The 55,585-nt window shown below is 71.9% G+C and carries 50 protein-coding genes and 2 pseudogenes (1 of these 52 running past the window's edge); 19 read left to right on the forward strand and 33 right to left on the reverse strand.

What is annotated here, in order from left to right; all coding sequences use genetic code 11:
- Nucleotides 1–208: the 3' portion of a type 1 glutamine amidotransferase domain-containing protein gene (locus AB0I73_RS13615; RefSeq protein WP_363036861.1), read on the forward strand. The gene continues 335 nt to the left of window position 1, outside the view; 208 of the gene's 543 nt are visible here — the last part of the coding sequence; its start codon lies beyond the left edge, outside the window; the stop codon is at nt 206–208.
- 66 nt (nt 209–274) lie between these two features.
- Here the strand turns inward: AB0I73_RS13615 and AB0I73_RS13620 are convergent, their stop codons facing one another.
- Nucleotides 275–532 carry a DUF6158 family protein gene (locus AB0I73_RS13620; RefSeq protein ID WP_363036961.1) on the reverse strand — a complete coding sequence of 86 codons (258 nt, stop codon included), beginning with the start codon at nt 530–532 and terminating at the stop codon, nt 275–277.
- Between the two features lie 145 nt (nt 533–677).
- Complete coding sequence (locus tag AB0I73_RS13625) at nt 678–2,297, reverse strand: ATP-binding cassette domain-containing protein (RefSeq protein WP_363036863.1); 1,620 nt, start codon at nt 2,295–2,297, stop codon at nt 678–680.
- Between the two features lie 206 nt (nt 2,298–2,503).
- Between AB0I73_RS13625 and AB0I73_RS13630 the strand changes: the two genes are divergently transcribed.
- Nucleotides 2,504–3,325, forward strand: a complete 822-nt coding sequence (locus AB0I73_RS13630; protein ID WP_363036865.1) for a methyltransferase domain-containing protein — start codon at nt 2,504–2,506, stop codon at nt 3,323–3,325.
- A 42-nt stretch (nt 3,326–3,367) separates the two neighbouring features.
- The gene (locus AB0I73_RS13635) at nt 3,368–3,538 is read left to right on the forward strand and encodes a hydrophobic protein (protein WP_109376312.1); all 171 of its coding nucleotides are present in this window, start codon (nt 3,368–3,370) and stop codon (nt 3,536–3,538) included.
- Between the two features lie 51 nt (nt 3,539–3,589).
- Here the strand turns inward: AB0I73_RS13635 and AB0I73_RS13640 are convergent, their stop codons facing one another.
- The 13 genes from AB0I73_RS13640 to AB0I73_RS13700 all read right to left on the reverse strand — a co-directional run bounded on the left by AB0I73_RS13640 (nt 3,590) and on the right by AB0I73_RS13700 (nt 13,496).
- Nucleotides 3,590–3,847 (reverse strand): gas vesicle protein K, encoded by a 258-nt coding sequence (locus AB0I73_RS13640; RefSeq protein ID WP_109376648.1) that lies wholly within the window; start codon nt 3,845–3,847, stop codon nt 3,590–3,592.
- Between the two features lie 77 nt (nt 3,848–3,924).
- Nucleotides 3,925–4,113: a gas vesicle protein gene (locus AB0I73_RS13645; RefSeq protein ID WP_055570463.1), complete on the reverse strand. Its 189-nt coding sequence runs from the start codon at nt 4,111–4,113 to the stop codon at nt 3,925–3,927.
- Entirely contained in the window at nt 4,110–4,919 is an 810-nt protein-coding gene (locus AB0I73_RS13650) for a GvpL/GvpF family gas vesicle protein (RefSeq protein WP_363036868.1), read from the reverse strand. Before AB0I73_RS13650 ends, AB0I73_RS13645 begins: the two co-directional genes overlap by 4 nt.
- Nucleotides 4,916–5,368 (reverse strand): gas vesicle protein GvpJ, encoded by a 453-nt coding sequence (gvpJ, locus tag AB0I73_RS13655; RefSeq protein WP_363036870.1) that lies wholly within the window; start codon nt 5,366–5,368, stop codon nt 4,916–4,918. The genes AB0I73_RS13650 and gvpJ overlap by 4 nt, the downstream gene beginning before the upstream one ends.
- Nucleotides 5,365–6,504 carry an SRPBCC family protein gene (locus AB0I73_RS13660; RefSeq protein WP_363036872.1) on the reverse strand — a complete coding sequence of 380 codons (1,140 nt, stop codon included), beginning with the start codon at nt 6,502–6,504 and terminating at the stop codon, nt 5,365–5,367. The genes gvpJ and AB0I73_RS13660 overlap by 4 nt, the downstream gene beginning before the upstream one ends.
- Nucleotides 6,501–7,109 carry a DNA primase gene (locus AB0I73_RS13665; protein WP_363036874.1) on the reverse strand — a complete coding sequence of 203 codons (609 nt, stop codon included), beginning with the start codon at nt 7,107–7,109 and terminating at the stop codon, nt 6,501–6,503. Before AB0I73_RS13665 ends, AB0I73_RS13660 begins: the two co-directional genes overlap by 4 nt.
- Nucleotides 7,106–7,369: a gas vesicle protein GvpG gene (locus AB0I73_RS13670; protein WP_109376308.1), complete on the reverse strand. Its 264-nt coding sequence runs from the start codon at nt 7,367–7,369 to the stop codon at nt 7,106–7,108. The genes AB0I73_RS13665 and AB0I73_RS13670 overlap by 4 nt, the downstream gene beginning before the upstream one ends.
- 4 nt (nt 7,370–7,373) lie before the next feature.
- Nucleotides 7,374–8,147 carry a GvpL/GvpF family gas vesicle protein gene (locus tag AB0I73_RS13675; RefSeq protein WP_363036876.1) on the reverse strand — a complete coding sequence of 258 codons (774 nt, stop codon included), beginning with the start codon at nt 8,145–8,147 and terminating at the stop codon, nt 7,374–7,376.
- Nucleotides 8,144–8,578, reverse strand: a complete 435-nt coding sequence (locus tag AB0I73_RS13680) for a gas vesicle structural protein GvpA (protein WP_109376306.1) — start codon at nt 8,576–8,578, stop codon at nt 8,144–8,146. The genes AB0I73_RS13675 and AB0I73_RS13680 overlap by 4 nt, the downstream gene beginning before the upstream one ends.
- A 58-nt stretch (nt 8,579–8,636) precedes the next feature.
- Nucleotides 8,637–9,008, reverse strand: a complete 372-nt coding sequence (locus AB0I73_RS13685) for a gas vesicle protein (protein WP_363036878.1) — start codon at nt 9,006–9,008, stop codon at nt 8,637–8,639.
- Nucleotides 9,009–9,112: 104 nt separating this feature from the next.
- Entirely contained in the window at nt 9,113–10,048 is a 936-nt protein-coding gene (gene ligD / locus AB0I73_RS13690; protein ID WP_363036880.1) for a non-homologous end-joining DNA ligase, read from the reverse strand.
- Between the two features lie 29 nt (nt 10,049–10,077).
- Complete coding sequence (locus AB0I73_RS13695) at nt 10,078–11,925, reverse strand: transketolase (protein WP_363036882.1); 1,848 nt, start codon at nt 11,923–11,925, stop codon at nt 10,078–10,080.
- Nucleotides 11,922–13,496, reverse strand: a complete 1,575-nt coding sequence (locus tag AB0I73_RS13700) for an FAD-dependent oxidoreductase (protein WP_363036884.1) — start codon at nt 13,494–13,496, stop codon at nt 11,922–11,924. The genes AB0I73_RS13695 and AB0I73_RS13700 overlap by 4 nt, the downstream gene beginning before the upstream one ends.
- Nucleotides 13,497–13,627: 131 nt before the next feature.
- On the opposite strand from AB0I73_RS13700, the gene AB0I73_RS13705 reads away from it, so the two are divergent.
- A complete protein-coding gene (locus AB0I73_RS13705; protein WP_363036886.1) occupies nt 13,628–13,981 on the forward strand; it encodes a VOC family protein in 354 nt (117 codons plus the stop codon).
- Nucleotides 13,982–13,990: 9 nt separating this feature from the next.
- Here the strand turns inward: AB0I73_RS13705 and AB0I73_RS13710 are convergent, their stop codons facing one another.
- From AB0I73_RS13710 to AB0I73_RS13755, 10 genes and pseudogenes are all read right to left on the reverse strand, one after another.
- Nucleotides 13,991–15,973 carry a DUF5107 domain-containing protein gene (locus tag AB0I73_RS13710; protein WP_363036888.1) on the reverse strand — a complete coding sequence of 661 codons (1,983 nt, stop codon included), beginning with the start codon at nt 15,971–15,973 and terminating at the stop codon, nt 13,991–13,993.
- Nucleotides 15,974–16,050: 77 nt separating this feature from the next.
- A complete protein-coding gene (locus AB0I73_RS13715) occupies nt 16,051–16,602 on the reverse strand; it encodes a GNAT family protein (protein WP_363036890.1) in 552 nt (183 codons plus the stop codon).
- Between the two features lie 78 nt (nt 16,603–16,680).
- Entirely contained in the window at nt 16,681–17,616 is a 936-nt protein-coding gene (locus AB0I73_RS13720) for an LD-carboxypeptidase (RefSeq protein WP_363036892.1), read from the reverse strand.
- Nucleotides 17,613–19,631, reverse strand: coding sequence for a prolyl oligopeptidase family serine peptidase (locus AB0I73_RS13725; protein ID WP_363036894.1), 2,019 nt, complete (start codon nt 19,629–19,631; stop codon nt 17,613–17,615). The genes AB0I73_RS13720 and AB0I73_RS13725 overlap by 4 nt, the downstream gene beginning before the upstream one ends.
- A 4-nt stretch (nt 19,632–19,635) precedes the next feature.
- A complete protein-coding gene (locus tag AB0I73_RS13730; protein WP_363036896.1) occupies nt 19,636–20,940 on the reverse strand; it encodes a M20/M25/M40 family metallo-hydrolase in 1,305 nt (434 codons plus the stop codon).
- Nucleotides 20,933–21,766: a M55 family metallopeptidase gene (locus tag AB0I73_RS13735; RefSeq protein WP_363036897.1), complete on the reverse strand. Its 834-nt coding sequence runs from the start codon at nt 21,764–21,766 to the stop codon at nt 20,933–20,935. The genes AB0I73_RS13730 and AB0I73_RS13735 overlap by 8 nt, the downstream gene beginning before the upstream one ends.
- A gap of 112 nt (nt 21,767–21,878) precedes the next feature.
- Nucleotides 21,879–22,604 carry a class I SAM-dependent methyltransferase gene (locus AB0I73_RS13740; RefSeq protein WP_363036899.1) on the reverse strand — a complete coding sequence of 242 codons (726 nt, stop codon included), beginning with the start codon at nt 22,602–22,604 and terminating at the stop codon, nt 21,879–21,881.
- 136 nt (nt 22,605–22,740) lie between these two features.
- A pseudogene (locus AB0I73_RS13745) lies at nt 22,741–25,275 on the reverse strand (SpoIIE family protein phosphatase).
- 129 nt (nt 25,276–25,404) lie between these two features.
- A complete protein-coding gene (locus AB0I73_RS13750) occupies nt 25,405–27,900 on the reverse strand; it encodes a DHA2 family efflux MFS transporter permease subunit (RefSeq protein WP_363036901.1) in 2,496 nt (831 codons plus the stop codon).
- 170 nt (nt 27,901–28,070) lie between these two features.
- The gene (locus tag AB0I73_RS13755; protein WP_109376293.1) at nt 28,071–28,514 is read right to left on the reverse strand and encodes an SRPBCC family protein; all 444 of its coding nucleotides are present in this window, start codon (nt 28,512–28,514) and stop codon (nt 28,071–28,073) included.
- Between the two features lie 182 nt (nt 28,515–28,696).
- On the opposite strand from AB0I73_RS13755, the gene AB0I73_RS13760 reads away from it, so the two are divergent.
- On the forward strand, nt 28,697–29,749 hold the full coding sequence (locus AB0I73_RS13760; protein WP_363036903.1) for an Rv2578c family radical SAM protein: 1,053 nt from the start codon (nt 28,697–28,699) through the stop codon (nt 29,747–29,749).
- A gap of 135 nt (nt 29,750–29,884) precedes the next feature.
- Nucleotides 29,885–31,462 carry an alpha/beta hydrolase gene (locus tag AB0I73_RS13765; protein ID WP_363036905.1) on the forward strand — a complete coding sequence of 526 codons (1,578 nt, stop codon included), beginning with the start codon at nt 29,885–29,887 and terminating at the stop codon, nt 31,460–31,462.
- 58 nt (nt 31,463–31,520) lie between these two features.
- On the opposite strand, the gene AB0I73_RS13770 is transcribed toward AB0I73_RS13765, so the two are convergent.
- On the reverse strand, nt 31,521–32,129 hold the full coding sequence (locus AB0I73_RS13770; RefSeq protein ID WP_363036907.1) for an adenylosuccinate lyase: 609 nt from the start codon (nt 32,127–32,129) through the stop codon (nt 31,521–31,523).
- A 385-nt stretch (nt 32,130–32,514) separates the two neighbouring features.
- Here AB0I73_RS13770 and AB0I73_RS13775 point away from each other — a divergent pair, with 385 nt between their 5' ends.
- The 9 genes from AB0I73_RS13775 (at nt 32,515) to pssA (ending at nt 43,560) form a co-directional block, all read left to right on the forward strand.
- Nucleotides 32,515–34,329 carry a 3-hydroxybutyryl-CoA dehydrogenase gene (locus AB0I73_RS13775; protein WP_363036909.1) on the forward strand — a complete coding sequence of 605 codons (1,815 nt, stop codon included), beginning with the start codon at nt 32,515–32,517 and terminating at the stop codon, nt 34,327–34,329.
- Between the two features lie 166 nt (nt 34,330–34,495).
- A complete protein-coding gene (locus tag AB0I73_RS13780) occupies nt 34,496–35,308 on the forward strand; it encodes a TetR family transcriptional regulator (RefSeq protein WP_109376645.1) in 813 nt (270 codons plus the stop codon).
- 441 nt (nt 35,309–35,749) lie between these two features.
- Complete coding sequence (gene ccrA / locus AB0I73_RS13785) at nt 35,750–37,093, forward strand: crotonyl-CoA carboxylase/reductase (RefSeq protein ID WP_363036911.1); 1,344 nt, start codon at nt 35,750–35,752, stop codon at nt 37,091–37,093.
- A gap of 10 nt (nt 37,094–37,103) precedes the next feature.
- Nucleotides 37,104–39,155: a protein meaA gene (locus tag AB0I73_RS13790; protein WP_363036913.1), complete on the forward strand. Its 2,052-nt coding sequence runs from the start codon at nt 37,104–37,106 to the stop codon at nt 39,153–39,155.
- On the forward strand, nt 39,152–40,114 hold the full coding sequence (locus AB0I73_RS13795; protein WP_363036915.1) for a CoA ester lyase: 963 nt from the start codon (nt 39,152–39,154) through the stop codon (nt 40,112–40,114). The genes AB0I73_RS13790 and AB0I73_RS13795 overlap by 4 nt, the downstream gene beginning before the upstream one ends.
- Before the next feature lie 5 nt (nt 40,115–40,119).
- Nucleotides 40,120–40,689 (forward strand): MaoC family dehydratase, encoded by a 570-nt coding sequence (locus AB0I73_RS13800; protein ID WP_363036917.1) that lies wholly within the window; start codon nt 40,120–40,122, stop codon nt 40,687–40,689.
- Nucleotides 40,690–41,895: an acyl-CoA dehydrogenase family protein gene (locus AB0I73_RS13805; protein WP_363036919.1), complete on the forward strand. Its 1,206-nt coding sequence runs from the start codon at nt 40,690–40,692 to the stop codon at nt 41,893–41,895.
- Nucleotides 41,896–42,065: 170 nt separating this feature from the next.
- The gene (locus tag AB0I73_RS13810) at nt 42,066–42,722 is read left to right on the forward strand and encodes a phosphatidylserine decarboxylase (RefSeq protein ID WP_109376283.1); all 657 of its coding nucleotides are present in this window, start codon (nt 42,066–42,068) and stop codon (nt 42,720–42,722) included.
- A gap of 22 nt (nt 42,723–42,744) precedes the next feature.
- Nucleotides 42,745–43,560, forward strand: coding sequence for a CDP-diacylglycerol--serine O-phosphatidyltransferase (gene pssA / locus AB0I73_RS13815; protein WP_363036964.1), 816 nt, complete (start codon nt 42,745–42,747; stop codon nt 43,558–43,560).
- A 61-nt stretch (nt 43,561–43,621) separates the two neighbouring features.
- On the opposite strand, the gene AB0I73_RS13820 is transcribed toward pssA, so the two are convergent.
- On the reverse strand, nt 43,622–44,794 hold the full coding sequence (locus tag AB0I73_RS13820; protein ID WP_363036921.1) for a glycerate kinase: 1,173 nt from the start codon (nt 44,792–44,794) through the stop codon (nt 43,622–43,624).
- A 160-nt stretch (nt 44,795–44,954) separates the two neighbouring features.
- Between AB0I73_RS13820 and AB0I73_RS13825 the strand changes: the two genes are divergently transcribed.
- The 3 genes from AB0I73_RS13825 to AB0I73_RS13835 all read left to right on the forward strand — a co-directional run bounded on the left by AB0I73_RS13825 (nt 44,955) and on the right by AB0I73_RS13835 (nt 47,514).
- Nucleotides 44,955–46,028, forward strand: coding sequence for an ADP-ribosylglycohydrolase family protein (locus AB0I73_RS13825; protein ID WP_363036923.1), 1,074 nt, complete (start codon nt 44,955–44,957; stop codon nt 46,026–46,028).
- A 182-nt stretch (nt 46,029–46,210) separates the two neighbouring features.
- On the forward strand, nt 46,211–46,714 hold the full coding sequence (locus AB0I73_RS13830; RefSeq protein ID WP_363036925.1) for an NUDIX hydrolase: 504 nt from the start codon (nt 46,211–46,213) through the stop codon (nt 46,712–46,714).
- Between the two features lie 74 nt (nt 46,715–46,788).
- Nucleotides 46,789–47,514: a Sir2 family NAD-dependent protein deacetylase gene (locus tag AB0I73_RS13835; RefSeq protein WP_363036927.1), complete on the forward strand. Its 726-nt coding sequence runs from the start codon at nt 46,789–46,791 to the stop codon at nt 47,512–47,514.
- Between the two features lie 13 nt (nt 47,515–47,527).
- On the opposite strand, the gene AB0I73_RS13840 is transcribed toward AB0I73_RS13835, so the two are convergent.
- The 5 genes and pseudogenes from AB0I73_RS13840 to AB0I73_RS13860 form a co-directional block, all read right to left on the reverse strand.
- Entirely contained in the window at nt 47,528–48,010 is a 483-nt protein-coding gene (locus AB0I73_RS13840) for a methylated-DNA--[protein]-cysteine S-methyltransferase (RefSeq protein WP_363036929.1), read from the reverse strand.
- A gap of 21 nt (nt 48,011–48,031) precedes the next feature.
- On the reverse strand, nt 48,032–49,540 hold the full coding sequence (locus AB0I73_RS13845; protein ID WP_363036931.1) for an AlkA N-terminal domain-containing protein: 1,509 nt from the start codon (nt 49,538–49,540) through the stop codon (nt 48,032–48,034).
- Between the two features lie 164 nt (nt 49,541–49,704).
- Nucleotides 49,705–50,211 (reverse strand): annotated as a pseudogene (locus tag AB0I73_RS13850) (glycoside hydrolase family 2 TIM barrel-domain containing protein); the annotation flags it as partial.
- Between the two features lie 454 nt (nt 50,212–50,665).
- Nucleotides 50,666–51,124, reverse strand: a complete 459-nt coding sequence (locus AB0I73_RS13855) for an SRPBCC domain-containing protein (protein WP_363036933.1) — start codon at nt 51,122–51,124, stop codon at nt 50,666–50,668.
- A 182-nt stretch (nt 51,125–51,306) separates the two neighbouring features.
- Nucleotides 51,307–52,851: a cytosine permease gene (locus AB0I73_RS13860; RefSeq protein ID WP_363036935.1), complete on the reverse strand. Its 1,545-nt coding sequence runs from the start codon at nt 52,849–52,851 to the stop codon at nt 51,307–51,309.
- A 102-nt stretch (nt 52,852–52,953) separates the two neighbouring features.
- Between AB0I73_RS13860 and AB0I73_RS13865 the strand changes: the two genes are divergently transcribed.
- Entirely contained in the window at nt 52,954–54,405 is a 1,452-nt protein-coding gene (locus AB0I73_RS13865) for a PucR family transcriptional regulator (RefSeq protein WP_363036937.1), read from the forward strand.
- A 36-nt stretch (nt 54,406–54,441) separates the two neighbouring features.
- Here AB0I73_RS13865 and AB0I73_RS13870 read toward each other — a convergent pair whose 3' ends face one another.
- Nucleotides 54,442–55,209 (reverse strand): HAD family phosphatase, encoded by a 768-nt coding sequence (locus AB0I73_RS13870; RefSeq protein WP_363036939.1) that lies wholly within the window; start codon nt 55,207–55,209, stop codon nt 54,442–54,444.
- Nucleotides 55,210–55,585: the final 376 nt, after the last annotated feature.

A 55,585-nucleotide genomic window follows, 5' to 3' on the forward strand; every position in this document is an offset into this window, starting at 1 on the left:
CATCGAGGCGGACGTGGTCCGCGGGAGGGAGCTGACCAGCTGGCCGAGCCTGCGGACCGACCTCCGTAACGCCGGCGCCACCTGGGTCGACGAGCAGGTGAAGATCTGCGACCACGAGTCCGCCAAGCTGGTCACCAGCCGCAAGCCGGACGACCTCAAGGCGTTCTGTGAGACGTACCTGGAGGTGTTCGCCGCGGAAGCGGCCTGAACGACCTGCACGACCTGCACGAGCCGGGACCCGCGCCCCGCGGGTCCCGGCTCTTCGTCGGGTCCGTCAGGTGCCCGGGTTCGCGGGTGTCGCCCTGTCCGCGCAGTTCCGCTCCCGGGCCCCCTCGCGGGTGCGGCCCGCCGCCACCGGGCGGCGCGGATTGCGGCGGAGGTACTCGCCCTCCAGCTGCGCCATACGGTCGTTGTGGGCCCGCAGTGCGTCGTTGGAGCCGTACAGCAGCGTGTCGTGACGCGTGCGGTGGATGTTCTCCAGCTCCTTCATGAGCTGCTGATCGTCCAGGCGGTTCGGCTCGACTCCGGTCATCGTGATGCCCCGCTCGTCGTAGGCGTACCTGCGGTCCGGATACCCGCCCGGGGAGGCCACGGGTCCCGAGTCCCTGCACCCACTCTACGAACATCCCGGTCCACGAACATCCCGGCCCCGGGCCTCCGGGTACGGCGGCGGGCCGCTACCGGGCCCGTTCCACGCGGCGCTCGTCCCACACGGGTTCCGGGGCCTCCCGGACTCTGCCGTCGCTGCCGAAGACCAGGTAGCGGTCGAAGGAGCGGGCGAACCAGCGGTCGTGCGTGACGGCCAGCACCGTGCCCTCGAACGCCTCCAGGCCCTCCTGCAACGCCTCCGCCGACTCCAGGTCCAGGTTGTCGGTCGGCTCGTCGAGCAGCAGCGCCGTGACGCCCTGGAGTTCCAGCAGCAGGATCTGGAACCGGGCCTGCTGGCCGCCGGAGAGCCGCTCGAAGGTCTGCTCGGCCTGTCCGGTCAGTTCGTAGCGGCGCAGCCGGGACATGGCGGCGCCCCGGTCCTGGGCGTGCTCCTTCCACAGGATGTCCAGGAGCGTGCGGCCCTCCAGCTCGGGGTGTGCGTGGGTCTGCGCGAAGTGTCCGGGGACGACCCGGGCGCCGAGTCGCCAGTCGCCCGTGTGCGTCACGTCGTCACCGGCGAGCAGACGCAGGAAGTGCGATTTGCCGGAGCCGTTGGAGCCGAGGACGGCGACCCGCTCGCCGTAGAAGACCTCCAGGTCGAACGGTTTCATCAGGCCGGTGAGTTCGAGCTGCTCGCAGGTGACCGCGCGTACTCCGGTACGGCCGCCCTTCAGGCGCATCCTGATGTCCTGCTCGCGCGGCGGCTCCGGCGGCGGTCCGGCCTCCTCGAACTTGCGCAGCCGGGTCTGGGCCGCCTGGTACCGGGACGCCATGTCGGGACTGACGGAGGCGGCCTGCCGGAGGTTCAGCACCAGCTTCTTCAACTGGGCGTGCTTCTCGTCCCAGCGTCTGCGCAGTTCCTCGAAGCGGGCGAAGCGCTCACGTCGGGCGTCGTGGTACGTGGCGAAGCCCCCTCCGTGCACCCAGGCGTCGGCGCCGGTGGGGCCCGGTTCGAGGGAGACGATGCGCTGGGCGACGCGGGCGAGGAGTTCGCGGTCGTGGGAGACGAACAGCACGGTCTTGCGGGTCTGTGCGAGCCGTTCCTCCAGCCAGCGCTTGCCGGGCACGTCGAGGTAGTTGTCGGGCTCGTCGAGGAGCAGGACCTCCTCGGTGCCGCGCAGCAGCGCTTCGAGGACCAGGCGTTTCTGCTCGCCGCCGGAAAGGGTGCGTACCTGGCGCCACTGCGCCTTGTCGTACGGGACGCCGAGCGCGGCCGTCGTACACACGTCCCACAGCGTCTCGGCCTCGTAGCCGCGTGCCTCGCCCCAGTCCGCGAGGGCCTGTGCGTAGCCCAGCTGAGCAGCCTCGTCGTCGACGGTGAGGAGGGCGTGCTCGGCCTTGTCGACGGCGCGGGCCGCTTCGCGGATCCGGGCCGTGGCCACGGAGACGAGGAGGTCGCGCACGGTCGTCTCGTCCCGTACGGAGCCCACGAACTGACGCATGACGCCGAGACCGCCGCTGACCGTGACGGATCCGCCGTGCGGTTTGAGCTCACCGGCGAGGAGCCGCAGGAGGGTCGTCTTGCCCGCGCCGTTGGGTCCCACGAGAGCCATGACGGCCCCTTCGCCCACCCGGAAGGACACATCGCCCAGGAGCACCCTCCCGTCAGGGAGGAAGTACTCCAGATGCGCGGCTTCGAGGTGACCCATGGGAGGCGATTGTCCGGGGCGTCGGCTCAGGTGGCAAACGGTTTTACCGGTCGGGCGGGCGGGTTCCCGCCCGACACCGGATCGTCCGGCATGTGAAACACGGGTCTCACGATGCGGCCGGAGTGCGTACCGTGACGGTCATCCCCAGGACGGGCACACCACGACGAGACCACGACGAGACCACGACGAGAAGGGACGGGCTCACCATGCCGCCATCGCGGGAGACCGCCGTCTACACCCACGGGCACCACGAGTCGGTGCTGCGGTCGCACACCTGGCGGACCGCGGCCAACTCGGCGGCGTACCTCCTCGGGGTGCTGACGCCCGGTATGCGGATCCTGGACATCGGATGCGGGCCCGGCACCATCACCGCCGACCTGGCCGGACTCGTCCCCGACGGGCACGTCACCGGCCTCGACCGGGCGCCGGGCATCCTGGAGCAGGCCGGCGCCACGGCGGCCGAGCGCGGTCTGACGAACACGGCCTTCACGGTGGGCGACGTGCACGCGCTGGACTTTCCGGACGACACGTTCAGCGTGGTGCACGCCCACCAGGTGCTCCAGCACGTGGGGGACCCGGTGCGGGCACTGCGCGAGATGAAGCGGGTGACCAGGCCCGGCGGGTTCGTCGCCGTCCGGGACGCGGACTACGCGGCGATGACCTGGTACCCCCTCTCCCCGGGCATGGACGACTGGCTGGACCTGTACCGGCGGGTGGCCCGGGCCAACGGCGGCGAACCGGACGCCGGCCGACGGCTGAAGTCCTGGGCGCTGACGGCCGGGTTCACGGACATCACCGCGACCTCGGCCACCTGGACCTACTCGACCGCCGAGGAGCGGGCCTGGTGGAGCGCCCTGTGGGCGGACCGCACGGTGGCGTCGGGCTACGCCGAGCGGGCCACCGGGCAGGGGCACGCCACCGGCGAACAACTGCGGGCCGTGGCGGCGGCTTGGCGGGAGTGGGGCACGCGGGAGGACGGATGGTTCAGCGTGCTGCACGGAGAAATTCTCTGCCGCAAGGAAGCCTGAAACGAGAATTCCGGGCAACCAGAATGGCAGGAGGTTGACACTATGGTTCCCATTCTGCTCGTTCTGCTTCTGGCCTTGATTCTTTTCGGCGCCGGTTTCGCGGTAAAGGTGCTCTGGTGGATCGCGTTGGCGGTTCTCGTCGTGTGGCTGCTGGGATTCTTCATGCGCAGCACATCGGCGAGCGGCGGCAGGGGCCGCTGGTACAAGTGGTGAGACGACAGGCCGCCCGGTGACGGGAACCCCCGTCACCGGGCGGCCAGGGACTCAGTCCCGCGGCAGCAGCGGTCCGAGCGGCCCGAGGTCCAGATTCAGGTCCTCGGGCCGCAGTCCGTAGCGGTCACGCAGTTCCGTCATCCGCTCCTCGAGCAGCATCAGGGTGAGTCCGATGCGCTCCTCCTGCTCCTCCGTCAGGTCTCCCTCGTCGAACCGGCGCACCGCCTGGCGCTCCATGAGCTGGCGCAGCAGTTCCACGACGGTGAGCACCAGTTTGACCAGGTCGCGTTCGACCGTGTCCGGCTCCAGGTCGAGCCGGTTGCGCCGGCCGCGCCCCGCGCGCCGGCCTTCGTGCGGCTCGCCGTGACGGTCGTCGGGGTCGGCCGTCAACGCGACTCCTCGAAGGGCGACGGGACGTTCGCGTTCACCGAGCTGATGAGCGCGTTGAGGTCGATACGGACCAGGTCGACGTCCGCGATGCGCAGCGTGATGTCGCCGGTGATGACGACTCCGCCGGCCAGGAGCCGGTCGAGCAGATCCACCAGGGCTATCTCCCGGCGCTCGACTACGGTCATGCCTCCTCCCCCGCGGCGGATCCCTCTCCGGCGGATCCCTCTCCGGCGGGTTCTTCCCCGGCGAACGAATAGGCCGCCCAGGGGCCGGTGAGTTCGACGCGTATCCCGGGCGTCCCGTCCTTCGTCCGTTCCACCCGTTCCACGAACTTCTCGGATTCCGATCGCGGTACGAGGTAAGCCGCGTTCAGCACATTGCGGCCCGACGCACCGGAGAGCGTGGGATTCTGCGGGGCGTGCAGCCGGGAATCCTCGGCGCAGCCGGAAAGCGTCTCGTGCAGCCGGGTCGAAAAGGCCTCAGCCTGTTGCCACAGATCGTCGTGCGATTTCGTCGCCATGCGCCGTTGACGCAGGTAGTCCCGGCCCGACGTGGGTTTTCGCGCCGGCGGGGCGGCGGTGTCCGCCGGCCGTTCCGCCTCGATGAAGACCTTCACGCCCCACTCCACCCGGCCGTCCAACCGTCCCAGTGTCCGCAGGAAGTCCTCCTCGCGCGCCTCCATCATCGTCCGTACGCCGCTGTCGTCACGGAACACGGTGCCGAGCCGCAGCGGCAGCGGCGTGGTGACGGTGGTGAGCGCGTCGATGACGCCCTGGTGGGCGCGGGCGACCGTGGTCAGCCAGTCGAGGTCCTCCAGATGCTCGCGGAAGGGCTCCTCGGCGAAGTCCGCCTCCGGCACATGGCTGACGACGGCCACCAGGTCGTGATGGGGCAGCAGCCGGGGCGGATCACCCGCCACTCCGGTCAGCTGTGCCTGGAGCGGTGTGCCGAAGGGACGGCATATGGCGTAGACGTACCGCAGTCCGGTCACGGGGCCTCCTCCTGCGGCCGGTCGGTCTCCCGGTGACGGCCGGTCTCCTGCGGCCGGTCGGTCGCCCGCTGACGGCCGGCCTCCAGCGGACGGTCTGTCTCCCGCCGACGGTCCGTGTCCAGCGAACGACCGGTCTCCAGTGGACGGTCGCCCTCCAGTGCGGCCAGCCGCTCACGCAGCTCGGCGTTCTCCCTGGCCAGTTCGGAGCGACGGGCGCGGGAGGACAGCGCCGGGTCGGTCTCCCACCAGTCGATCCCCATCTCCTTCGCCTTGTCGACGGAGGCGACGATGAGCCGCAGCTTGATGGTGAGCAGTTCGATGTCGAGCAGGTTGATGCGGATGTCGCCCGCGATGACGATGCCCTTGTCGAGCACCCGCTCGAGGATGTCGGCGAGATTGGCGCCGCCACCCTGCCCGTAGGGCTCGGGGAGCCGACGGGGCGTCGTCATCGACGGCTCCCGCCCTCGGCGTACTCGGACTCGTCCTCAGGCTCGTACTCGTCCTCGCCTTCGTCCTCTTCCTCGTAGGCGTCCTCGCCCTCGCCTTCGCCCTCGTCCTCGTAGGCGTCCTCGGCCGGTTCCTCGTCCGCGGCTTCCTCCGCTTCCTCCGCTTCGTCGTACTCGTCGCCCTCGTCGCCCTCGTACTCGTCCTCCGGCTCCTCGTCCCCGGGCGGCGCCTGTTCCTCCTCCTCGGCGACGGCGTCCTCGTGGCTGCGGACGACCTCACCGTCCTGGATCTCGCCGCGCCAGCCTTCCTCGGCCTCGCCCTTGAACGTGATGAAGCGGGCGAAGTTCTTCAGGTCGAGCCGGGCCCGGCGGCCCTGGGCGCGCCAGATGTTGCCGGTCTTCTCGAAGAAGCCCGTGGGGTAGTACTCGATGATCAGCAGGACCCGGGTGAGGTTGTCGCCGAGGCTGTGGAAGGAGACGACGCCCTTCGTCGTGCCCTTGGCCCCCTCGGAGGACCAGGCGATGCGGTCGTCGGCGATCTGCTCGGTGGTCTGCGCCTTCCAGCTGCGGTTGGACCACAGAACCTTGACGTGCCAGTCCGAGGTGGTGTCGTCGGACTTGTTGGCGCTCTTGACGCCCTTGGCGAAGGTGCTGAAGTCCTGGTACTGGGTCCACTGGTCGTAGGCCGTGCGCAGCGGGACGCCGACATCGATGTGCTCGATGATGACGGTGGGCTTCTTGCCCGCGGAGCGCTTGCGCTTGGCCTTGCCCTCGCCACCGCCGCCGCCCAGGCCCTTCAGCGCGCCCATCACGTTGTCCTTGACGCGCGAGGCACCCAGTTCGACGGCACTGCGCAGGGGGCCCTTGCCCTCGGCGAGTTTGCGTCCGCCGTCGAGTGCGAGCTTGGCGAAACCCGGACTGTTGCCCTCGGCGATGTCGGTGAGTTTGCCGGTCGTCTCGCCCAGCTTGCGGCCGACACCGGTCAGCAGGCGGGTGGCCTGGGCCGCGAGGTAGTCCTGCAGCTCCGCCTTGAGGCGGTCGGCGGCCTCGCTGTGGGCCAGGTCGGCAAGCGGGTTCTTCGCCGCCTCGCCCACTTTGTCGCGCGCGGCGGAGGTGGCCGATCCGAGTGTCTCGGTCATCGCTCACCGCCTCCCTTCGACGTGCGTGAACGGGCCCCCCGGGAGGTGGCCGTCCGCGCGGCCGCGGTCTTCTCGGCAGCCGCCTTCTTCGCCGGAGCGGCCTTCTTCGCGGGTGGTGCCTTCTTGGCGGCCTCCTTCGACGGAGCCCTCTTCGACGAGGCCTTCTTCGTCGGCCGCTCGGGTTCCGGTTCCGGCTCCCCGCCGTGCGGCTCCTCGTCCGTGGCGTCCTTGGCGTCCGTGGTGTCCGTGTCATCCATGTCGTCCCCGGCCTCGCGGTCCGGGCGGCCCGAGCCGGCCAGCTGCTCGCGCATCTCGGCGGTACGGCCGTGCAGCCTGTCGGCGAGGGAGTCGAGCTGCCGCTCGACGAGCGCCCCGGAGGCCGCCTTGCCGGCGCCGCGCAGATCACCGCGCAGCTGATCCCCGAGCTCCTTGAACTGCGGGTTCTTCTGCAGCTGCGAGGACACCAGGTCCGTGATCATCCGCGGCCCGAGGTTCAGCTTCTTGCCGGCCACCAGCCCGCCGACGGCGACCGCCGTCTTCAGTTTCTTCGTCCGTCCGAGGAGGTATCCGGCCCCTATCGCGAGGCCGAGCGCTGTCCGATTCATCGTGGTGCCGTCCCGTCCCCTGTGGCGCTGGTGCGCATCGCGGTCTCCAATCGGTCGAGGAGTTCGTCCTCCTGCCGGTCGAACTCCTCCTCGGTGATCTCTCCGGCCTCCAACTGCTCCTCGAGCCGCGCCAGTTCGGCACGGATCGCGGCGGGGTCGTAGTAGATGCGCTCCGCCTCGCGCAGCACCTGCTGGATGACCCATCCGCTGCCGCGCGCCGGGGCCAGCGGCAGCAGCAGCACTTCCGAGATCAGACCCATGTCGTCACCCCATTCCGGCGTCCGCCCCACCCGCCGCGGCGCCCGCCGGTTCGGCCGGGCCGGGCTCCACGAAGCTGTACGGGGGCAGCGGGCCGTTGAGCCGCACCTCCAGGTGCGGCATGTCCTCGCGGACGCGGTCCACGGCGGCCATGAAGTCCCCGGCCGCGTCGCGCGGCACCAGGAAGGAGACGTTGGCGAGCCAGCCCGTGGACTCGGGACCCGTGCTCACGGCGTCGGCCGCCGCTTCCAGGGCACGCTGCACGGCGACGCCGTCCTCGGCCTCCTGGGCCCTGACCGCCTCGGCGACCATCTCGCCGAGACGGATCTTGTCGTCGTAACTTCCGCCGCCGGCCTGCCGGTTGGCTTCCGCGAGAGCGCGGATCTCCGGGTTGCCGGCCATCACGCGGTGAAGTACGGCTTCCTCGTCGTGATTGGCCTTGACGTTGTACTCGACCCGGCCGTCCAGCGCCCGCAGGCGCTCCTTGTAGTGCTCGGCACGCTCGGCGAGCACGGCGGTGACGGAGTCGTCGTCGGGGGCGACGCTGCCGAACCGCATCGGCAGCACACAGCCGGCCGCGCCGACCTCGGCGAGCACGTTCTGGTGGGCGAGCAGTTCCCTGCGTTTGGGGCGCAGGTCCTCGGGGGCGTCACTGACGACGGCCGCCAGCTCGCCCTCCTTCAGGATGCGCACCGGACGTGCCGGGTCGCCCACGCCGCTCGTGTGCTCGGGGAGGGCGGGGTACGAACTCGCCGTGATGCCGTAGACGTAGGTACTCACTCCTGCTCCTCCCTCCGGCGTGCCGAGGTGCTCTTGCGGGCCCGCGGACGGGACTGGGTCTCACCCTCGGAGCTCTCGTCGCGGGCCTGCTGGAAGGCGTTGGAGATGGTCTCGGCGGCTCCGGACAGCGCCCCCTTGGACTTGCCGCGGGCGCCGGACTCGGTGACCTGGCCGACCACGTCGGGCAGGCCCGGGCTCTTGCGGGGCCCGGCCTCCAGGTCGAGTCGGTTGCACGCCTCGGCGAAGCGCAGGTAGGTGTCGACGCTGGCGACGACGACGCGGACATCGATCTTGAGGATCTCGATGCCGACCAGGGACACGCGCACGAACGCGTCGATGACGAGTCCCCTGTCCAGGACGAGCTCGAGCACGTCGTAGAGACCGCTGCTGCCGCCTCCACCACCGGACTGTTGTGCCGGTACGACTGTCATGCCGATTCTTCCTCCTTGTCTGTCTTGTCGGTGGGCGGGGGAGGTCCGGCCGGGCGGCCTACCGGCCGCCGGACCTGCGCGCGTCGGCCCGCCCTCGCTCATAGCGGCGGACCCGCCGGTAACCGATGAGCTCTCCGTCGGGTCCCAGCTCCACCTGGTAACTCGCCATCAGGCTCATCGTGTCGGGCACACGCTCGAGTTCGAGAACCTCTACTTCCAGTGCCCAGCCCTCCTCCGTCTGCTCGAAGGACGACACGGACTCGGCTTCCATACCGGTGAGCTCAGCGAGCTGCCCGCGCGCCTGGCGCAGCACCTCCATGGGGCTCGGCCGTTCGGTCGCTCTGGTGTTTTCCGTGGGCTTGCGGGATTCGTGAGCGTCCTGTGCTTCCTGTGGACGCTTGGAGTCTCCGGTGTTTCTTGCGTTCGTCATGGGCACCTCCTCCTCCGTGTGGCCGCAAGTCCCCCAGCCAAACCTCCAGGGGCTCACCCGATTGCCGCGGTCGCGCTCCGTGCCTGGTCGTCCGGCCGGACCGGTCAGCCCCGCAGCGCGTCCAGCCGTCGGCGGGCCGGTCCCAGGGCGCGGCCCCGGCGCGGCAGTCCGGCCCAGGGGTCGGTCCGCAGCTGTTCGACGGCGTCGGCGACGGTCCAGCGGCGGGCGTGCAGCCCCGGGTCGTCCAGCTGGTCCCAGGAGAGGGGGGCCGCTACGGGGGCGCCGGGCAGGGCCCGGACGGTGCCTGGCGCGACCGCGGTCTGCGCGTAGGCGTTGCGCTGCACGTCCAGGTAGAGCCGGTCGCCGCGCTCCTTCTTGCGTGCGGCGGTGGTGAGCCGGTCGGGGTGGGCGTCGGCGAGGGTGTCGGCCACCTCGCGGGCGAAGGCGCGCACGTCGTCGAATGCGTCGTCACCGTTCAGCGGCACGATCACGTGCAGTCCCCGGGAGCCGGTGGTCATCAGCGCCGCGGGCAGCCTCAGCTCGCCCAGCAGTTCCCCCAGCAGCCGTGCCACCTCCCGCACCGTCTCGAAATCGTCCTCGGCGGGGTCGAGGTCGAAGACCATCCGGTCCGGACGGTCGATCCGGTCGATCGGGGCGGCGCGGGAGAGCCAGCGGTGGAAGGTGATGCTCGCCTGGTCGACGAGGTACAGCAGGGTCGCCGTGTCGTCGCACACGGTGTGGCACACCGTGCCGCCCTCCTTGGCGACCTCGACGCGGGTGATCCATTCCGGGTAGCTCTCGGGGGTGTTCTTCTGCATGAACATGGGCCCGTCGAGGCCGTCCGGGCGCCGGTCCAGCATCAGCGGGCGGCCCCGCAGGTGCGGCAGCATGAACGGGGCGGCGGCCCGGTGGTAGTCGACGAGGTCGCCCTTGGTGTACTCCCCGGCGCCCTCGCCGCCGGGGAAGAGCACCTTCCCCGGCCGGCGGATCCGCACGGTGCGGCGGCCGGCCCGTACCGGCCGCACCCCGTCGTCGCTCACGGCGTGATCGTCTCCTTCACCCCCGTCGTTCACGGCACGATCGCCTCCTCCACCAGCAGCCGCCCGGCCGCCGCGATCGACTCGGCGTCGATGCCGGCGGCGTGCAGCTGCTCCTCGGGGGAGGCCGACCCCGGCATGTTGCGGACGGCGAGCCGCACCAGGCGCGGGACGGGCCGCCCGTCGGCGAAGGCGTCGAGGACCGCGTCCCCGAGCCCGCCCTCCGGGTGGTGGTCCTCCACCGTCACCAGACAGCCGGTCTCCTCCGCCGCCCGGCGCAACGTGTCCCGGTCGACGGGCTTGACCGAGTACAGGTCGATCACCCGTACCGCGATGCCCTCGCCCGCCAGGGCGTCCGCGGCGGCCAGGGCCTCGGGCACCGTGACGCCCGCCGCGAGCAGGGTCAGCCGGTCCCCGGCCGAGGAGCGCAGCACCTTGCTGCCGCCGACGGGGAACTCCTCGTCGGGGCCGTAGAGGACGGGGCCCTCGCCGCGCGAGGTGCGCAGGTAGCGGATGCCGTCGAGGTCCGCCATGGCGGTGACCAGGCGTGCGGTCTGGTTGGCGTCGCAGGGGTACAGCACGGTCGAACCGTGCACCGCCCGCATCATCGCCAGGTCCTCCAGACCCATCTGGCTGGGCCCGTCCTGGCCGATGGCGACGCCGGCGTGCGAGCCGACCAGGTTGATGCCGGAACCGCTGATCGACGCCATGCGGATGAAGTCGTGGGCGCGGGTGAGGAAGGCGGCGAACGTGGTCGCGTACGGCACCCAGCCGCGTGTCGCCACGCCGACCGCCGCGGCGACCATCTGCTGCTCGGCGATGTAGCACTCGACGTAGCGTTCGGGATGCTCCTTGGCGAAGAACTCCGCACGGGTGGAGTCGCCGACCTCGCCGTCCAGGGCCACGATGTCACCGCGCACGGTACCGAGGGCGGCCAGCGCCTCACCGAAGGCGTTGCGCGTCGCCACCTCCTCGCCCTCGTCCCACCGGGGCGGTTCGGCCTGCCCGGTGCGCACGGCGTGCAGCGCGCGGGCGTCGGCCGGCTCCCGCACCCTCAGGCGCAGGTCGCGCGGACCGCCGAGTTCTGCGATCGCCTCATCGGCCTCGGGCAGCGGTTTGCCGTGCAGGCCCTCGCGGTCCTGGACGGCCGCGACGCCCTTGCCCTTGAGGGTGCGGGCGAGGATCACGGTCGGCTGCCCCTTGGTGGAAGCCGCCTCGCCGTAGGCGCGGTCGACGGCGTCGACGTCGTGGCCGTCCACCTCCACGGTGTGCCAGCCGAAGGCCGCGAAACGGCGGGCGTAGGCGTCGAGGTCGTGACCGTGCCGGGTGGGCCCGCGCTGGCCGAGCCGGTTGACGTCCACGACGGCGGTGAGGTTGTCGAGGTTCTCGTACCCGGCGTGCTCGGCGGCCTCCCACACGGAGCCCTCCGCCAGTTCGCTGTCCCCGCACAGCACCCACACCCGGTAGCCGGACCGGTCGAGCCGCTTCCCGGCCAGTGCGATGCCGACGCCGACCGGCAGTCCCTGGCCGAGCGACCCGGTGGCCGTCTCGACCCAGGGCAGCCGCCTGGGCGTGGGATGTCCTTCGAGGCGGCTGCCGAGCTTGCGGAAGGTGAGCAGTTCCTCGTCGTCGATGGCCCCGGCCGCCTTGAAGGCGGCGTACAGCAGGGGCGAGGCATGTCCCTTGGAGAGGACGAAACGGTCGTTGCCGGGGTGGTCGGGGTGGTCGAAGTCGTAGCGGAAGTGGCGCGCCAGCAGGACGGCCATCAGGTCGGCCGCGGACATCGAGGACGTGGGGTGCCCGGAGCCCGCGGCGGCGGCCGCGCGGACACTGTCCACTCGCAACTGCTGTCCGAGCTCGACGAGTTCACCGGTTTTCATGAGTCTCCTTCGGCCGGACCACGGGGATCTGCGGGGTCGGCTGGGTAGTCGGTGCGCTTGACGGGGCCGGGGGAGGCGTGGGGGCCGGTGGGCGGCCGGGGGCCGGGCTGGTTCTTCGCGGGCTCACCTCCGGGCTGGTTCTTCGCGGGCTCACCTCCGGGTCGGCTCTTCGCCGCCTCCCCGCCCGGCCGGTTCCCGGCCGGCTCGGCGGTCTCGTCGCCGGACCGCTTCCGCCCCGGGCCGGACGGCACCCGGGCGAGTTCCGGGGACGCCGTGTCCAGCGGCACCGACCAGGACCGTACGAGCCCCAACTGCACCGCCTGGCGCGGCAGTACGGCGTCCAGCAGCCAGTCGGCGGCGACGCGCACCCGGTTGCCGGGCATCGCCGCGAGGTGGTAGCCGCGGGCCACCGCTCCGGCCGCCGGTCCGGACAGATTGACGCCGAACGGGTTGGCCGCCCCCTTGACGCCGCCCAGGTCCACCACGAACCCCAGCTCGCGGTGGCGGTAGGCGCGCGACTGGCCGTCACCGAGGGAGGCGGCGATGTTGTGCGCGCAGAGCTTGCCCTGCCGCCAGGCGTGCTGCGCGGTCATCGGGGTGTACTGGCCGGGCTTCTCCAGATCGGGCACCGCCGCCGCGTCACCGCAGGCGAACACCTCGGGCCGCCCCGGCACCCGCAGGTGCGGGTCCACCAGCAGCCGCCCGCGTTCCATGGACAGGCCCAGCGACTCGGCGAGCGGATCGGGCCGCACGCCCACGCACCACACCAGCGTCCTCGTGTCGACGAACTCGCCGTCGGTCAGCAGCACTCCGTCGTGCGTGGCCTCCTTCACGGAGGTCCCCATCCGTACCTCCACGCCCCGTTCGTGCAGCACCCGGTCGGCGGTGGAGGAGAGCCGTTCGTCGAGTTCGGGCAGGACGCGGTCGGCGATGTCCAGCAGCAGCCAGCGCGGTCGCATGCCCGTCCGCATGGGGTGCCTGTGCACCTGCGCGTCGCTGAACAGCTTTCCGTGCGTGGCGACTTCGGTTCCGGTGTAACCGGCTCCGACCACGACGAAGGTGCACCGGGCGGCGCAGCTCGCGGGGTCGTCGGTGACGGCCGCGAGTTCCATCTGCCGGGTCACGTGGTCGCGCAGGTACAGCGCCTCGGGCAGACCGCGGAAGCCGTGGGCGTGCTCGGCGACACCGGGGATCGGCAGCAGCTTGTTGACGCTGCCGGCGGCCAGCACCAGCCGGTCGTAGGAGAGGGTGCCGCGCTCCCCCTCGGGGTCGGTGTAGCGCACGGTCCGCTCGTCGAGGTCGATGCCGTCGGCCTCACCCAGCACCAGTCGCACGTGCGGCAGCGTGCCGGAGAGGGAGACGGTGACGCGGCGCGGTTCCAGGATGCCGGCGGCGACCTGGGGCAGCAGGGGCAGGTACAGAAAGTAGTCGGTCGGATTCAGCAGGGTGATCTCGGCCCTTCCCCGGGCGAGCCGGGACAGGGTGCGGGCCGTGCGGTATCCGGCGAAGCCGGCACCGATGATCACGATGCGGGGTCGACTCACGGTTCGCCTCCAGCGCTGTCGTCGCATGGCTCGGGAGACTTCCGCGTTTCCCTCGCCGCGGCCGCCAAACGTCCACCGGCCCGCGCCCCCCGCGCCTCCGGCGCTTTCCGGCCCCGGAAGTCCGGCATGATCCAAAGGACAGGCCCTAGGCTCGCCCCATGGAGATACTGGGTGCCACGCTGCGCGTCTGCGTCGACGACCTCGAGACCGCGATCCCCTTCTACGAACGGCTGGCGGGAGGCAAGGCGCTCCGCTTCGAACGGGCCGGTGTCCACGTGGCCGCGGTCGGCTGTTTCCTGCTGATGAGCGGCCCCGCGGCCGAACTGGACGTGCTGCGCAAGGTGGCGGCGACCATCGCGGTGCAGGACGTCGAGGAGGCCGGTCGGGTGCTCGCGGAGATGGGCGCGGACATCGTCGCGGGCCCGCTCCCCACCCCGGTGGGCCGCAACCTCATCGCACGGCACCCGGACGGGGCGGTCTACGAGTACGCGGACCGCCGCGCCACCGTCTGAGGCACGCGGTCACGGGGCGGGCCGCATCCGGAAGTCGTACCGCTGGGGCAGCGGCTCCGTGGTGAGCCGCTGCCACATCCGTCCGATCACCTCGTCCCCCTCCCGCAGGTCGGCGACCTCGAAGCCCGCGTCGAACACGGCGCGGGCCTCGTCGCGCAGGCCCTCGGCGAGCAGCAGCGCCGCCTCCACCAGGCGCAGCCGTCCGCCCGCCCGGGCCGCGGGGTCCAGCCTCCGCCACACGGACCGCGCGTCCGCGGTACGCCCCACGGCGAGCAGCGCCTCGGTCGCCTCCCGCCCGAGTGCGGCGACGACCGGCGCCCACGGCTCGGCGTCACCGCCGCCGGCGAGGCGTGGCGCCTCCCCGGCCGCGCTCCACAGGTCGTCGAAGGCCTGCCCGTAGCGGTCGGCGGCGCGCTCGGGGTTGCGGTCCTCCTGGTCGGCCACGGCGAGGCAGCGCAGGGTCGCCCAGCGACGCGTCGGCCGGGCGTCCCGCAGGCCCCGTTCCCAACTGCGCACCGCCTGTGCCCGGTCGCCGGCGTGCCACTGGGCGATGCCGAGGTGGTATTCGGTGAGAGGGGTCGCGGGAGCCGTCTCGAGCATGTCCCGCCAGTGGGTGGCTACCAGCGTCCCGCCGGGCGGCCGGCTGCCGGGCGGCTCGGGGAGGGAGCCGGCTCGCAGCAGGTGCAGCCAGGGTTCCTGGTCCGCGGTCAGTGTGCTCGCGTCGAACGGTGTACCGGGCAGCTTCCAGCCGGCACGCAGTACTTCCAGCGCGCCCCAGCCGGAGCCGGTGGCCAGCTTCTCGCCGGGCTCGGCGTCGGCGTGCGGCAGCCAGGCCGCGTGGGCCGCGTCGACCTCGGCGCGCGGCAGGGCCGCCTCCAGCCGGGTCTCCGTCTCGCTCAGTACATCGGGCCACCGTCCTGCCCACGACGGTGCGTCGAGCGGTCCGTACGCCTCCAGCCAGGTCACCTCGCTGTCGGCCTCCAGCCGGACGTGTTCGAGCTGGGTGCGGGCGAGCCCGGCCTGGATCTCGCAGTAACCGCCGGTGCCCGGCTCGGTGAGCCACTCCTGCCAGCGCCGCCCGCCGGGCCCCCTGCCCCACACGAACAGCTTCCGGCCGCGCAGCGCGTCGGTGGACGTCTGCACCAGCCCGTGGCCGTCGGCGCCCAGGGCGGCGATCCAGCGCCTGCGGTCCTCCGGCACCTCGTAGAAGTAGTCGGCGGCGTAGGTGCTGTCCGGCGGGTACGTGCGGTCGACGCCGTCGTGCTCGGGCACCGGCACCCGGCGCAGTCGCCGCTCGTAGCCGAACTGCCAGGCCTCCTCGGCGGGGGCGAGGACCCTGCACTCCTCGGGGACGGCGATGTTGGACCACCAGTAGGTCGGTACCGGCCGCTCGTGCGGGTTGCGGACGCGGACGCCGACGTACAGGAAGTCGGAGCCGTCGGGCAGCCACAGGTCTACCTGGAAGGGCAGGTCGCGCAGCCGTTCCCACTCCCACAGGCGCAGCATCTCCCCGCCGTCGGGAGCGGGCACGCGGGCGGCGTGCACGGGTGCGCAGGAGAGGGTGGTGTGGCCGGTGGCGCCGATGTTCCATTCGATGCCGCCGGAGAACCAGGCACCGTTGAGGGCGAAGTTGGCGGGCTGGAACACCGGGTTGCGGTACAGGAGTTCACGGCCGGTCGGTTTGTGGAACAGGGAGGAGACCCGGCCGCCGAGGCCGGGCAGCACGGTGGCCCGCAGCCGGTCGTTCTCGATCACCAGGGTGTCCAGCGGGCGGGGCCGGCGGCGCCGGTCGTAGCCGTCACGGACCCGTACGGGCAGCAGGCTGTGCAGGGGGGCGTAGCCGACCTGCCGGGCCATGTCGCGCGGCAGGTCCTCCTTGTCGCGGTCCTCGATGCGGTGTGCCTCGTCGAGGGGCCGCAGGGCGGGCAGGGGGTTGTCCGGGCCCAGGTGTGCGGCGGGCAGGGTCGTCGTGTCACGTCGGATCGTCGTCACGGTTACCCATGGAAGCCGTCGGCCGCCCGTCTGAACAGGGGCGGGACGCGCCGACCGGGGCGGCGGCGGGCAGGGGGTCAGCGGGGGCTGCGCATCTCCTGGGTGAGCGCCCAGCGTTCGTGGTCGCGCCAGGCCCCGTCGATGAAGAGCATGTCCGGTGAGAAGCCCTCCAGGCGGAATCCGCAGCTGCGGGCCAGGGCGATCGAGGCGGCGTTGGCGGGCTGCACGTTGATCTCCAGGCGGTGCAGCCGCATCGGCCCGAACGCGTGCCGTACGACGAGCTCCAGCCCTTCGCGCATCAGGCCGCGACCCGCCGCGTGCTCGAACACGCCGTAGCCGAGGGCACCGCTCTGGAACGCGCCGTGGACGATGTTGTTGATGTTGATGAACCCGGCGATGGAACCGTCGGCCTTCTCACAGACCAGGAAGCCGGCCTTGGCGGGGTCCCGGATCAGCTGCTCCGCGTACGCGGAGTACGCCGCGGCGTGGTCCGGCGGGAACAGCCAGGGGCGGTGCAGGTCCTTGCTCTCCCGGGCGCGGGCGGTGAACTCCGTGCTGTCCGCGTGGGTGAAGTGCCGTATCCCCACGCGGGGGCCCTCGGCGAGGTGGCGGGAGGCGGTGTGCGGCACGGTGCGACCCTACCCCGGGCACACCGGGGCCGCCGGACGTGCCCGCGCGCCGGGCGGCCGCACCCGTGCCGGACGGGATCAGCTCAGTGCCGGTTCGTCGAGTGTCAGGGTGCCCGCCTCCGCGTCGAGTTCGGCCGGGACGCCGAAGGGGATGGTGAGCGCCCCGTCGCAGTGACCGAAGCCGAACCGCTCGGCCACGGGCACACCCAGGCCGCCGAGCCGGTCGGCGAGCAGGGCCCGCACCGTCTCGTACGGCTCGCACTGCGCCCAGGAGCCGAGCAGCAGCCCCGACACCCCGTCGAACCATCCGGCCCGCAGGAGTTGGGTGAGGTACCGGTCGAGCCGGTACGGCTCCTCCCCCACGTCCTCCAGGCACAGCAGCCCGCCGCGCGCGGAGCCTCTGGCGTGCGGGGCGCCGAGGTCGGCGGCGAGCAGGGCGAGGCAGCCGCCGAGGGTGACGCCCCGCGCCCGCCCGGGGACCAGCGCGGTGCCGTCGGGGGAGGCGATGGTGCGGACGGTCTCCGGGGCGAGGAGGGTCGCCTTCAAGTGCTCCTGCGCGCGTGCGTTCTTGACGAAGTCGATGCCCGCCGCCATCGGCCCGTGCAGGGTGACCAGGCCGAGCCGGGTGGCGAACGCCTCGTGCAGGGCGGTGATGTCGCTGAACCCGACGAACACCTTCGGCCCGGCGGCCCGCATCGCCGTCCAGTCGAGGAGGTCGACCATGCGCTGCGCGCCGTAGCCGCCCCGGGCGCACATCACCACGTCCACGGCGGGGTCGCACCAGGCGGACTGCAGGTCGGCGGCCCGGTCGGCGTCCGTGCCGGCGAGGTAGTCGAAGTCGCCGTGCCGGTCCAGGACATGGGGGGCGACCACCGGGTCGAGGTCCCAGCCGCGCAGCACGTCCAGCCCGCTCTGGAGCCGCTCCTCCGGCACGGGCCCGCTGGGCGCGACGACGGCCACCCGGGCACCGGGGCCGGGCCGGGGCGGCCGCAGCAATGGCTCGACCCTGCTCATTCGGTGAGCTCCAGTACCGGCACTCCCCGCACCGACAGGTTGAACACCTGTGCGTACAGCGACAGTTCCGCCTCCAGGGCCCGCACCATGGTGTCCGTGCGCCGGAATCCGTGTCCCTCGCCCTCGAAGGTGAGGTACGCGTGCGGCACCTTCCTGCCCTTCAGCCGGGCCAGGAACCGCTCGCACTGCACGGGAGGGCAGATGACGTCGTCCAGGCCCTGGAGCAGCAGGAAGGGGGCGGTGAGCCGGTCGGCGTGCGCGGCGGGCGAGCGTTCGGCGTACCGCTCGGGGACCTCGGCGCGCGGGCCGATGAGGCTCTCGAGGTACTCGGACTCGAGGTCGTGGGTCTCCCCCGGGCCCCAGCCGGTCAGGTCGAGCACCGGGTAGAGGATGGTGCCGCAGGCGTAGACGTCGGTCGTGGTGAGGGAGGCGGCCGCGGTCCAGCCGCCGGCGCTGCCGCCGCGGATGGCGAGCCGGTCGCGGTCGGCGGTGCCCTCGTCGGCGAGGGCGAGCGCGACGGCCGCGCAGTCCTCGACGTCGACCACGCCCCACTGCTCGCGCAGCCGGTCGCGGTAGGCGCGTCCGTATCCGGTGGAGCCGCCGTAGTTGACCTCCACGACGCCGATGCCGCGTGAGGTGAAGTAGGCGATCCCCAGGTCGAGCACGAGGGGGGCCCGGCCGGTGGGCCCGCCGTGTGCCCAGATCACGTACGGCGGCAGTTGGCCGTCGGGCGCGACGCAGTCGGGGTGGTGCGGCGGGTACACGTGGGCGTGGATCTCCCGGCCGCCCGGACCGGTGAAGGTGCGGACCTGCGGGTCGGGGTAGTGGGCAGGGTCCACGGCGTCCTTGTGCGGGGCGCCGATCACCCGGGTCCTGCCGGTGCGGGTGTCCAGTTCCACCACCTCGGGGGCGCTGCGAGGTCCGGCTCCGACGGCGACGACCCGCTCGCCGTGCGCCGCGAGCGTGGGCGCGAACTCGGTCCAGGGCCCGGCGGCGTCGACGACCTCGCCCGTCTCGGGGTCGAGTATGCCGAGCGTGGTGGCGCCCCGGCCGTGCAAGACGGCGATCAGGCCGCTGTCCAGCGGGGCGAACCAGCGCGATCCCGGCTGCCACAGCGGTCCGCCGAACTCCTCCTCGCGCGGGCAGACCGGTTCGCCGTCGAGGTAGAGGTTCCACCAGCCGGTGCGGTCACTCGTGTGAAGCAGCCGGCCGTCGTGCGTCCAGTCGGCCTGGGCGATGGACTCGCCGGGGCCGCCGGCCACGGTGCGGGCGTTGTGCAGGGTGCCGTCGGGTGCGACCTCGGCGAGACGCAGTTCGGTGCCGTCCCACGGCATGCGCGGATGGTCCCAGGCCAGCCAGGCGACGCGCCGCCCGTCGGGTGACAGGCGCGGACCGGTGACGAACCGGTTCCGGTCGTCGGTGAGTTCACGGACGGCGCCGCGGTCCTCGGCGGCCGAGCCGTCCAGCGGTACGGCGGCCAGGACGCGGCGCACCTCGCTCGGTCCGTCGCCGGTGAACTCCTCCAGGACGCACCACACCTCGCCGCGGTCCGGCAGCAGCGTCGGCTCGGCCCAGCGCAGCCCCTGCCCCACCGGGGAGAGGGGGGTCAGCGGACGCGGCTCGCCGCCGGGTTCACAGCGGTGGAGGCGCTGGTCGGCGAAGTTCACGAACACCACGAGCGGGTCGTCGTCCCGGACGAACCCGGCCCAGGGCCGTCCGCCGTACTCGACGACCCGACTGCGCACGTTCCACGGCGCCGACAGCACGGACACCTCCGTGCCGCCCGCCCGTCGCCCACCACCACCCTTATCAGGAAGCGCTTCGCGCTCCACCCCCTCGTTGTGCCGACGCACCAGGGTGCGCCGGCCGCCCTCGGCGGGCCGGGGCTCGGTCCACCACACCTCGTCCCCGACGAACCCCACGAACTCGGGCTTTCCGTCGTGTGCCGCGGCCGTGGCCGCGTCGATGGGCGAGGGCCACTCGCCGTAGGGCAGGGTCTGCACCGTTTCCCCCATTCGCTCAGGCCGTCCGCAGGAACCGGTCGAGGACGCGGACACCGAAGTGGAGCGCCTCGACCGGGACGCGCTCGTCGACTCCGTGGAAGAGGGCCTGGTAGTCGAAGCCCTCCGGCAGTTTCAGCGGGGCGAACCCGTAGCCGGTGATACCGAGGCGGGAGAACTGCTTGGCGTCCGTGCCGCCGGACATGCAGTACGGCACGGTGTGCCCCTCGGGCGCGAACTCCTGCACGGCGGCCCGCATCCGCGCGAACGTCCTCGAATCCACCGGCGCCTCGAGGGCCGGCTCCCGGTGCTCGAACTCCCAGTCCACGTCCGGCCCGGTGAGCCGGTCCACAGTGGCGCGGAACTCGTCCTCCCCGCCGGGTAGATACCGCCCGTCGATGTGGGCCACGGCCTGCCCGGGAATCACGTTGACCTTGTAACCGGCGTCCAGCATCGTCGGGTTGCTGCTGTTGCGGAGGGTGTGCTCGACGAGTTTCGCCGCCGGGCCCAGCTTGGTGAGCAGCGTGTCCACGTCGGACAGGTCGGGGTCGACACCGTACAGGGCGGCGAGTTCGGTGAGCGCCGCACGGACGGTCGGGGTGAGCCGCAGCGGCCACTCGTGCTCGCCTATGCGGGTGACGGCGGCGGCGAGGCGGGTCACCGCGTTGTCCCGGTTGACCTTGGAGCCGTGCCCGGCCCGCCCGCGCGCGGTCAGCTTCAGCCAGGCCGTGCCGCGCTCCCCCGCCGCGATCGGGTAGAGCTGCCGGCCGGAGCCGTCGTGGACGGTGAAGGCGCCCGATTCGCTGATCCCCTCGGTGCAGCCCTCGAAGAGCGCCGCGTGCCGGTCCGCGAGGAACCCGGAGCCGTCCTCGGCGCTGGCCTCCTCGTCCGCGGTGAACGCGATCACGATGTCGCGCCGGGGCCGCACACCCTGCCGCGCCCAGGCCCGCACCACGGCGAGGATCATCGCGTCCATGTTCTTCATGTCGACGGCGCCGCGACCCCAGACCACCCCGTCGCGCACCTCGCCGGAGAACGGGTGCACGCTCCAGTCGGCGGCCTCGGCCGGTACGACGTCGAGGTGGCCGTGGACGAGGAGCGCGTCGGCCGTCGGATCGGTGCCCGCGAGGCGCGCGACGACGTTGGTCCGGCCGGGGGTGCGCTCCAGCAGCACCGGCTCCAGGCCCGCCCCGGCGAGCCGCTCCGCCGCGTACTCGGCGGCGGGCCGCTCCCGGCAGTCGCCCCCGCCCCTGTTGGTGGTGTCGATCCGGATGAGGTCGGAGGTGAACGTCACGACCTCGTCCAGGGCGCGTTCGTCAGCCATACTGCTCCTCCACCGCGGCCGAGGCGATCGTGGTGACCGCCTTGAAGGTGCGGATCCCGTCGTGCATGGTCCCGCTCGTGTACGCCACCTTCCGCTCGCCGGCGCGGACCACGCCCGGCACCACGGTGACGGCCATGGCCAGGTGCTCCGCGTCGAACTCCACCTCGACGGTGAAGGGGCCAGCCACCACCGGCTCCTGACGGACCGCCAGCACGGCGGCCTCCTTCGCCGCGGCCCGGATGTCGGCGGCCGTCCTGACGGGCGTGCGGCACACGGCCGCGTACCGCGACACATGGTCCTTGACCGCGACCTTCAGCGCCCCCGGCGCGTAGCCGAGGGCGTCCTCGCAGGCCACGTCGTCGCCGGTGACCAGGACGACCGGTACCCCGTACTCGGCGACGACGGCCGCGTTGAGCAGGCCCTCGCTGGCCCGTTCGCCGTTCAGCCACACTCCGGTGATGGAGTTGGCGAGGTAGGTGTGCGCGAGGACGCCCTCCATGCCGGCTCCCGCGTGATAGCCGATGAACGCGATGCCGTCCACGTCACCGTGCTGCACGCCCTCCACCATGGACAGCGACTTGTGCCGCCCGGTGAGCATCTCGGCCCGCTCGTCGAGTCGCTCCAGGAGCAGATTGCGCATGCTCCAGTGCGCCTCGTTGATCAGTACCTCGTCGGCGCCGCCGTCGAAGAAGCCCCGCACGGCGGCGTCGACGTCGGAGGTGAACATCGACCGGCAGCGCTCCCACTGCGGCGTGCCCGGCAGCACGTCGGCGGGCCAGGTGACGCCGGTGGCGCCCTCCATGTCCGCACTGATGAGGATCTTCATGCGCTCACGCTACGTCGTGGTGCCGAAGCGCGGCCAGGCCTGTGGAAAACTCTCACCGGCCCAGACCAATGACGGGACGGGAACTCGGCCCGCACCCCCGCCGACCTCCATGTCATGCGGCGCGCCCCGCCACGTACCAGGCGGACGGCAGTTCCACACGGGTGCCCTCGGGCGTGTACTCGGTCGTGGTGAGGGGCAGGGTGCCGGTCGCCAGGAGGGTCAGCCCGGCCGCCGTCAGGAACTCCGGTACCGCCTCGTCCGCCACCTTGCCGGGTGCTATGCCGTGCCGGAGGACCGACGCCAGCTTGGGCGGCGGCCCGGCCGGCGAGGCCGCCAGGTCGCGCAGCACGAGCCCGGCGGCCCCGGAGAGTTCGACGAGGAAAACACGGCCGCGCTCGCCGACCAGGGTGGCGATGCCGTCCACCACGGGCTGCCGGTCGTCGGCCTCGCACTGGTGCAACACGCCCCGCACGTAGACGTTGACGTCGCCGAATTCCGTGTGCAGCCCCTGCGGCTCGTCCTTCTCGGCGGCGTCCAGCTGCCGGTACCCGGCCCGGCCGGCCGGATCGGCCGCACGGGCGTGCTCCAGGGCGGCGGCGGACAGGTCGACGCCGAGCACGTACGGGAAACGGTCGGCGAGGAAGCGGGTCTGGGTGCCGTTGCCGCAGCCCAGGTCCACCAGGGGCAGACCGGGGTCGGACAGATGCGGTTCGAACAGGGCCAGGTGACGGGCGACGGTCAGGGCGGGTTCCGCGTCCCAGAACACGGCACCCCGCTCGTCCGGCACCTCCCGCCAGAAACCCTCCCAGGCCTCCCGGTACCGACTGGTCACGCTCATGCCCGACTCCCAGGGGTGTGAAGCGAACCCGCCCGTGGGGCGGACCAGTACGGTGTATCGCGCGCCGGGGCGCGCGGACAAGCACACGGCGCATTCCTTCACGCCTCGTTCGCGCCGACTCAGCGGCGGGGCAGGGTCAGCGGTGCGGCAGGGCCAGCTCGAACCACACGGTCTTGCCGGAGGTGGTCCGGGTGGTGCCCTACTCCCGCGCGAGCGTGCTGACCACACGCAGTCCGCGTCCGGCTTCGTCCGTCGGCTCGGCGTCGAGCAGCGTCGGCAGTTCGTGGTCGTCGTCCTCGACCTCGCACAGCAGGGTGTCACCACGGACCAGGCGCAGGGCGACGGGCCGGGCGTGGGCGTGCCGTACGGCGTTGGTGACGAGTTCGCTGACCATCAACTCGGCGTGGTCGGCCGGCTTGCCCACACCCCACTCGTGCAGCTGCTCGCGGACCATGGCGCGGGCCCGGGCGACCTCCGACGGGTCGGGGACGAGCCGCCACTCGGCGACGTGGTCGGGCTCGATGCCGCCCAGACGTGCCATCAGCAGGGCCACGTCGTCCTTGCGGCCTCCGCGCCCCGCTTCCGAGAACGTCACGGCGAGGGCGCGGATGATGGTGTCGCAGGCGTCGTCCATGGACGCGGCCGGGTGGGCTGCGGATTCGCACAGCGCGGCGAGGCCGACACCGATGTCCTCGCCGCGCACCTCGACCAGCCCGTCCGTGCACATCACCAGCCGGTCGCCGGGCTCCACCCGCACGCGTACCGCCTCGAAGGGCACTCCGCCGACGCCGATCGGGGCGCCGGTGGGCAGGGCGAGCAGTTCGCTGCGGCCGTCCGCCGCGCGGACCAGGACCGGCGGGATGTGTCCGGCGTTGGCGAGGTGGAGCTCGCCCGCGACGGGGTCGTAGACGGCGTACAGGCAGGTCGCCAGGTAGGCGTCGCCGAGCCGCTGCGCGAGGTCGTCGAGGTTGCGCAGCAGCTGCGCGGGCGGCAGGTCCAGCGCCGCCATGGTCTGCACGGCCGTCCGCAACTGGCCCATCATGGCCGCCGAGTTCAGGCCGTGGCCCATGACGTCGCCGACGACGAACGCGGTGCGGGCGCCGGGCAGTTTCACCGAGTCGAACCAGTCGCCGCCGACCCGGCCGAGCAGGGTGCCCGGCAGATAGCGGGTGGCGATGTCGCAGCCCGCCATGCGCGGCGGGATGTGCGGGAGCATGCTCTCCTGGAGCGTCTCGGCGACGTTCTCCTGGTGCGTGTACATGCGCGCGTTGTCGAGCACCAGGCCCGCGCGGGCGGCGAGTTCGGCGCCGGTGACCCGGTCCGTGTCGTTGAAGTCCCGCCGCTCCGGGTGGCGCAGCAGGATCATGAAGCCGAGCACGGCATTGCGCGCCTTCAGCGGCACGACCAACATGGAACGGCCGGTGATCAGCGGGCGGATGTCGCGCTTCTCGAACTGCGAGGCGATGGCGTGGCCCATCTCCTCGGTGATGCGCGGCACGAGAACGGGCTCGCCCGTGGTCATGCACTGGAAGAACGGCGTGTGGGCCGGAAAGGGCATGGCCTCGCCGACGGGCACGACGTCGTCCCAGCGGCCGGGTTCGTCGGTGTGCTCGAGGGCGACCCGGTGCCACATGGTGGTGGTGTCGGGCACGCCCTCGTCGAACCCCTCGCCGGCGACGACCTGTTCGCGCAGATAGGTGCCCGCGACGTCGGTGAAGCGGGGCACCACGGCCTTGCTGACCTCGACGATGGTCCGCGACAGGTCGAGGGAGGTGCCGATCCGGGAGCTGACCTCGTTGAGGAACTCCAGGTGCTCGCGGACGGCGGCGTACTCGAGGTCCTCGCCCTCCTCCCGCAGTTCCTCGGGCACCGGTCGGCCGGCCGCGTGGGCCCGTGCCGCCCGCTCCCGGCGCGCCTTGCGTCCGGCACGCCGGGGCACCCCCCAGTCGGGGGTGACGGGCACCCGGTCGTTCTGGCTGAACTCAAGTACGGGATAGCCCAGTTCGAGGATCTGGGCGACGATGCGGGCGCTCTCTCCGACGCTCATGCTGGGCAGGATCTCGGGGAGCCGGCGGGCCAGGTCCGCGGAGCCGGGGAAGTCGGTGTGCAGGGCGAATCCGGGGGCGATCCGCTCGAACACCTCCGTCTCCTCGCCGTGCAGCGCCTCCGCGTCGGCGGCGAGCACCAGCAGCCGCTCGCGCCCGGGGCCGACCAGCGGGTAGGCCCACCACAGCACGTCGACCCGGCCGGACCGGGACACGGCGGCGGTGGCGGCGGTGGCGGCGAGGCGGGCTCGGCCCGCGGCCGGATAGGAAAGGCCCTGGTCGAGGGAGAACTCGAGACCAGGGCCGAGACCGTCATGGGCCGCGTATGAACGGTATGAACCGTACGAGCCGTGTGCATCGTGCCGGGCGGCCGGCCCGCCCTCCTCCTCACCGCCGTCGGGGAGGGCCCCGGAGACGGGCAGCAGATCGGCGGCGGAGCGGCCGAGGGCATCATCCTTGGCGAGCCCGAACAGGCGCCGCGCTCCGGTACTCCAGTGCGAGACGAGCCCGTCGCGGTCCACCACGACGACGGCCAGCGGGATGCGGCCGAGCCCGAGGCCCTCGGCCGACCCGTCGTCCTCGGCTCCCTGGTCGGCCGGTGCGCCCCGCTCGGTGCCACGGTCCATGGCCCAGGCCCTCTCTCCCCACGGCTCCCAAGATCTGTAACGCCGTCACCACCGTACGGCCATGGCCGGTGGCGATGTGCGGCAATACGGGAATTGCCCGCCGGGTACGCATCCGGGTTCGGCCCGTGGTCAGTCCTCGTGGCCCAGCTGCAGGTCCCGTTCGGTGCGGCCGCCCCCGGCGACCTGGAGCACGGTGGCGACCGGCGGATAGCCGGCGGCGATGACGGTGTACTCGCCGGACGACAGGTCGACGAACCGGAAGGTCCCGTCCGGCCCGGTGGTGAGGGTGTCGACCACGTTGCCCGCCGCGTCCAGCAGGGTCACGCGCGCGTCCTCCACGGCCCGCCCGCCACCGGCCCGCACGGTGCCGCGCAGCACGGCGCCACCGGCCAGTTCGACGTCCTGACGGGTCTCCCGGGCGGCCTGGACGGTGACGGGGAGCGCGGCCGGGCGGAACGCGGGCGCACTCGCGGCGAGGGTGTACTCACCGGCCACCAGCTCGGTGATCTCGTAGCCGCCCTCCCGGCCGCTGCGGGTGGTGGCGACGACCTCGCCGTGGACGTTGGTCAGGGTCACGATGGCGTCCCGTACGGGCGAACCGTCGGCGGTGAGCACACAGCCGGCGAGGCGGCCCGCGCCCCCGAGGACGACGTCCAGCTCGACGGGCCGCTCGCCGACGGTCACCGAGACCGCCTGCGGCTGGTGCCCGCCCGCGGCGGCGATCAGGACGTACGACCCCGGACCGGGGGTGGCCAGCGCGTACCGCCCGTCGGCGCCGCTCGCGCCCCGCCCGATCTGCTGCCCGGCGACGTCGATGAGGGTGAGCGCGGCGCGCGGTACCACGGTCCCGTCCGGATGCTGGACGGTGCCGCAGACGGCGATGCCCGCGGCGTGCGGCGACCGGGCTTGCGGTACGGGCGCCGTCATGTGCGGTGTTTCGGCTGTCGGGTCGGCGGTGGGGGCGTAGTGGGACACCAGGGGTTTCTCCTTGAGGAAGAAGGTGATGAGCAGGCCGAGGACGAGCACCGGCACCAGGTAGAGGAAGATGCGCGGCATGGCGTCGGCGTAGGCCTGGACGTAGAGGTCGCGCAGTGCGGGCGGCAGCGCGTGCACGAGCTGCGGGGTGATCGACCCTGCGTCGGGCAGCCCCGCGCCCTCCCCCGCCGGGAGCCGTTCGGCGAGCGCGTCGGTGAGCCGGCCGGCGAAGAGGGTGCCGAAGACCGCGGCGCCGACGCTGCCGCCGATCTGCCGGAAGTAGTTGTTGGCGCTGGTGGCGGTGCCGAGGTCGCCGGGGCGCACGGAGTTCTGCACGGCGAGGACCAGTACGGGCATCACCATGCCGATGCCGGCGCCGAGGACGGCCATCCAGATGCTGTAGTGCAACCGGGGCGTGCCGGGTTCGAGGCGGGACAGCAACCACATGCCGACGATGGCGAGGACGGCGCCGAGCAGGGGGTGACGCCGGTAGCGGCCGGTGCGGCTGATGAGCTGCCCCGAGACGATGGATGCGCCGACGATGCCGGCCATCATGGGCAGCATCAGCAGGCCCGACTCGGTGGCCGTGGCACCGTCGACCATCTGCAGGTACGTCGGCAGGTAGCTGGCCGCGCCGAACAGGGCGACGCCGATCACCAGCCCCACCAGGGCGGTGACGTTGAAGACGGAGTCCCTGAACAGCCGGAGCGGGATGAGGGGTTCGGCGGCGAAGCGCTCGACGACGAGGAAGAGCACGGTGGCCGCAGCGCCGCCCGCACCGAGGCCGAGGACGACGCGCGAGTCCCAGGCGTACTCGGTCCCGCCCCAACTGGTCAGCAGCACGAGGCAGGTGGAGGCCGCGGCCAGCAGCAGGGCGCCGAGGACGTCCAGCCGGGGTCTGGCGGAGGGCTTGGGGAGTTTCAGCACCAGGGCGACGACGGCCAGGGTCAGGAGGCCGAAGGGCACGTTGAAGTAGAAACACCAGCGCCATGACAGGTGGTCGGTGAAGTAGCCGCCGAGCAGCGGTCCGGCGACCGAGGCGAGGCCGAAGGCGGCACCGATCAGGCCCATGAACCGGCCGCGTTCCCGTGCGGGCACGATGTCCGCGATGATCGTCTGGACGCCGATCATCAGTCCGCCCGCGCCGACGCCCTGCACCGCGCGGTAGGCGATCAGCTGGTCCATGGTCTGCGCCCGGCCCGCGAGCGCGGAGCCGACGACGAAGACGACGATCGCGAACTGGAAGACGCCCTTGCGGCCGAACAGGTCGCCGAGTTTGCCGTAGATCGGCAGTCCGACGGTGGCGGTGAGCAGATAGGCGGTGATCGCCCAGGACATCCGGTCCAGGCCGTGCAGTTCGCCGACGATCTTCGGCAGGGCGGTGGCGACGATCATCTGCTCGAGGGCGGCGAGCAGCAGCGCCAGCATCAGCGCGAAGAACACCAGCCGCACCCTGCGGCGGCTCAACGCCGGGCCCACCGGCCCCTGAGGGGGCTCCGCCCCGGGTTCCGCTTCGTACTCCGGGCCGTACTCCGGGACCGCCTCCGGACCCGGTCCGTGGGCCCGTTCCGGAGGCGGACGCTCGGCCGACGGGGCCGCCGCCGCGACCGGTTCGTCCTGCGTCAGAGTGATCCCGCCGGTGCCGCCCACGTGCCGCTCCCCTCGTCGCGCTGCCACACAATTCCCGCGTAAAAGCGACAACTACGAGCAAGCGCGACGAGTTACGGCATACGGAAGGCCGGTGCGGAGATCACTCGAACCGGTGAGGAGAGGCGCCCAGGGGCCAACCTCCCCTCGTCACCGACCTCTTGAAGCGACGGCTACTTCTCGACCTCGGCGGCCAGCTTGGCGAGCAGTGCGTCGTAGATGCGCCCGAGCCCCTTGGGCGCGAAGGTCCTCTCGAAGAAGCCGCCGATGCCGCCCGCGCCCGTCCAGGTGGTGGTCACGACGACCCGGGACCTGCCCTCCCCGGCCGGGGTGACGCGCCAGACGGTGACCATGGAGGAGTTGCGGTCCTTCTCGACCAGTTCGCCGTCGCTCGGCTCGGTGACCTCCAGGAGGCAGTCGCGGACGCGCTTGCTGGTGGCCTGGAGCTTCCAGTGGACGAGGCTGCCCTCCCCGTCGCCGCCCTCCCGGACCTCGTACTCGCTGAACTGCTCGGGCAGCAGCCTCGCGCGCGTGCCGCTGTAGTCGGCGATGGCGTCGAACACCGTCTCCGCGTCCGCCGCGACGATCCGCTCCGTAGTGGCCTCGACCTGCGCCATCGATTTCCTCCAGGACATGAGTTCTCAGGGTGCTCAAGGGGTCGGCTCAAGCCAATCACCCCCTCACCCGGCCCCTCAAATCGGGAGTCCGGAACTGATCGGGAGGGTGACCGAAGATGTCGTTCACACGATCAAGGGAACACTTGTTCTATTCTGTGGGCCAGTGCTACCGAGGAGGTGTCATGCGCTGGGAGAACCTCACACCGGGCTCCGAACACAGCCGGGCCGACGCCGCGCTGTTCGGCGCGGAGGCGGTGACCACCCGTACCTTCGACACACCGGAGTTCGCCGGAATCACGTTCCACGAGATCCGCGCCCGCTCGGTCCTCAACCGGGTGCCCGGAGCCTCCCGCATGCCCTTCGAGTGGACCGTGAATCCCTACCGGGGCTGCACACATGCCTGCGTGTACTGCTTCGCGCGCAAGTCGCACAGCTATCTGGACCTGGACACGGGCATCGGCTTCGACAGCCAGATCGTGGTGAAGGTGAACGCGCCCGACGTGCTGCGCCGTCAGCTCGCCGCCCGGCGCTGGCAGGGCGAGCACATAGCGATGGGCACGAACGTCGACTGTTACCAGCGCGCGGAGGGCCGCTACCGGCTGATGCCGGGCATCCTCGCCGCGCTGCGGGACCACGCGAACCCCTTCTCGATCCTCACCAAGGGCACGCTGATCCTGCGCGACCTGGAGCTGCTGCGACAGGCGGCCCGGGTCACCGACATCGGCGTCTCGGTCTCCGTGGGCTTCACCGACACCGGGCTGTGGCGCACGGTGGAGCCGGGCACGCCCGCACCGGAACGCAGGCTGGAGGTCGTGCGGACGCTCGCCGCGCACGGCATCGGCTGCGGGGTCCTGATGGCGCCGGTGATCCCGTTCCTGGGCGACCGCCCGGAGCAACTGCGGGCCACCGTGCGGGCGGTCGCCGCGGCGGGCGCCACCTCCGTCACGCCGCTGGTGCTGCACCTGCGGCCGGGCGCCCGCGAGTGGTTCATGTCCTGGCTCGGGCGGCACCACCCGCACCTGGTGAGCCGGTACGAGCGGCTGTACGCGGAGGGCGCCTACGCCCCGAAGTGGTACCAGCGCCGGGTCACCCGTCAGGTGCACGACCTGGCCCGGGAGTACGGCATCGGCCCCACGCGCGCGGAGCTGCCCCACCGCGTCGGGCCCACCGGGGCGGCCGGGCCGCCGCTCTCCGGGTCTCCCGGGTCCGGACCGACCCAACTCTCGCTCCTTTAGGAGCGTTCGAGGGCATCGGGCAACCCGATCGGGTCAAGAGTCGGTAGGACACGTTCATCCGGGGGCGCGTTCCGGGACGATGCCGCGTGAACCGTGAGTCCCGCGGTTCACCGACCCTCCGCCCTGGGAGGCCCCATGAGGAAACGCGCAGCAGTGCTGTGCAGTGCCGCCGCCGTCATGGCCGGGAGCCTGACGGCCCTGCCCGCCGAAGCGGTCGCACCGAGCGGCGCCGACGCGTTCCGCGCGGCGAAGCCGGTGTGGAAGGAGTGCGGTACCAAGAGCCATCCGACGCTGCAGTGCGCGTCCGTCGAAGTACCGCTCGACCACGCCCGTCCCGACGGGCGGAGGATCACGCTCGCGCTGTCCCGCGTACCGCACACCGCGAAGACGTACCAGGGTCCTCTCCTGGTGAACCCGGGCGGCCCCGGCGGCAGCGGGCTGACGCTCGCCGGGTTCGTCGCGGCCTCGCTGCCGAGGGAGGTGGCCGCCCAGTACGACGTGATCGGCTTCGACCCGCGCGGTGTGGGCGCGAGCAAGCCCGCACTGGACTGCGCGCCGGGCCAGTTCGCCCCGGTACGGCCGGACCCGGTGCCGAGCACACCCGCGGTGGAGCTGGCCAACCTCGAGCGCGCGAAGTCGTTCGCCGACGCCTGCGGCAAGAAGTACGCGGATCTGCTGCCGCACGTGAACACGACCAGCACGGTCCGCGACATGGACGTGGTCCGTCAGGCGCTGGGCGCGAAGAAGCTCAGTTACCTCGGCTACTCCTACGGCACCTACCTGGGCGCCGTGTACGCCAAGCTGTTCCCGGAGCGGGTGCGGCGCCTGGTCCTGGACTCGATCGTCGACCCCACAGAGGTGTGGTACGACTCCAACCTGGACCAGGACCGCGCCTTCGACGAGCGCCACCGCGCCCTCATGGGCTGGATCGCCGAACACGACGCCACGTACGGGCTCGGCACCGACGCGAAGCGGATCGAGGCCAAGTGGTACGCGATGCGCGCGGCCCTGGCCGAGAAGCCCGCCGGCGGCAAGGTGGGCGCCGCGGAGCTGGAGGACACCTTCCTCCCGGGCGGCTACCACAACGGCTACTGGCCCTACCTGGCGGAGGCGTTCGCGGCGTATGTGAACGACGCCGACGCCGGGCCGCTGGTCCAGACGTACGAGGACTTCGGCGCGGTCGACGCCGCGGGCGACAACGGCTACAGCGTCTACACGGCGGTCGAGTGCCGGGACGTGTCCTGGCCGCGGGACTGGCGGCAGTGGCGCAAGGACCACAGGGAGGTGCACGAAAAGGCGCCGTTCATGGCCTGGAACAACGCCTGGTACAACGCACCGTGCGCGTTCTGGCCGACCCGGTCGCTGCGGCCGGTGGACATCGCCAACGGGAAGCTGCCGCCGGCGCTGCTGTTCCAGGCCACCGACGACGCGGCCACTCCGTACCGGGGCGGTGTGACGGTCCACCGGCTGCTCGCCCGCTCCAGCCTGGTGGTCGAGGAGGGCGGCGGCAACCACGGCATCACGCTGAGCGGCAACGCCTGCCTCGACGGGCATCTGGCGGCGTATCTGGCCGACGGGACCGTGCCACGCGGTCACGGTCGGGCCGACGCGGTGTGCGAAGCCCTGCCCGATCCGACGCCGCGGACGTCGAGGGCGACGCCGGGCACGGCACGCGGATCGACCCTGCACGGCCTGCTCGGCTTCCGCAGCTGAGCATCTGACGGGCCGACCGACCGGGCCGTGCCGACGTCGGCGCCCTCGGTCGGTCCCGCTACCCCTGGCCGGGAACGCGCGGGCCGGGTGCCCGGCGCCGCCGGGGGATCCGGGCCAGGGCGTGGACCGCCGCCTCGGCCAGCGCCGGGTGGGCGAGGGCCTCGTTCAGGACGGGTTCGGCGCGGGCGTCGCCGAGTTCGCCCAGCCCCTCCACGCACGCGAGGGCGACCCGGCGGTACGGGTCATGGGGGTGCAGCCTGCGCCGCAGGGTGGTGATCAGGGCGGGCACCGCCTCCGGGGCGCGCAGTTCGACCAGCAGGCGTACCGGGTGCAGGGCGTAGGCGACACGGAGTTCGTTGGTGGCGAGCGCGGCGGCGGCGCGGGCGGTGCGCGGGTCGCCGAGCCGGGCCAGCGCGTACGCGGCGCCGGCGCAGCGCGGGGGGTCGCGGTGGTTGAGGAGGAGCACCAGGGACTCGAAGGCCCGCCGGTCCCCCGCCAGTCCCAGCCGGAAGGCGGCCAGTTCCCTGGCCCACAGCGGCTGCCCGGGTTCGGTGAGCACGGCGGCCAGGGCATCGGGGTCCTCGATCGCCAGGAGCCGGTCGAGGGCTGCCGGACCGGACGCCTCGGCCCGTAAGCGCTCCGTGAGCGAACGCAACTCTTCGTCCATGCACCCGAGGTTAGGCGCCCGGGGGGTTGATCGGGACGTACATCACAAACACCGGGGGCTGGCGCGCTCGTTACCCGCAAGTTAAGCTCAGAGGAGCGAGTGACCCACTCGTGTTTTCGTTTCCTGCACTCTGTTTCTCCTCACTGTGGTCTGGTGACGCGGCCACGGTGAGTGCAGTCGGTTCGGTACTCGTGTACCGCAGTACGGCTCGGCCCCGGGACAGGGCCGGTCGGACCGCCGTTTCCGGGCGTGCACGCGTCCGCCGCGACGGCACCGGGCGTGTGCGCTCGCAGCCCGGCATCACCCGCACTCCGCTCGCACCCCGTGCGCCCTCGGCGCATCCGGGCGCGGTTTCCGTCGTCACCCTCATTCCTGGAGTCCCTCGATGGCCACTCCCCTGTCCCCCCAGTCCGGCGCTCCCGCGTCCCCGTTCAGGACCATCGCCGTCGTCGGCCTCGGCACCATGGGCACCGGCATCGCCGAGGTCCTGGCCAAGGCCGGCCGCGAGGTCGTCGGCGTCGACATCAGTGCGGCCCAGGCCGCGCGCTGCGTCGCCACCCTGGAGTCCTCGACCGCCCGCGCCGTGGAGCGCGGACGGCTCACCGCGCAGGAGCGCACGGACCTCCTCGCCCGCGTGACCACCTCGACCGATCTCACGGCGGCGGCCGACGCCGACCTGGTGATCGAGGTGGCGCCGGAATCGTACGGGATCAAGCAGCAGATCTTCCGTGAACTCGACGCCGTCGTGCGGCCGGAGACGATCCTGGCGACCGGCACCAACGCCCTGTCGGTCACCCGCCTCGCCGCCGAATCGGCCCGCCCCGAGCGCGTGCTGGGCCTGCACTTCTTCAACCCCGCCCCGGCGATGAAGCTGGTGGAGGTCGTCTCCTCGGTGCTGACCGCGCCGGAGGCCGTCACCGCGGTCACCGACCTCGCCCTGGACCTGGGCAAGGAGCCCGTCGCGGTGGGCGACCGGCCCGGATTCCTCGCCGACGGGCTGCTGTTCGGCTACCTCAACCAGGCCGCCACGATGTACGAGGCGCACTACGCCTCCCGCGAGGACATCGACGCGGCGATGCGACTGGGCTGCGGTCTGCCCATGGGTCCGCTGGCGCTGCTCGACCTGATCGGTGTGGACACCGCGCGTACGGTCCTGGAGGCCATGTACGCGGAGTCCCACGACCGGCTGCACGCGCCGGCCCCGATCCTCAAGCAGCTGAGCGAGGCGGGGCTGACGGGCCGCAAGGCCGGGCGTGGTTTCTACACGTACGAGGAACCGGGCAGCGCCGTCGTCGTGCGGGACGCGCTGACCCCCCTGGCGGGCGGTTCCCCCGTCGCGGGCCGGCCGGTCCGCTCGGTGGGGGTGGCGGGTTCGGGCACCATGGCCTCCGGTATCGCCGAGGTGTTCGCGAAGGCCGGCTACGAGGTGGTCCTGGCCGCCCGCAGCGAAGAGAAGGCACAGGGTGCCAAGGCGCGTATCGGCAAGTCCCTGGCGCGCTCCGTCGACAAGGGGCGGATGACCGCCGAGGCCGCCGCCCAGGCCCTCGAGCGCGTCCGGCCGACGGGCACCTACGACGACTTCGCCGACGTGGACCTGGCGGTCGAGGCGGTCGCCGAGGAACTGGAGGTCAAGCAGCAGCTGTTCGCCGCGCTGGACAAGGTCTGCAAGCCGGGCGCGGTGCTCGCCACCACCACCTCGTCCCTGCCCGTGATCGCCTGCGCCCGTGCCACCTCGCGTCCGCAGGACGTGATCGGCATGCACTTCTTCAACCCGGCGCCGGCCATGAAGCTGGTCGAGGTGGTCCGCACGGTGCTGACCGCCGACGACGTCCACGCGACGGTGCGCGAGGTCTGCCGGACGATCCGCAAGCACGCCGTGGACTGCGGCGACCGGGCCGGGTTCATCGTCAACGCGCTGCTGTTCCCGTACCTCAACAACGCGGTCAAGATGGTGCAGGAGCACTACGCCTCCCTCGACGACATCGACGCCGCGATGAAGCTGGGCGGCGGCTACCCGATGGGCCCCTTCGAGCTGCTGGACGTCGTCGGGCTGGACGTCTCGCTCGCGATCGAGAAGGTCCTGCACCGCGAGTTCCGCGACCCGGGGCTCGCCCCGGCCCCGCTGCTGGAGCACCTGGTGGCCGCGGGCTGCCTCGGCCGCAAGACCGGCCGTGGCTTCCGCGAATATGTCAAGCGCTGAGCAGCACCGCCTGGACGACTGGTTCCGCGGCGCCGCCCAGTGGGGCGGGCTGCTGGATCCCGGCCGGTTCGCGCAGCCCACGGGCCGCACGGCTTCCCCGCCCCCGGAAGGCGGGGGAGCCGCCGGCCCCGCGCGCCGAGCCGCGCGCATGCAGTACGTTCGGGGCATGTCCCAGCCCGCCAAGTCCGCCCGTACACCAGCCACGACCGAACCGCCGGAGCGTTCCACCGGCAGTCGCGCAGCCGCCCAGCGGCTCAAGATGCGCCGGGAACTGGCGGCCGCCGCGATGGAACTGTTCGCGACCAAGGGGTACGAGGCCACCACCGTCGACGAGATCGCGGCCGCGGCCGGGGTCGCCCGCCGCACCTTCTTCCGGCACTTCCGCTCCAAGGAAGAGGCGATCTTCCCGGATCACGACGACACCCTGGTGCGCGCCGAGGCGGTGCTCAACGCCGCGCCGCCGCACGAGCATCCGCTCGACACGGTGTGCCGCGGCATCAAGGAGGTCATGCGGATGTACGCGGCGCGGCCGGAGATCTCGGTCGCCCGCTACCGGTTGACGCGCGAGGTGCCCACGCTGCGTGAGGCGGAGATCGCCTCGGTGGCCCGCTACGAGCGCCTCTTCACCCGTTATCTGCTCGGCCACTTCGACGAGCACGCGAACGACGAGGACACCGGCGACGAGCCGCTGCTGGCGGAGGTCGCGGCGTCCGCCGTGGTCACCGCGCACAACCATGTGCTCCGGCGCTGGCTCAGGGCGGACGGCCAGGGCGATGTGGAGGCGGAGCTCGACCACGCCTTCTCGATCGTCCGCAGGACCTTCGGGAGCGGGATCATGGCGGGCCGCCGCGCCGCGCCCCCGAGGCCGCCCGCCGCGTCGGTGTCCGACCGGGGTGAGGTGCTGGTGACGGTCGCCCGCACCGACGCCCCGCTCGACGAGGTGATGCGGACCATCGAACAAGCCCTCAAAGAGCGCTGAGAGAACCCCGGCGCACGCTGAGCGCCTCTCTCACCACTGTGACGACGGCCACCCCTCGGGGTGGCCGTTTTGCCATGCCAGAGCCCCTTTTGGCGCCCCCTCCGGACACCGTTCGATCGATCATCGCTCATTTGTCACGTAAAGATTTCATCTGAGACCGATTTCTGGCACCCAGTGCCTTGCGGACTGTCACGCCGTGCCATACGTTGAAGGAGTCCGGGCGGCCGGCGCGCAGAGACCATTCGTGCGCCGGCTGTCCCAGCAAGCCTCTCCGGCCTGCCCGCCCGGACGCCTGCGTCACAGGCACCTCCCGCGCCACAAAGCGCTGCCGAAGCACCACCCCCGCCGAACCGACGGCATCCCCTCGAACCCTCAGCAGCACCGACGTAATCCTCAGCGCCCCCTCCCTCATCAGGGCCGCTCATCGCCGGAGGCAACACCGTGACCGTCAAGGACATCCTGGCCGCGATCCAGTCGCCCGACTCCACGTCGGAGGACTTCGCCGCCCTGCCGCTGCCCGAGTCGTACCGTGCGATCACCGTGCACAAGGACGAGACGGAGATGTTCTCCGGACTCGCCACCCGCGACAAGGACCCCCGCAAGTCGATCCACCTCGACGACGTGCCCGTGCCCGAACTCGGCCCGGGTGAGGCCCTGGTGGCCGTCATGGCCTCCTCGGTCAACTACAACTCGGTGTGGACCTCGATCTTCGAGCCGCTGTCGACGTTCGGCTTCCTGGAGCGCTACGGCAAGGTCAGCGAGCTCACCAAGCGCCACGACCTGCCGTACCACATCATCGGCTCCGACCTCGCGGGCGTCGTCCTGCGCACCGGCCCCGGCGTCAACGCCTGGCAGCCCGGCGACGAGGTCGTCGCGCACTGCCTCTCCGTCGAGCTGGAGTCCTCCGACGGGCACAACGACACGATGCTCGACCCCGAGCAGCGCATCTGGGGCTTCGAGACCAACTTCGGCGGCCTCGCGGAGATCGCCCTGGTCAAGTCCAACCAGCTGATGCCCAAGCCGGGCCACCTCAGTTGGGAGGAGGCCGCCGCCCCGGGCCTGGTCAACTCCACCGCCTACCGCCAGCTGGTCTCCCGCAACGGCGCCCAGATGAAGCAGGGCGACAACGTGCTGATCTGGGGCGCGAGCGGCGGCCTGGGCTCGTACGCCACCCAGTTCGCACTGGCCGGCGGCGCCACCCCGATCTGCGTGGTCTCCAGCGAGCAGAAGGCCGAGATCTGCCGGAGGATGGGCGCCGAGCTGATCATCGACCGCAGCGCCGAGGACTACAAGTTCTGGGCGGACGAGCACACCCAGAACCCGCGCGAGTGGAAGCGCTTCGGCAAGCGCATCCGCGAACTCACCGGCGGCGAGGACGTCGACATCGTCTTCGAGCACCCGGGCCGCGAGACCTTCGGCGCCTCCGTGTACGTCACGCGCAAGGGCGGCACCATCGTCACCTGCGCGTCGACCTCCGGGTACGACCACCAGTACGACAACCGCTACCTGTGGATGTCGCTGAAGCGGATCATCGGCTCCCACTTCGCCAACTACCGCGAGGCCTGGGAGGCCAACCGCCTCATCGCCAAGGGCAAGATCCACCCGACGCTCTCCAAGGTGTACTCCCTCGAGGACACCGGCCAGGCCGCGTACGACGTCCACCGCAACCTCCACCAGGGCAAGGTCGGCGTGCTGTGCCTGGCCCCCGAGGAGGGCCTGGGCGTGCGCGACGAGGAGATGCGCGCGCGGCACGTCGACGCCATCAACCGCTTCCGGAACATCTGAGGGCTGCCGGATGACTGAGCGTCAGACCGCGCCGCAGGCGCGAAGGGAACGGGACCGGCCGTGGCTCATGCGCACGTACGCCGGTCACTCCACGGCCGAGGCGTCCAACGAGCTGTACCGGCGCAACCTCGCCAAGGGCCAGACGGGTCTGTCGGTCGCCTTCGACCTGCCGACCCAGACCGGGTACGACTCCGACCACGTCCTCGCCCGCGGCGAGGTCGGTCGGGTCGGCGTGCCGGTCGCGCACCTCGGTGACATGCGCAGGCTGTTCAAGGACATCCCCCTGGAGCAGATGAACACCTCGATGACGATCAACGCCACGGCCATGTGGCTGCTGGCGCTCTACCAGGTCGTCGCGGAGGAGCAGGGCGCGGACATCACCGAGCTCCAGGGCACGACCCAGAACGACATCGTCAAGGAGTACCTGTCCCGGGGGACGCACGTCTTCCCCCCGGGGCCGTCGCTCCGCCTGACGACGGACATGATCGCGTACACGGTCTCCCGCCTCCCCAAGTGGAACCCGATCAACATCTGCAGCTACCACCTGCAGGAGGCGGGCGCCACGCCGGTGCAGGAGATCGCGTACGCGATGTCCACCGCGATCGCCGTGCTGGACGCGGTGCGCGACAGCGGCCAGGTGCCGCAGGAACGCATGGGTGACGTCGTCGGCCGCATCTCCTTCTTCGTGAACGCGGGCGTCCGCTTCGTCGAGGAGATGTGCAAGATGCGCGCCTTCGGCCGGATCTGGGACCGCATCACCCGCGAGCGGTACGGCATCGAGAACCCCAAGCACCGCCGCTTCCGCTACGGCGTCCAGGTCAACTCCCTGGGCCTGACCGAGGCCCAGCCGGAGAACAACGTCCAGCGGATCGTGCTGGAGATGCTGGCGGTCACCCTCTCCAAGGACGCCCGCGCGCGTGCCGTGCAGCTGCCGGCCTGGAACGAGGCGCTGGGCCTGCCCCGGCCCTGGGACCAGCAGTGGTCGCTGCGCATCCAGCAGGTGCTGGCGCACGAGAGCGACCTGCTGGAGTACGAGGACATCTTCGAGGGCTCGAAGGTGATCGAGGCGAAGGTCGCCGAGCTGGTCGAGTCGGCGTTCGCGGAGATCGAGCGCATCCAGGAGATGGGCGGCGCGATGGCCGCCGTCGAGTCCGGCTACCTGAAGTCGCAGCTGGTCGCCTCGCACGCCGAGCGCCGGGCCCGGATCGAGTCGGGCCAGGAGAAGATCATCGGCGTCAACGCCTTCGAGGGCACCGAGCCGAACCCGCTGACCGCCGACCTGGACACCGCGATCCAGACGGTCGACCCGGCGGTGGAGGCGCGCGTCATCGCCGCGCTGCAGAACTGGCGCGACACCCGCTACCAGCCGCCCTTCAACCACCCGCGCCCCTGCAAGGCGCTGGAGAGGCTGAAGGAGGCCGCACGCGGCACCGAGAACCTCATGGAGGCCACCCTGGAGTGCGCCCGCGCCGGCGCCACGACCGGCGAGTGGGCCGGGGCCCTGCGCGAGGTGTTCGGCGAGTTCCGCGCGCCGACCGGCGTCTCGTCGGCGCCGGTCGCGGTCGCCGCCGAGGAGGGCTCGGCCCTGTCCGAGGTCCGCCGCAAGGTGGACCTGACGGCCGAGGACCTGGGCGTCGGCAAGCTGCGGTTCCTGGTCGGCAAGCCCGGCCTGGACGGCCACTCCAACGGCGCCGAGCAGATCGCCGTGCGGGCCCGCGACGCCGGGTTCGAGGTGGTCTACCAGGGCATCCGGCTCACCCCGGAGCAGATCGTGGACGCCGCCCTCGCCGAGGACGTGCACGCGGTGGGCCTGTCCATCCTGTCCGGCTCGCACGCCCAGCTGGTGCCGGACGTGCTGGAACGCCTCCGTGTGGCCGGTGCCACAGATATACCGGTGATCGCCGGTGGCATCATCCCGAACGGTGACGCCGAAGAACTGCGGGCCGCGGGAGTCGCCGCGGTCTTCACCCCGAAGGACTTCGACATCACCGGCATCATCGGCCGGATCGTCGACGAGATCCGGAACGCGAACAAGCTCGACCCCCTGGAGGTCCCCGCATGACGACCGTCAACCGGCTCCGCCCCCGCCGTTCCTGTCTGGCGGTGCCCGGCTCGAACCCGCGCTTCCTGGAGAAGGCCCAGGGCCTGGCCGCCGACCAGGTCTTCCTGGACCTGGAGGACGCCTGCGCGCCGCTCGCCAAGCCCGAGGCGCGGCACACCATCGTCAAGTTCCTCAACGAGGGCGACTGGACCGGCAAGACCCGCGTCGTGCGCGTCAACGACTGGACGACCGAGTGGACGTACCGCGACGTCGTGACGGTCGTCGAGGGCGCCGGGGCGAACCTGGACTGCATCATGCTGCCGAAGGTCCAGGACGCGCAGCAGGTCGTGGCGCTGGACCTGCTGCTGACGCAGATCGAGAAGACGATGGGCTTCGAGGTCGGCCGCATCGGCATCGAGGCGCAGATCGAGAACGCCCAGGGCCTGAACAACGTCAACGAGATCGCCCAGGCCTCCCCGCGCGTGGAGACCATCATCTTCGGCCCGGCCGACTTCATGGCGTCGATCAACATGAAGTCGCTGGTCGTGGGCGAGCAACCGCCCGGCTACCCGGCGGACGCCTACCACTACATCCTGATGAAGATCCTGATGGCCGCCCGCGCCAACAACCTCCAGGCGATCGACGGCCCCTACCTGCAGATCCGCAACGTGGACGGCTACCGCGAGGTCGCCCGGCGCGCCGCCGCCCTCGGCTTCGACGGCAAGTGGGTGCTGCACCCGGGGCAGGTCGAGGCCTCGAACGAGATCTTCTCGCCCTCCCAGGAGGACTACGACCACGCCGAGCTGATCCTGGACGCGTACGACTACTACACGTCCGAGGCGGGCGGCAAGAAGGGCTCCGCGATGCTCGGCGACGAGATGATCGACGAGGCCAGCCGCAAGATGGCCCTGGTCATCTCCGGCAAGGGACGCGCCGCCGGCATGCGGCGCACCAGCAAGTTCGAGATCCCGGAGGCGTAAGCGCCATGCAGTTCGGACGCACCTACGAGGAGTTCGAGGTCGGGGCGGTCTACAAGCACTGGCCCGGCAAGACGGTCACCGAGTACGACGACCACCTGTTCTGCCTGCTCACCATGAACCACCACCCGCTCCACATGGACAGCAACTACGCCGAGCAGACCACGGACTTCGGCAAGAACGTCGTCGTGGGCAACTACATCTACTCGCTGCTGCTCGGCATGTCCGTCCCGGACGTCTCCGGCAAGGCGATCGCCAACCTGGAGATCGAGTCGCTCAAGCACGTGGCGCCGACCTTCCACGGCGACACGATCTACGGCGAGACGACCGTGCTCGACAAGTGGCCGTCGAAGTCGAAGAACGACCGGGGCATCGTCCACGTCGAGACCAGGGGCCACAAGCAGGACGGCACACTCGTGTGCGTCTTCCGCCGCAAGGTGATGGTGCCCACCGAGACGTACGTCAAGGAGCGCGGCGGCGAGCAGCCCGGTCGCCCGCCCGTCTCCCACCACCACCCTCAAACGACGCCCCTGCGGGGCGGCACCCCTGATTCCGAACCGAAGGACCAGGAGAAGTAGATGAGCCGTCTCGCCCAGACCCACGGCCTCACGGACATCCAGCAGGAGATCCTCTCCACCGTCCGCGACTTCGTGGACAAGGAGATCATCCCGGTCGCGACCGAGCTGGAACACCGCGACGAGTACCCGCAGCAGATCGTCGACGGCCTGAAGGAGCTCGGCCTGTTCGGCCTGATGATCCCCGAGGAGTACGGGGGTCTGGGCGAGTCGCTGCTGACCTACGCGCTGTGCGTGGAGGAGATCGCCCGCGGCTGGATGTCGGTGTCCGGCATCATCAACACGCACTTCATCGTGGCGTACATGCTCAAGCAGCACGGCACGCAGGAGCAGAAGGACCACTTCCTGCCCCGCATGGCGGCCGGCGACATCCGCGGCGCCTTCTCCATGTCGGAGCCGGCCCTGGGCTCGGACGTGTCGGCGATCACCTCGAAGGCGGTCAAGGACGGCGAGGAGTACGTCCTGAACGGCCAGAAGATGTGGCTGACCAACGGCGGCACGTCGTCCCTGGTGGCCGTTCTGGTCCGCAGTGACGAAGGACACCCTGAGGGCACGGCGCCCCACAAGTCGATGACGACCTTCCTGGTGGAGAAGGAGCCCGGCTTCGGCGAGGTCCGCCCCGGTCTCACCATCCCCGGCAAGATCGACAAGATGGGCTACAAGGGGGTCGACACCACCGAGCTCATCATGGACGGCCTGCGGATTCCGGCGGACCGGGTGCTCGGCGGGGTCACCGGCCGCGGTTTTTACCAAATGATGGACGGCGTGGAGGTCGGCCGCGTCAATGTGGCCGCGCGTGGCTGCGGCGTCGCCCAGCGCGCCTTCGAACTCGGTGTCCGGTACGCCCAGCAGCGTCACACTTTCGGCAAGCAGATCGCCCACCACCAGGCCATCCAGTTCAAGCTCGCGGAGATGGCCACCAAGGTGGAGGCCGCGCATGCGATGATGGTGAATGCCGCACGCAAAAAGGACTCCGGCGAACGAAACGACCTGGAAGCAGGGATGGCCAAGTACCTCGCGTCCGAGTACTGCAAGGAGGTCGTCGAGGACGCCTTCCGGATCCACGGCGGGTACGGCTTCTCCAAGGAGTACGAGATCGAGCGCCTCTACCGGGAGGCCCCGATGCTGCTGATCGGAGAGGGCACCGCCGAGATCCAGAAAATGATCATCGGCCGCCGACTGCTCGAAGAGTATCGATTCCAGGGCTGAATGTCCGGATACGGGGTGTTTTCTTGGAATAGCGGATCACACCCCGTCAACACTCTCCGGCCTTCGACTCGACTGCCTGGCTTACCCAGTTGTCACCCGGAGCCGCTACGATCGCCGGAAAGCCGCCGTCCCCCGTCAGTGCGCGGCACTATCCGCTACGAAGGTCATCCATGCCCCACAGCAAAACCTCTGCATCTCGCGACAGCCTCGCCGGTGTACGCCTCGCGCGCGGAGCATCGCCGTGGCTTCTGCCGACCGTCGCCACCGCAGCCGTCAGCCTGGTCCGTGCCCGCCGTTCGGGTGCCGCCAAGGCCGTAGCCGTTCCCGCCACCGCTCTCGCGGCGGGGATGCTGTGGTTCTTCCGCGACCCCGAGCGCGAGATCGCCCGGGGCCGGGTCATCTCGCCCGCCGACGGTGTGGTGCAGAGCATCATGCCGTGGAAGGACGGCCGGACCCGTGTCGCGATCTTCATGAGCCCGCTCAACGTCCACGTCAACCGGGCGCCGCTGGCCGGCACGGTGACGTCGGTCGAGCACGTCCCCGGTGGCTTCGTTCCCGCCTTCAACAAGGAGAGCGAGAACAACGAGCGTGTGGTCTGGCACTTCGACACCGAGCTCGGTGACATCGAGATGATCCAGATCGCCGGCGCGGTGGCCCGCCGCATCGTCCCCTACGTGCCTCAGGGCACCAAGGTCGAGCAGGGCGACCGGATCGGTCTCATCCGGTTCGGCTCCCGGGTGGATCTCTACCTGCCCGAGGGCGTCGAGATCGACGTCGAGGTGGGGCAGAAGACCGTGGCAGGGGTGACTCGAATTGACCGTGATTGATCCTGAGACACAGGCCGGCTGGGTGCCCGACGCCGACGAGGAGGACGACGAGGAGGAGATGCCCCTCTCGCTCCGCCTGTCGATAGCGGACACCCTCACCCTCGGCAACGCCACCTGCGGCTTCATGGCCGTGTACTTCACCACCACCGGCATCCTGATCCCGCACCTCACGGGCAGCCAGGAGTCCGGCATGGCCCGCCACAGCGCGGCCACCGCCGTGATCCTGATGCTGTGCGCGGCCGTCTTCGACCTGTTCGACGGCCTGGTGGCCCGGAAGCTGCGCTCCTCCCCGATGGGCGCGGAACTGGACAACCTCTCGGATCTGATCAGCTTCGGTCTGGCGCCGGCGTACTTCGTCCTCGTGTACGGCATGGTCGCGGACGACGCGCACCAGAGAGTGGCCGCGGTCGGCGCGATCGTGGTGCTGCTGGCGGTGGTGCTGAGACTGGCGAGGTTCTCCTGCGTCACGGTCAAGGACGGCACCTTCCAGGGCATGCCGTCACCGTTCGGCGCGCTGACCGTCGTCTCGATCGTGCTGCTGGAGCTGCCGTTCGTGGCGACGGTGCTGGCGATCCTGGGCACCGCCTGGCTGATGGTGAGCCGGGTCGAGTACCCGAAGCCGCGGGGCCCCCTCGCGGTGGCGATGCTGACCTGGATCGTGCTGAGCATGGGGATGCTGACGGCGTGGGCCTTCGACGCCCCCAGCGGCCAGCTGCTGCTGCAGACGGGGTGCGCGCTGCAGCTGGTGCTGGGCGCGGTGATCCCGCTGTTCGCCACGGCCCGCCGGGTGAACAACTTCCGCGACAACCGCCGCGAGGCGCGGGCGGCACAGTCGTAACGGCACTGCGAAGGGCCCCGGACCCAGGGTTGGGTTCGGGGCCCTTCGCCTTTCGGCGGCCTCAGCCCAGGAAGTCCCGGGCGATCCGCTCCGCGGTCCGCTCCAGGATCGGCCCCGCCTCCGCGATGCACGTCGCCACGTCCGGCTCGAGATCCGTCAGCGCGTACGCCCGCCGGATCCCCGCCCGCCCCAGCGCCTCCGGCGACAGGGTGAGCCGCCCGCACACCGCGACGACCTCCTTGCCGGCGGCGCGTGCCGCGGCGGCGACCCCCGCCGGGGCCTTGCCGTGCAGGGTCTGCTCGTCCAGCGAGCCCTCCCCGGTGATCACGAGGTCGGCCCGCTCCAGTGCGGGCGCGAAACCGAGGACGTCCAGCATCACCTCGATACCGGGCCGGAACCCGGCCCCGAGGAGCAGCGCGCCGAACCCGATGCCGCCGGCCGCACCCGCGCCCGCCGAACCGGCGAACTCCGCGGCGGCCTTCACCCCGGCCGACTCCTCCAGCACCCGCACGAAGTGCCCGAGCGCCGCGTCCAGCCGCTCCACGTCCTGCGGCGAGGCACCCTTCTGCGGCCCGTAGACCGCCGGGGCCCCCTTCGGGCCGGTCAGCGGGTTGTCGACGTCGCTGGCGAGCACGAACCCGACCCGGCCCAGACGCGGGTCCAGGCCCGACAGGTCGGCCGAGGCCAGCTCGGCGAGGCCGCCGCCGCCCGGTGCCACCGGCTCACCGTCGGCCTTCAGGAAGCGGGCGCCCAGCGCGGCCAGCATGCCGGCACCGCCGTCCGTGGTGGCGCTGCCGCCGACCCCGAACACCAGGGTGCGCGCGCCCGCGTCCAGCGCGGCCCGCAACAGCTCGCCGGAACCGTACGTGGACGCCGTCAGCGGCGCCGGTACGCCGTCCGGAAGCCGCTGGAGCCCGCTGGCCTCCGCCATCTCCACCACGGCGGTGTCGCCGCGCAACGCGAACACCGCCGTCACCTCGTCGCCGACGGGGCCGGTGACCCGTGCCTCCCGCCGGTCGAAGCCGGCCGCGATCGCCGCCGCCACCGTGCCGTCACCGCCGTCGGCCACGGGCAGCGCCTCGACCTCGAGGCCCGGCACCACCCGACGCAGCCCGGCCGTCACCCGCTCGGCGACCTGCACGGCCGTCAGCGACCCCTTGAACTTGTCCGCGGCGACGAGCACCCGCTGTGCCGACCGTGCTGATCGAGTACCGCTCACTGCAGCGTCCGCCACTGTCGCAATCCCCTTGCTCTCCGGGTCCCTCACGCGTGTCGAGGCCGGTCGCGCGCCCCTGCGACCCTAACCGGCGGGCAGCCGCGGCGTCGCCCCCCGGACCGGCGGACACCCGGCCGGGGAAGGCGCGGCCGCGGCCGGAATCGGGTAGACCGGACCCATGACCGCTGTGGAGACGGAACCGGGGCTCGCCGACCGCGTCCTCGGGGGCTGGCTGGGCCGGATCGCGGGCAACATGCTGGGCAAGCCGGTCGAGCAGGGCGAGGTGTGGACCCGTGAGCGCATCGACCGCTACCTGCGCCGGGCGGCGGCGCTCCCCCTCGACGACTACCTGCCCGAACCGCTCACCGAGAGCGACCGCCGCGACCTGCGCCCCGAGTGGCGGTACTGCGTCCGCGGCCGCGTCCACGGCAGCTGCCGGGACGACGACGTCGACTACGCGATCCTCGGCCTGCACCTGCTGGAGACCCACGGCTTCGGCTTCAGCACCGAGCAGGTGGGCGACCTGTGGCTGCTGCGGCTGCCGTACCTGCAGACGTTCACCGCGGAACGCGCGGCGTACCGGAACCTCGCGAACGGCCGCAGGCCACCGCTGACGGCCACCTACGACAACCCGTACCAGGAGTGGATCGGCGCCCTGATCCGCGCCGACATCCACGGCTGGACGTCCCCCGGCGCCCCGCGCCGCGCGGCCTCGCTGGCCCGCCGTGACGCGGTGCTGTCGCACACCGGCAACGGGGTCTACGGCGCGATGTGGGCGGCGGCGCTGATCTCGGCGGCGTTCACGGCGTCCACGGTGCGCCGCGCCGTGGACGAGGCGCTGACGGTGATCCCGGCGGGCTGCCGCCTGGCCCGCGCCGTGCGCAGGGTGTGCGCCCTGCACGAGGCCGGGCTGGCCTGGGAGGACACGCTCGCCACGGTCGAGGAGGAGACGGCGGGCCTCGGCTGGATCCACACCGTCCCGAACGCCGCCGTCCTCACCGCCGGTCTGCTGTACGGCGACGGCGACTTCACCCGCACCATCGCCCTGACGGTGCGCGGTGGCCTGGACACCGACTCCAACGGGGCGACGGCGGGCTCGGTGGCCGGCGTCCTGTGCGGCGCGTCGGCCGTCCCAGAGCAGTGGAGCGACCCGCTCCGGGACACGGTGCGCAGCGCGGTCCTCGGCTTCGACGGGGTGCGCATCAGCGAGCTGGCGGAGCGCACCCTGCGGCTGGCACGGACGGCGGCCTGATCCCGGCTCCGGAAGAGCGGGACACGGGATACGGGCGGTGCGGTCGGTGACTCCTGTGGCTCGTGTGCCCCGGCACGTGCGCCGTTCGGTGTCGATCACGGGACCGGGGTGTGCTGCCGTGCGCCCTGCTCGGGCCGCTCCGCCGCCACGGTGGAGGTCCCCGGCGCCACTACCCTGCCCGTATGACCACCACGCAGGACGTTCAGGACTTCGCCGCCTACCTCGCCTCGCTCCCCCGGATCTTCGCCGGCGCGGCCGCCCTCTTCCGGGACGGTGAGGGCCGGGTGCTGCTCGTCGAGCCGAACTACCGGGAGGGATGGACGCTGCCCGGCGGCACGATCGAGTCGGACGACGGGGAGACCCCGCGGCAGGGCGCGCGGCGCGAGACGGCCGAGGAGATCGGGCTCGACCGGCCGCTCGGGCGGCTGCTCGCGCTGGACTGGGTGCGGTGGCCCGGACGGCCCCCGATGGTGGCGTACCTGTACGACGGCGGGGTGCTCGGCGCGGACGACCTCGCGGCGATCCGGTTGCAGGAGGAGGAGCTGCTGTCCTGGCGGCTCGTACCGCGCGAGGAGCTGGCCGGGTACCTCCAGGGCTCTCTGGGGCGCCGGGTGCTGGCCGCCCTGGACGTCCTCGCCGACGGCTCGGACACCGCGGAACTGGAGAACGGGCACCGGGTGCACTGACCTGTGCCCGCCCGACGCCCCGCCCGCCGATATCGGCTCGCCGCGACGGCCGGCGGCCGCCTACCCTCGGCTGCATGAGCAAGCCACTCGTCGCCCTCCTCAGCGGTGCCGGCGTCAGCACCGACTCCGGGATCCCCGACTACCGGGGCCCGAACGGGCTGTGGCGGCGGGATCCGGAGGCCGAGAAGCTCGTGACGTACGAGTACTACATGGGCGATCCCGAGATCCGCCGCCGGTCCTGGCAGATGCGGCGCAAGAACCGCGCGCTCGCGGCCGAGCCGAACGCCGCGCACAGCGCCGTGGCCGAGCTGGAGCGGTCCGGGGTGCCGGTGCGGGTGATCACGCAGAACGTGGACGGGCTGCACCAGCTCGCCGGGATGCCCGCCCGCAAGGTGCTCGAGCTGCACGGCACGGTACGCAGCGTGGTGTGCACGGGCTGCCACGCCCGAAGCCCGATGGAGGACGCGCTCGCCCGGGTCGAGGCCGGTGAGGAGGATCCGCCGTGCCGGGCGTGCGGCGGGATCCTCAAGTCGGCGACGGTGATGTTCGGCGAGCGGCTCGACCCCGTGGTGCTCGGCGACGCACTCGCGATCAGCAAGGCCTGCACCGTCTTCATCGCCGTCGGCACCAGCCTCCAGGTCCAGCCCGCCGCCGGCCTCGCGGGCGTCGCCGCCGACCACGGCGCCCGGCTCGTCATCGTCAACGCCGAGCCGACACCGTACGACGACCGCGCCGACGAGATCATCCGGGAGCCGATCGGCACGGCCCTGCCCGCGCTGCTCGGCCGGATCGCGGCCTAGCCCGGATCGCCGCTCAGAACAGGGCCGTCCCCCGCTCGAAGTCCAGCAGGCGCTGCTTGCGGGCCAGGCCGCCGCCGTAGCCGGTGAGGCCGCCGCTCGCGCCGATGACGCGGTGGCAGGGGACGATGATGCCGATCGGGTTGCGGCCGTTGGCGAGGCCGACCGCGCGGGAGGCCTTGGGGTTGCCGAGGACATCGGCGAGTTGGCCGTAGGAGCGGGTCTCGCCGTACGGGATGCGCGTCAGCTGGTCCCAGACGCGGCGCTGGAACGGGGTGCCGTGCAGGCGCAGTTCGAGGGTGAACTCCTTCAACTCGCCCTCGAAGTAGGCCTTCAGCTGTTCCTTCGCCGCGGGGCAGACGATGTCGTCGCGGTCCCCGAAGGTCTCCTCCTGGGGGCGGTGGCGCTGGTCGGTCATGTAGAGGCCGCACAGGACGCCGTCGTCGGCGACGAGCGTCAGCGGGCCGTAGGGGCTGTCGATCACGGTGTGCTGCTTCATCGGCTGTGTCTCTCTGTTTCCTTACACCGGCAGGAAGTTGATCGGGTGGTCGTCCGTCGCCCACAGATACTGGACCGCGTACGCCCGCCAGGGCCGCCAGGCCGCCGCGCGTGCGGTGAGCGCGGCCGGGGTGGACGGCAGGCCGAGTTCGCGGGCGGCGCGGCGGACGCCGAGGTCGGTGGGGAGGAAGGCGTCGGGGTCGCCCAGGGCGCGCATGGCGATGACGTCGGCCGTCCAGGGGCCGAAGCCGGGGAGGGCGAGGAGCTTCTCGCGGGTCTCGGGCCAGTCGCTCCCGACGCCCAGCCGGAGGTCGCCGTCGGCGAGTCGGCGGACCAGGGTGGTGAAGGTGGTCCGGCGGGTGCGGGGCATGGCCAGGGTCTCGGGGTCCAGGTCGGCGAGTGCCTCGGGCGACGGGAAGAGGTGGGTGAGGCCGCCCTCGGGGTCCGGGTCGTCCACCGGCTCGCCGTGCGCGGTGACCAGGCGGGCCGCGTGGGTGCGGGCGGCGGCCGTGGAGACCTGCTGGCCGAGCACGGCCCGGACGGCGAACTCCGCCTCGTCGACCGTACGCGGGACCCGGCGGCCGGGCGCCTTGTCGACCAGTGGTGCGAGCACCGGGTCGGTGCGCAGCCGGTCGTCGACGGCCACCGGGTCGGCGTCCAGGTCGAGCAGCCGGCGGCAGCGGCTGATGGCGACGGTGAGATCGCGCGGGTCGGTGAGGGTGAGGCGGCAGGCGATGTGGTCGGGCCGCGGGGCCAGGGCCACGACGCCGTGCCCGTACGGCAGCCGCAGCGTGCGCCGGTAGGCGCCGTCCCTCCACTCCTCCACGCCGGGTACGGCGGTCGCGGCGAGGTGGCCGAAGAGGTTGTCGGGGTTGAGCGGGGCGCGGAACGGCAGGCGCAGGGACAGCGCGCCGGGCGTGCCGCCGGGGGCGCTCGTGGGGCTGCCGGAAGTCCGCTGCGGCGCGCGGGCGCGCAGGTCGCTCGGGGCCAGGGCGAAGACCTCGCGCACCGTGTCGTTGAAGGAGCGGACGGAGGAGAACCCGGCGGCGAAGGCGATCTCCGTCATCGGCAGGGCGGTCGTCTCGATGAGCAGCCGCGCGGTCTGGGCGCGCTGCGCCCGGGCGAGGGCGAGGGGTCCCGCGCCCAGCTCGGCGAGCAGTTGGCGTTCCACCTGCCGGGTGCTGTAGCCGAGCCGGGCGGCGAGGCCGGGCACGCCCTCCCGATCCACGGTCCCGTCGGCGATCAACCGCATGGCGCGGGCCACGGCGTCGGCGCGCTGGTTCCACTCCGGGGATCCGGGGCTGGTGTCGGGACGGCACCGCTTGCAGGCCCGGAACCCCGCCTGCTGGCAGGCCGCCGCACTCGGCTGGAAGACCATGTTCTCGGGCTTGGGCGGTACCGCCGGGCAGCTGGGCCGGCAGTAGATGCCGGTGGTCAGCACGGCGGTGAAGAACCAGCCGTCGAACCGCGCGTCCTTGGACCGGACGGCCCGCACGCAGCGTTCGGTGTCGGTGTGCATCCCCTTCTGCATGGATCCAGCATCGGGGACGGGGCGGGCGGGGTCTCGCAGGAATCCGACATGAACCTCGGTCGGCCTCGCCGGCGCCGTCCAGGACGGCGCCGGACACGTCCGCCAGGACGCGGACGACCTCGCACAGGCCGCCCCCATGTTCCAGGCCCGCCACCGGACCTTCCGCTCTTGTCGCGGTGCACCGTGTTCTGCGCGCGGACCACGCACGCCTCGGTCCAGTCGGCGTGGTTCCCGGGGTACTCGCCGCGGATGGCGTGGGTCTCGAGGTTGGTCTCGTCGACGAGGTACAGGCCGTAGGCGTCGGCGAGTTCCAGCCAGAGCCGGTCGTTGGGGTAGCGAGAGGTGCGGACGGTGTTGATGTTCAGCCGCTTGACGGTCTCGATGCCCTTCACCATGTCCGCGTGGGTGAGGGCCATGCCGCGGTCGGGATGCATCTCGTGGCGGTTGGTGCCGCGGAAGGAGACCGGGCGGCCGTTGATACGTATCAGGCCGTCCGTGAGGGCGAACTCGCGCAGGCCGATCCGGTGCGCGAGGGTCTCGGTCACGGTGCCGGACGGATCGCGCAGCCGCAGCACGGCGGTGTGGAGGTAGGGGTGTTCGGCCGACCACAGCTTCGGCTCGGGCACGGCCGCGGACGCCTCGAAGGTCACGTCCTCGCCGGCCGGTATAGAGCCTGGACCGGCGCCGCGCTCCAGCAGCCGGCGGCGACTGACGACCGGCCGCTCGGGGTGGGCGGGCCGGTCGGTGGGAGACACGTGCGGGTGCGGCATGACCGTGGCCTTCCTCTGTTCGACAGGGCACCGCTGCACGGACTGAGGGCATGCCAGGGCCGGCCGTCAACACACCGTGACTGAGGATGCGTTGCTGTCGGGACGGATCACTGCGAATGGTGACGGAGCCAAGTGCTGAGCCACGGACACCCTAGGACTCGAACACAACCGAAGCAATGCTCTCGTCGGAGTCTGTGCGGTCCTGGTGGTTCAATGGGGCACCTTCGGCCGGATCGCCCGGTGAACGCCGCATACGCCCCGCGGGACGACGGGACGGCACGGGGATCCGTCCGGGAACACCGACGGGGCAGGCCCGCGCAGACGCGGGCCTGCCCCGTGAGCCCCCTGCAGGGGCTCAGTCCGTCGGTCGGCCGGCCAGGAAGGCGGTGAGGCTCTCGAGGAGCATGGTGCTGCCCTGCTCGGCCATGTCGCGTTCCTCGACGCTGTCACAGGTCTGACGCAGCACGATCCCTGTGCGGTGTCCCTCCTGTTCGTCGAGTTCCAGGGTCATGGCGGCCGGCTCGGGCCTGCCGGGGACATCCATGCCGATCACCAGGCGGCGGTTCTCGGCGACCTCGAGGTAGGAGCCGGTCAGGGGGAACTGTCCTCCGTCCGGGGTGACCATCGTGGCCTTCCACAGGCCGCCGGGCCGTACGTCCATCTCGACGGACCCGGCGGCGGCCCCGGCCCACTGTGCGTACTGCTCGGGGGTGGTCCACGCCCGCCACACCGCCGCCGCGGGAGCGTCCAGCATCCGGTTCAGCGTGTAGGAGAAGTCCTCGGTGGCGGTGGTGGTGCCCTGCTCGGCGCTCATCCCATGTCTCCTCGTCTCGTCCCGGGTCGTGACCGGCCTGCCGGAATCGTCCGGGTTCGGAACTGTCATGGAAGGAGACACGCCATCACACCGAAACTCATCGCTCCCCGGGCGCCCGGAGTCCGGGCGCCCGGATCACCCCTGCGCGCCACCACCACCTGAACGCGACCGGGCCGGATGTGTCAGCCGACCGGTGCCGGCGCCGCCGGCGCCTCCGGCGCCTCCTGCGGGCCGCCGCTGATCGGCAGGACCTCGGCGTCGGAAGCCCGCACGAAGCGGGGCCCCGCCGGCCCGTACACCCCGCGCGGCTCGGGGAACAGGGCGAGGAGGACGAGGTAGAGCACCGCCGCGAGGACGAGGCCGACCGGCAGCGAGATGTCCATGCCGTCGGCCAGGTTGCCGAGCGGTCCGACGAACTGGCCGGGCAGGTTGGTGAAGAGCAGGGCCACGGCGGCGGAGACCAGCCAGGTGGCCAGGCCGCGCCAGTTCCAGCCGTGGGTGAACCAGTAGCGGCCGCCCGTACGGCGCTGGTTGAAGACCTGGAGCGCCTCCGGGTCGTACCAGCCCCGGCGGGTGACGTAGCCGAGGGCCATCACGATCATCCACGGTGCAGTGCAGGTGATGATCAGGGTGGCGAAGGTGGAGATCGACTGCGTGAGGTTCAGCCAGAACCGGCCGACGAAGATGAACCCGATGGACAGGACGCCGATGAGGATCGTCGCCTGGACGCGGCTGAAGCGGGGGAAGACGCTGCAGAAGTCCAGTCCGGTGCCGTACAGCGCGGTCGTGCCGGTGGACAGGCCGCCGATCAGCGCGATGAGGCAGAGCGGCAGGAAGTACCAGCCGGGCGCGATCGCGAGCAGACCGCCGACGTAGTTGGGCGCGTCCGGGTCGAAGTACTTCCCGGCCTGGGTCGCGATGACCGACGCGGTGGCCAGGCCGAAGACGAACGGCAGCAGGGTGGCGATCTGGGCCAGGAACGCGGCGCCCATCACCCGGCGGCGGGGCGTCGCGGCCGGGATGTAGCGGGACCAGTCGCCGAGGAACGCGCCGAAGGAGACCGGGTTGGAGAGCACGATCAGCGCGGAGCCGATGAAGGACGGCCAGAACAGCGGGTCCGCGGTCGAGGCGAAGGCACCCGCGTAACCGGGGTCGAAGTCGCCGGCGAAGGCGAAGGCGCCCAGCACGAACAGGGCCGAGGCCGCCACCACCGCGATCTTGTTGACCAGCAGCATGAAGCGGAAGCCGTAGATGCAGACCACCAGCACCAGGCCGGCGAAGACCGCGTACGCCAGGGCGTACGTCATCGTCGACTCGGGCACCCCCAGCAACCGGTGCGCGCCGCCGACCAGGGCGTCCCCGGAGGACCACACCGAGATCGAGAAGAAGGCGACCGCGGTGAGCAGCGCGAGGAAGGAGCCGACGACTCTTCCGTGCACTCCCAGGTGGGCGGAGGAGGAGACGGAGTTGCTGGTGCCGTTCGTGGGGCCGAAGAGCGCCATCGGCGCGAGCAGCAGGGCGCCCGCGACCAGGCCGAGCAGGGTCGCCGCGAGCCCCTGCCAGAAGGAGAGGCCGAACAGGATGGGGAAGGAACCCAGCACACACGTCGCGAAGGTGTTGGCGCCGCCGAAGGCGAGCCGGAACAGGTCGAGCGGACGGGCCGTGCGCTCCTCGTCCGGGATCTGCTCGACACCATGAGTCTCGATTTCGGTGACCGAGGTCGCCATGGGCTCTTCACCTGCCGTTCGTACCGGGGGACGGCTCCACAGTCTGAGCCCCTTACTGACCTGCGACAATGGTGGCAATCACAGAGAGATAGCCTCCTGTATGTGGCTACCGACAAACTCACTGTCGAGGATCTGCTCTCCTTCCCCGCCCTCCAGCTGTCGGTGAAGGCGGGCAGCAACGGCCTCGGCCGCTCCGTATCCTGGGCGCACGTATGCGAGTTGGACGACCCGACGCCCTGGCTGCTGGGGGCCGAGGTCATCATGACGACGGGGCTCGCGATCCCCCGTGGCGCCGCCGGGCAGCGCCGCTATCTGGAGCTGCTGGACGACGCCGGGGTCTCCGCGCTGGCCCTGTCGGCGCAGTTGCACACGCCCCCGCTGCACGACGCGTTCTTCCGGACGGCCGAGGAGCGGGACTTCCCGGTGCTGGAGGTGCCGCTCGCCGTTCCGTTCATCGCGGTGTCCCAGGAGGTCGCCGCCGCGGTGCAGGACGACGCGCGGCACCGGCTGGGCGCACAGCTCCAGGTCTTCGGCTCACTGCGCTGGTTGGTGGCCGAGGACCTCGACACGCCGTCGCTCCTGCGCCGCCTCGAGCGCCTGTCCGGGTACGACGTGTACCTCTGCACCCCGCAGGGCCGCCCCCTGCTGCCCGGGGTGCCCGCTCCCGACCCGGGCGTCCTGCCCTCCTCGGTGGACGCCCCGCCGACCGTCCCCGGCGGTTTCGTCCTGCCCGTGCCGGCCCCCGGCGGCCCGGCGGGCTTCCTGGTGGCGTACGAGCGGCAGGGCGCCCAGCCCGCCGGCCTGGCGGTCGTCCAGCACATCGCCACGGTGGCGGCGCTGCGGGTGGCGATGGTGCGCAACGAGCGCGAGACACTGCGCCGCGAGGGCGCCGAGACCCTGGCGGAGCTGCTGCAGGAGGTGCTCGACCCGGCGGCCGCCCGCCGCAGGCTCGCCCGGCACGCCATCGAGGGCGACGCCGTCCTGTTCGTGGTCCGGCGCACCCCCGACGAGGCACTGCTGCACTGCCTCGAGGACCACTCCCACCTGCTGCTCACCCGCGGCGCCGACCGCTATGTGCTCGGCGCCCCGGAGCTGGCCGAGGCCATCGGCGGGCTACCGGCCGTGGCGGCCGGGATGAGCCGCCCCTTCCGTCCGGGCGCGGCCCTGAAGGTCGCCCAGCGCGAGGCCCTGTGGGCGGTCTCGAAGGCGGTCGAGTCGGGCCGCCCACTGGTCCGTTACGGCGCCGACGCGACGGGCCGCTGGCTGCCCGAGGACCCCGCGGTGCTGACCGCACTGGTCGACCACGTGCTCGGCGAGGTGCTGCGCTACGACGCGGCCCACGACTCCCAGCTGCTGGTCTCCGTCCGCACCTGGATGGAGCGCGACCGCCGCACCGAGACCGCCGCGGCGGCGCTGCACATCCACCCGAACACGCTCGCCTACCGCCTGCGCCGCTTCGGCGCCCTCTCCGGCCGCGACCTGTCCTCCACCGGCGCCCTGACGGAGGTGTGGCTCGCCATCCAGGCGGCGGGCTCCCTGGGCCTCACCGACTGACGCCGCTCGCCGGACGTCGCGGGTCGGGCGGGACCTTCACACCGGGCCCTGTCCCCTTCCCGGGTCCGGGTCCGGCCCGACCACCCGGGTCCGGACCCACGCCAGGAGTTCGGGATCGTCCAGGGAGGTCACCCACAGGTCGGCCCCTCCCGCGCCCCCGTCGCCCGGCCGGGGGCCGACGCCGAGCACCCGCAGCCCGGCCCGGCGGGCCGACTCCACGCCGGTCAGGGAGTCCTCGACCGCCAGCGCCCGCCCGGGACGGACACCGCAGAGCCGGACCGCCTCGGCGTAGACGTCTGGCCACGGCTTGGGCCGCACCGCCCCCGCCACGGGCGCTCCCTCCGGGCCGTCCGTCTCCCGCGGCGCCCCGGACGGAACGACGACGTGCTGGAAGCGCTCCCGCAGTCCGGCCCGGGCGAGACTCTCCTCGACCACCTCCAGCGGACAGTTGCTGGCCACCGCCAGGGGCAGCCGGCCGGAGAGCAGCCGCACCAGTTCGACGGCGCCCGGCATCGTCACCGGGTCGTCGGCGACGAGGGACAGGAAGTGGTCGAGGAGCGCCGCGGTCAGGTCGGCCGTCAGTTCGGGCTTGTGCACCGCTTCTGCCATCAGCCGCCCGCAGTCGGCGTAGTGCACGCCCTTGGCCTGCTCCGCGAACCCCGGCGGAGCCTTGAACCCGAAGCTCCGGAAGGCCCGGCGACGGGCTTCCTGCCAGTGGCGTTCGCTGTCCATCAACGTGCCGTCGCAGTCGAAGACGACTGCTTCGGGGGACCAGTCGAGCAAAGGGCGTACCGGAGTGGTCACAGCGGCCTCCTGAAGGGGCGAGCGGTCACACGCGGCGTGACCGCGATCCGGGTCTGGCGGTGTCTCGCGCCGAGCGCGCCGCAGGCCGGCGCGTGTCAGGGCTCAACCGAAGCGCGAAATCGCGCGCATTCCTGACTTTCGGCAGCAACCGGAAACATCACGTCCGTTACGTTATTTCCGCTCCGGAGAGTGCGGCAATGACCACAAGGGGTTATCGACGGCGAGGACGGCCGGGTGTATGGACCCACGGGCGCCGACCCGGCCAGCCGAAAGCGCGATCCTTCAACACGGATGCACCGCAAGGAAGTTGAGACATATTCACCGGGCAACCCGCACCGGCGGCGCCGGACCCCCCGGCCGCCGCACGAGGCCGGAA

Origin of the sequence: Streptomyces sp. NPDC050388 (assembly GCF_040655635.1) — a bacterium.
Lineage (GTDB): Bacteria > Actinomycetota > Actinomycetes > Streptomycetales > Streptomycetaceae > Streptomyces.

Excerpts from the sequence above, each read along its gene's own strand:
- AB0I73_RS13620 (WP_363036961.1), bottom strand. The coding sequence starts at position 532 with ATGACCGGAGTCGAGCCGAACCGCCTGGACGATCAGCAGCTCATGAAG.
- AB0I73_RS13625 (WP_363036863.1), bottom strand. The coding sequence starts at position 2,297 with ATGGGTCACCTCGAAGCCGCGCATCTGGAGTACTTCCTCCCTGACGGG.
- AB0I73_RS13630 (WP_363036865.1), top strand. The coding sequence starts at position 2,504 with ATGCCGCCATCGCGGGAGACCGCCGTCTACACCCACGGGCACCACGAG.
- AB0I73_RS13635 (WP_109376312.1), top strand. The coding sequence starts at position 3,368 with ATGGTTCCCATTCTGCTCGTTCTGCTTCTGGCCTTGATTCTTTTCGGC.
- AB0I73_RS13645 (WP_055570463.1), bottom strand. The coding sequence starts at position 4,113 with ATGACCGTAGTCGAGCGCCGGGAGATAGCCCTGGTGGATCTGCTCGAC.
- gvpJ (WP_363036870.1), bottom strand. The coding sequence starts at position 5,368 with ATGACGACGCCCCGTCGGCTCCCCGAGCCCTACGGGCAGGGTGGCGGC.
- AB0I73_RS13660 (WP_363036872.1), bottom strand. The coding sequence starts at position 6,504 with ATGACCGAGACACTCGGATCGGCCACCTCCGCCGCGCGCGACAAAGTG.
- AB0I73_RS13665 (WP_363036874.1), bottom strand. The coding sequence starts at position 7,109 with ATGAATCGGACAGCGCTCGGCCTCGCGATAGGGGCCGGATACCTCCTC.
- AB0I73_RS13670 (WP_109376308.1), bottom strand. The coding sequence starts at position 7,369 with ATGGGTCTGATCTCGGAAGTGCTGCTGCTGCCGCTGGCCCCGGCGCGC.
- AB0I73_RS13680 (WP_109376306.1), bottom strand. The coding sequence starts at position 8,578 with ATGACAGTCGTACCGGCACAACAGTCCGGTGGTGGAGGCGGCAGCAGC.
- AB0I73_RS13685 (WP_363036878.1), bottom strand. The coding sequence starts at position 9,008 with ATGACGAACGCAAGAAACACCGGAGACTCCAAGCGTCCACAGGAAGCA.
- AB0I73_RS13695 (WP_363036882.1), bottom strand. The coding sequence starts at position 11,925 with ATGAAAACCGGTGAACTCGTCGAGCTCGGACAGCAGTTGCGAGTGGAC.
- AB0I73_RS13700 (WP_363036884.1), bottom strand. The coding sequence starts at position 13,496 with ATGCGACGACAGCGCTGGAGGCGAACCGTGAGTCGACCCCGCATCGTG.
- AB0I73_RS13705 (WP_363036886.1), top strand. The coding sequence starts at position 13,628 with ATGGAGATACTGGGTGCCACGCTGCGCGTCTGCGTCGACGACCTCGAG.
- AB0I73_RS13720 (WP_363036892.1), bottom strand. The coding sequence starts at position 17,616 with ATGAGCAGGGTCGAGCCATTGCTGCGGCCGCCCCGGCCCGGCCCCGGT.
- AB0I73_RS13725 (WP_363036894.1), bottom strand. The coding sequence starts at position 19,631 with ATGGGGGAAACGGTGCAGACCCTGCCCTACGGCGAGTGGCCCTCGCCC.
- AB0I73_RS13730 (WP_363036896.1), bottom strand. The coding sequence starts at position 20,940 with ATGGCTGACGAACGCGCCCTGGACGAGGTCGTGACGTTCACCTCCGAC.
- AB0I73_RS13735 (WP_363036897.1), bottom strand. The coding sequence starts at position 21,766 with ATGAAGATCCTCATCAGTGCGGACATGGAGGGCGCCACCGGCGTCACC.
- AB0I73_RS13740 (WP_363036899.1), bottom strand. The coding sequence starts at position 22,604 with ATGAGCGTGACCAGTCGGTACCGGGAGGCCTGGGAGGGTTTCTGGCGG.
- AB0I73_RS13755 (WP_109376293.1), bottom strand. The coding sequence starts at position 28,514 with ATGGCGCAGGTCGAGGCCACTACGGAGCGGATCGTCGCGGCGGACGCG.
- AB0I73_RS13760 (WP_363036903.1), top strand. The coding sequence starts at position 28,697 with ATGCGCTGGGAGAACCTCACACCGGGCTCCGAACACAGCCGGGCCGAC.
- AB0I73_RS13765 (WP_363036905.1), top strand. The coding sequence starts at position 29,885 with ATGAGGAAACGCGCAGCAGTGCTGTGCAGTGCCGCCGCCGTCATGGCC.
- AB0I73_RS13770 (WP_363036907.1), bottom strand. The coding sequence starts at position 32,129 with ATGGACGAAGAGTTGCGTTCGCTCACGGAGCGCTTACGGGCCGAGGCG.
- AB0I73_RS13775 (WP_363036909.1), top strand. The coding sequence starts at position 32,515 with ATGGCCACTCCCCTGTCCCCCCAGTCCGGCGCTCCCGCGTCCCCGTTC.
- AB0I73_RS13780 (WP_109376645.1), top strand. The coding sequence starts at position 34,496 with ATGTCCCAGCCCGCCAAGTCCGCCCGTACACCAGCCACGACCGAACCG.
- AB0I73_RS13790 (WP_363036913.1), top strand. The coding sequence starts at position 37,104 with ATGACTGAGCGTCAGACCGCGCCGCAGGCGCGAAGGGAACGGGACCGG.
- AB0I73_RS13795 (WP_363036915.1), top strand. The coding sequence starts at position 39,152 with ATGACGACCGTCAACCGGCTCCGCCCCCGCCGTTCCTGTCTGGCGGTG.
- AB0I73_RS13800 (WP_363036917.1), top strand. The coding sequence starts at position 40,120 with ATGCAGTTCGGACGCACCTACGAGGAGTTCGAGGTCGGGGCGGTCTAC.
- AB0I73_RS13805 (WP_363036919.1), top strand. The coding sequence starts at position 40,690 with ATGAGCCGTCTCGCCCAGACCCACGGCCTCACGGACATCCAGCAGGAG.
- AB0I73_RS13810 (WP_109376283.1), top strand. The coding sequence starts at position 42,066 with ATGCCCCACAGCAAAACCTCTGCATCTCGCGACAGCCTCGCCGGTGTA.
- AB0I73_RS13825 (WP_363036923.1), top strand. The coding sequence starts at position 44,955 with ATGACCGCTGTGGAGACGGAACCGGGGCTCGCCGACCGCGTCCTCGGG.
- AB0I73_RS13830 (WP_363036925.1), top strand. The coding sequence starts at position 46,211 with ATGACCACCACGCAGGACGTTCAGGACTTCGCCGCCTACCTCGCCTCG.
- AB0I73_RS13835 (WP_363036927.1), top strand. The coding sequence starts at position 46,789 with ATGAGCAAGCCACTCGTCGCCCTCCTCAGCGGTGCCGGCGTCAGCACC.
- AB0I73_RS13840 (WP_363036929.1), bottom strand. The coding sequence starts at position 48,010 with ATGAAGCAGCACACCGTGATCGACAGCCCCTACGGCCCGCTGACGCTC.
- AB0I73_RS13845 (WP_363036931.1), bottom strand. The coding sequence starts at position 49,540 with ATGCAGAAGGGGATGCACACCGACACCGAACGCTGCGTGCGGGCCGTC.
- AB0I73_RS13855 (WP_363036933.1), bottom strand. The coding sequence starts at position 51,124 with ATGAGCGCCGAGCAGGGCACCACCACCGCCACCGAGGACTTCTCCTAC.
- AB0I73_RS13860 (WP_363036935.1), bottom strand. The coding sequence starts at position 52,851 with ATGGCGACCTCGGTCACCGAAATCGAGACTCATGGTGTCGAGCAGATC.